The sequence below is a fragment of the Streptomyces sp. NPDC002845 genome (assembly GCF_053591955.1).
On sequence record NZ_JBSFUU010000050.1, the window covers coordinates 1 to 56752 of the forward strand.

51 protein-coding genes, 1 tRNA gene and 3 pseudogenes are annotated in these 56752 nt (G+C 68.4%); 25 read left to right on the forward strand and 30 right to left on the reverse strand.

The annotated features are described in order from the left end of the window. The first annotated feature begins 262 nt into the window (after positions 1 to 262). A complete protein-coding gene (locus ACWD3C_RS30605) occupies positions 263 to 649 on the forward strand; it encodes a type II toxin-antitoxin system RelE/ParE family toxin (RefSeq protein ID WP_451149470.1) in 387 nt (128 codons plus the stop codon). Then, a complete protein-coding gene (locus ACWD3C_RS30610; RefSeq protein ID WP_451149409.1) occupies positions 646 to 984 on the forward strand; it encodes an XRE family transcriptional regulator in 339 nt (112 codons plus the stop codon). Before ACWD3C_RS30605 ends, ACWD3C_RS30610 begins: the two co-directional genes overlap by 4 nt. A gap of 155 nt (positions 985 to 1139) precedes the next feature. Here ACWD3C_RS30610 and ACWD3C_RS30615 read toward each other — a convergent pair. Then, positions 1140 to 1213: transfer RNA gene (locus tag ACWD3C_RS30615), tRNA-Gly, on the reverse strand. A gap of 539 nt (positions 1214 to 1752) precedes the next feature. Here ACWD3C_RS30615 and dcd point away from each other — a divergent pair. Together dcd and ACWD3C_RS30625 are read left to right on the forward strand one after the other, a co-directional pair. Further along, on the forward strand, positions 1753 to 2328 hold the full coding sequence (dcd, locus tag ACWD3C_RS30620; protein WP_451149410.1) for a dCTP deaminase: 576 nt from the start codon (positions 1753 to 1755) through the stop codon (positions 2326 to 2328). Positions 2329 to 2343: 15 nt separating this feature from the next. Continuing rightward, on the forward strand, positions 2344 to 2841 hold the full coding sequence (locus ACWD3C_RS30625) for a phosphoribosyltransferase (protein WP_451149471.1): 498 nt from the start codon (positions 2344 to 2346) through the stop codon (positions 2839 to 2841). A 94-nt stretch (positions 2842 to 2935) separates the two neighbouring features. Here ACWD3C_RS30625 and ACWD3C_RS30630 read toward each other — a convergent pair whose 3' ends face one another. The 5 genes from ACWD3C_RS30630 to ACWD3C_RS30650 all read right to left on the reverse strand — a co-directional run bounded on the left by ACWD3C_RS30630 (position 2936) and on the right by ACWD3C_RS30650 (position 8442). Then, the gene (locus ACWD3C_RS30630) at positions 2936 to 3928 is read right to left on the reverse strand and encodes a YIP1 family protein (protein WP_451149411.1); all 993 of its coding nucleotides are present in this window, start codon (positions 3926 to 3928) and stop codon (positions 2936 to 2938) included. Positions 3929 to 4030: 102 nt separating this feature from the next. Continuing rightward, entirely contained in the window at positions 4031 to 4426 is a 396-nt protein-coding gene (locus ACWD3C_RS30635; protein ID WP_451149472.1) for a nuclear transport factor 2 family protein, read from the reverse strand. A gap of 1002 nt (positions 4427 to 5428) precedes the next feature. Beyond that, positions 5429 to 6904: an FG-GAP repeat protein gene (locus tag ACWD3C_RS30640; protein ID WP_451149412.1), complete on the reverse strand. Its 1476-nt coding sequence runs from the start codon at positions 6902 to 6904 to the stop codon at positions 5429 to 5431. A 214-nt stretch (positions 6905 to 7118) separates the two neighbouring features. Further along, complete coding sequence (locus tag ACWD3C_RS30645; RefSeq protein WP_451149413.1) at positions 7119 to 7892, reverse strand: GntR family transcriptional regulator; 774 nt, start codon at positions 7890 to 7892, stop codon at positions 7119 to 7121. A 7-nt stretch (positions 7893 to 7899) separates the two neighbouring features. Continuing rightward, complete coding sequence (locus tag ACWD3C_RS30650; protein WP_451149414.1) at positions 7900 to 8442, reverse strand: GntR family transcriptional regulator; 543 nt, start codon at positions 8440 to 8442, stop codon at positions 7900 to 7902. A 163-nt stretch (positions 8443 to 8605) separates the two neighbouring features. Here ACWD3C_RS30650 and ACWD3C_RS30655 point away from each other — a divergent pair, with 163 nt between their 5' ends. The 3 genes from ACWD3C_RS30655 to ACWD3C_RS30665 all read left to right on the forward strand — a co-directional run bounded on the left by ACWD3C_RS30655 (position 8606) and on the right by ACWD3C_RS30665 (position 9721). Then, the gene (locus ACWD3C_RS30655) at positions 8606 to 8905 is read left to right on the forward strand and encodes a hypothetical protein (protein WP_451149415.1); all 300 of its coding nucleotides are present in this window, start codon (positions 8606 to 8608) and stop codon (positions 8903 to 8905) included. Continuing rightward, on the forward strand, positions 8905 to 9231 hold the full coding sequence (locus ACWD3C_RS30660) for a hypothetical protein (protein WP_451149416.1): 327 nt from the start codon (positions 8905 to 8907) through the stop codon (positions 9229 to 9231). Before ACWD3C_RS30655 ends, ACWD3C_RS30660 begins: the two co-directional genes overlap by 1 nt. Positions 9232 to 9361: 130 nt before the next feature. Next, positions 9362 to 9721 (forward strand): hypothetical protein, encoded by a 360-nt coding sequence (locus ACWD3C_RS30665; RefSeq protein ID WP_451149417.1) that lies wholly within the window; start codon positions 9362 to 9364, stop codon positions 9719 to 9721. Between the two features lie 122 nt (positions 9722 to 9843). Here the strand turns inward: ACWD3C_RS30665 and ACWD3C_RS30670 are convergent, their stop codons facing one another. Together ACWD3C_RS30670 and ACWD3C_RS30675 are read right to left on the reverse strand one after the other, a co-directional pair. Then, complete coding sequence (locus tag ACWD3C_RS30670) at positions 9844 to 12111, reverse strand: heterodisulfide reductase-related iron-sulfur binding cluster (protein ID WP_451149418.1); 2268 nt, start codon at positions 12109 to 12111, stop codon at positions 9844 to 9846. Positions 12112 to 12306: 195 nt separating this feature from the next. Beyond that, positions 12307 to 15639: a hypothetical protein gene (locus ACWD3C_RS30675; RefSeq protein WP_451149419.1), complete on the reverse strand. Its 3333-nt coding sequence runs from the start codon at positions 15637 to 15639 to the stop codon at positions 12307 to 12309. Between the two features lie 221 nt (positions 15640 to 15860). Between ACWD3C_RS30675 and dnaK the strand changes: the two genes are divergently transcribed. The 4 genes from dnaK to ACWD3C_RS30695 are packed head-to-tail and all read left to right on the forward strand — an operon-like array spanning position 15861 to position 20105. Then, on the forward strand, positions 15861 to 17717 hold the full coding sequence (dnaK, locus tag ACWD3C_RS30680) for a molecular chaperone DnaK (RefSeq protein WP_451149420.1): 1857 nt from the start codon (positions 15861 to 15863) through the stop codon (positions 17715 to 17717). Next, positions 17714 to 18412, forward strand: a complete 699-nt coding sequence (grpE, locus tag ACWD3C_RS30685; protein ID WP_451149421.1) for a nucleotide exchange factor GrpE — start codon at positions 17714 to 17716, stop codon at positions 18410 to 18412. Before dnaK ends, grpE begins: the two co-directional genes overlap by 4 nt. Positions 18413 to 18448: 36 nt before the next feature. After that, a complete protein-coding gene (gene dnaJ / locus ACWD3C_RS30690) occupies positions 18449 to 19639 on the forward strand; it encodes a molecular chaperone DnaJ (RefSeq protein WP_451149422.1) in 1191 nt (396 codons plus the stop codon). A 7-nt stretch (positions 19640 to 19646) separates the two neighbouring features. Further along, entirely contained in the window at positions 19647 to 20105 is a 459-nt protein-coding gene (locus tag ACWD3C_RS30695) for a heat shock protein transcriptional repressor HspR (protein ID WP_451149423.1), read from the forward strand. Between the two features lie 72 nt (positions 20106 to 20177). Here ACWD3C_RS30695 and ACWD3C_RS30700 read toward each other — a convergent pair whose 3' ends face one another. From ACWD3C_RS30700 to ACWD3C_RS30730, 7 genes are all read right to left on the reverse strand, one after another. Further along, complete coding sequence (locus tag ACWD3C_RS30700; RefSeq protein WP_451149424.1) at positions 20178 to 21860, reverse strand: PA14 domain-containing protein; 1683 nt, start codon at positions 21858 to 21860, stop codon at positions 20178 to 20180. Between the two features lie 205 nt (positions 21861 to 22065). Beyond that, positions 22066 to 22953 carry an SPFH domain-containing protein gene (locus tag ACWD3C_RS30705; RefSeq protein WP_451149425.1) on the reverse strand — a complete coding sequence of 296 codons (888 nt, stop codon included), beginning with the start codon at positions 22951 to 22953 and terminating at the stop codon, positions 22066 to 22068. Between the two features lie 200 nt (positions 22954 to 23153). Further along, positions 23154 to 23813, reverse strand: a complete 660-nt coding sequence (locus tag ACWD3C_RS30710) for a lysophospholipid acyltransferase family protein (protein WP_451149426.1) — start codon at positions 23811 to 23813, stop codon at positions 23154 to 23156. A 276-nt stretch (positions 23814 to 24089) separates the two neighbouring features. Continuing rightward, positions 24090 to 24983 carry a DUF4253 domain-containing protein gene (locus ACWD3C_RS30715; RefSeq protein WP_451149427.1) on the reverse strand — a complete coding sequence of 298 codons (894 nt, stop codon included), beginning with the start codon at positions 24981 to 24983 and terminating at the stop codon, positions 24090 to 24092. A 171-nt stretch (positions 24984 to 25154) separates the two neighbouring features. Further along, the gene (locus ACWD3C_RS30720; protein WP_451149473.1) at positions 25155 to 25751 is read right to left on the reverse strand and encodes a maleylpyruvate isomerase family mycothiol-dependent enzyme; all 597 of its coding nucleotides are present in this window, start codon (positions 25749 to 25751) and stop codon (positions 25155 to 25157) included. A gap of 811 nt (positions 25752 to 26562) precedes the next feature. Beyond that, positions 26563 to 26757, reverse strand: coding sequence for a DUF397 domain-containing protein (locus ACWD3C_RS30725; RefSeq protein ID WP_451149428.1), 195 nt, complete (start codon positions 26755 to 26757; stop codon positions 26563 to 26565). 2 nt (positions 26758 to 26759) lie between these two features. Beyond that, on the reverse strand, positions 26760 to 27656 hold the full coding sequence (locus tag ACWD3C_RS30730) for a helix-turn-helix domain-containing protein (RefSeq protein WP_451149429.1): 897 nt from the start codon (positions 27654 to 27656) through the stop codon (positions 26760 to 26762). 268 nt (positions 27657 to 27924) lie between these two features. Between ACWD3C_RS30730 and ACWD3C_RS30735 the strand changes: the two genes are divergently transcribed. The 4 genes from ACWD3C_RS30735 (at position 27925) to ACWD3C_RS30750 (ending at position 31371) form a co-directional block, all read left to right on the forward strand. Next, entirely contained in the window at positions 27925 to 28383 is a 459-nt protein-coding gene (locus ACWD3C_RS30735; RefSeq protein WP_451149430.1) for an ATP-binding protein, read from the forward strand. 103 nt (positions 28384 to 28486) lie between these two features. Further along, complete coding sequence (locus tag ACWD3C_RS30740; RefSeq protein ID WP_451149431.1) at positions 28487 to 29146, forward strand: Uma2 family endonuclease; 660 nt, start codon at positions 28487 to 28489, stop codon at positions 29144 to 29146. Between the two features lie 203 nt (positions 29147 to 29349). Then, a complete protein-coding gene (locus ACWD3C_RS30745) occupies positions 29350 to 29859 on the forward strand; it encodes a hypothetical protein (RefSeq protein WP_451149432.1) in 510 nt (169 codons plus the stop codon). A 414-nt stretch (positions 29860 to 30273) separates the two neighbouring features. Then, positions 30274 to 31371 (forward strand): sugar ABC transporter substrate-binding protein, encoded by a 1098-nt coding sequence (locus ACWD3C_RS30750; protein WP_451149474.1) that lies wholly within the window; start codon positions 30274 to 30276, stop codon positions 31369 to 31371. A gap of 95 nt (positions 31372 to 31466) precedes the next feature. Here ACWD3C_RS30750 and ACWD3C_RS30755 read toward each other — a convergent pair whose 3' ends face one another. The 3 genes from ACWD3C_RS30755 to ACWD3C_RS30765 form a co-directional block, all read right to left on the reverse strand. Beyond that, positions 31467 to 32330, reverse strand: a complete 864-nt coding sequence (locus tag ACWD3C_RS30755) for a transglutaminase family protein (protein WP_451149475.1) — start codon at positions 32328 to 32330, stop codon at positions 31467 to 31469. Between the two features lie 77 nt (positions 32331 to 32407). Further along, positions 32408 to 33346, reverse strand: coding sequence for an alpha-E domain-containing protein (locus tag ACWD3C_RS30760; protein ID WP_451149433.1), 939 nt, complete (start codon positions 33344 to 33346; stop codon positions 32408 to 32410). Positions 33347 to 33560: 214 nt separating this feature from the next. Next, the gene (locus tag ACWD3C_RS30765) at positions 33561 to 35105 is read right to left on the reverse strand and encodes a circularly permuted type 2 ATP-grasp protein (protein ID WP_451149434.1); all 1545 of its coding nucleotides are present in this window, start codon (positions 35103 to 35105) and stop codon (positions 33561 to 33563) included. Positions 35106 to 35437: 332 nt separating this feature from the next. Between ACWD3C_RS30765 and ACWD3C_RS30770 the strand changes: the two genes are divergently transcribed. After that, on the forward strand, positions 35438 to 36895 hold the full coding sequence (locus tag ACWD3C_RS30770) for an AAA family ATPase (protein ID WP_451149435.1): 1458 nt from the start codon (positions 35438 to 35440) through the stop codon (positions 36893 to 36895). A gap of 325 nt (positions 36896 to 37220) precedes the next feature. Here ACWD3C_RS30770 and ACWD3C_RS30775 read toward each other — a convergent pair whose 3' ends face one another. From ACWD3C_RS30775 to ACWD3C_RS30800, 6 genes are all read right to left on the reverse strand, one after another. Next, positions 37221 to 37697, reverse strand: a complete 477-nt coding sequence (locus tag ACWD3C_RS30775; protein WP_451149436.1) for a hypothetical protein — start codon at positions 37695 to 37697, stop codon at positions 37221 to 37223. A gap of 28 nt (positions 37698 to 37725) precedes the next feature. Next, positions 37726 to 37962: a hypothetical protein gene (locus tag ACWD3C_RS30780; RefSeq protein ID WP_451149437.1), complete on the reverse strand. Its 237-nt coding sequence runs from the start codon at positions 37960 to 37962 to the stop codon at positions 37726 to 37728. Next, positions 37943 to 39433 carry a hypothetical protein gene (locus tag ACWD3C_RS30785; RefSeq protein ID WP_451149438.1) on the reverse strand — a complete coding sequence of 497 codons (1491 nt, stop codon included), beginning with the start codon at positions 39431 to 39433 and terminating at the stop codon, positions 37943 to 37945. Before ACWD3C_RS30785 ends, ACWD3C_RS30780 begins: the two co-directional genes overlap by 20 nt. A gap of 38 nt (positions 39434 to 39471) precedes the next feature. Further along, positions 39472 to 40188 carry an ATP-binding cassette domain-containing protein gene (locus ACWD3C_RS30790; RefSeq protein ID WP_451149439.1) on the reverse strand — a complete coding sequence of 239 codons (717 nt, stop codon included), beginning with the start codon at positions 40186 to 40188 and terminating at the stop codon, positions 39472 to 39474. Positions 40189 to 40294: 106 nt separating this feature from the next. Continuing rightward, positions 40295 to 40627, reverse strand: a complete 333-nt coding sequence (locus ACWD3C_RS30795; RefSeq protein ID WP_451149440.1) for a hypothetical protein — start codon at positions 40625 to 40627, stop codon at positions 40295 to 40297. A gap of 62 nt (positions 40628 to 40689) precedes the next feature. After that, positions 40690 to 40920, reverse strand: a complete 231-nt coding sequence (locus tag ACWD3C_RS30800; RefSeq protein WP_451149441.1) for a response regulator transcription factor — start codon at positions 40918 to 40920, stop codon at positions 40690 to 40692. Positions 40921 to 41306: 386 nt separating this feature from the next. Here ACWD3C_RS30800 and ACWD3C_RS30805 point away from each other — a divergent pair, with 386 nt between their 5' ends. Beyond that, complete coding sequence (locus tag ACWD3C_RS30805; protein ID WP_451149442.1) at positions 41307 to 42362, forward strand: LuxR C-terminal-related transcriptional regulator; 1056 nt, start codon at positions 41307 to 41309, stop codon at positions 42360 to 42362. On the opposite strand, the gene ACWD3C_RS30810 is transcribed toward ACWD3C_RS30805, so the two are convergent. Together ACWD3C_RS30810 and ACWD3C_RS30815 are read right to left on the reverse strand one after the other, a co-directional pair. Beyond that, positions 42316 to 43317 (reverse strand): LuxR C-terminal-related transcriptional regulator, encoded by a 1002-nt coding sequence (locus ACWD3C_RS30810; RefSeq protein ID WP_451149443.1) that lies wholly within the window; start codon positions 43315 to 43317, stop codon positions 42316 to 42318. The two genes, ACWD3C_RS30805 and ACWD3C_RS30810, sit on opposite strands and share 47 nt — an antisense overlap. Then, complete coding sequence (locus ACWD3C_RS30815) at positions 43314 to 44306, reverse strand: helix-turn-helix transcriptional regulator (RefSeq protein WP_451149444.1); 993 nt, start codon at positions 44304 to 44306, stop codon at positions 43314 to 43316. Before ACWD3C_RS30815 ends, ACWD3C_RS30810 begins: the two co-directional genes overlap by 4 nt. 343 nt (positions 44307 to 44649) lie before the next feature. On the opposite strand from ACWD3C_RS30815, the gene ACWD3C_RS30820 reads away from it, so the two are divergent. The 3 genes from ACWD3C_RS30820 to ACWD3C_RS30830 all read left to right on the forward strand — a co-directional run bounded on the left by ACWD3C_RS30820 (position 44650) and on the right by ACWD3C_RS30830 (position 48551). Then, positions 44650 to 44985: a hypothetical protein gene (locus ACWD3C_RS30820; RefSeq protein WP_451149445.1), complete on the forward strand. Its 336-nt coding sequence runs from the start codon at positions 44650 to 44652 to the stop codon at positions 44983 to 44985. 332 nt (positions 44986 to 45317) lie between these two features. Beyond that, on the forward strand, positions 45318 to 47924 hold the full coding sequence (clpB, locus tag ACWD3C_RS30825) for an ATP-dependent chaperone ClpB (protein ID WP_451149446.1): 2607 nt from the start codon (positions 45318 to 45320) through the stop codon (positions 47922 to 47924). 102 nt (positions 47925 to 48026) lie between these two features. After that, entirely contained in the window at positions 48027 to 48551 is a 525-nt protein-coding gene (locus ACWD3C_RS30830) for a YbjN domain-containing protein (protein WP_451149447.1), read from the forward strand. 327 nt (positions 48552 to 48878) lie between these two features. Here ACWD3C_RS30830 and ACWD3C_RS30835 read toward each other — a convergent pair. The 3 genes and pseudogenes from ACWD3C_RS30835 to ACWD3C_RS30845 all read right to left on the reverse strand — a co-directional run. Further along, positions 48879 to 49075, reverse strand: a pseudogene (locus tag ACWD3C_RS30835) (aminotransferase); the annotation flags it as partial. A 159-nt stretch (positions 49076 to 49234) separates the two neighbouring features. Continuing rightward, positions 49235 to 49657, reverse strand: a pseudogene (locus ACWD3C_RS30840) (DUF317 domain-containing protein); the annotation flags it as partial. Positions 49658 to 50267: 610 nt separating this feature from the next. Next, positions 50268 to 51953: a membrane-associated oxidoreductase gene (locus tag ACWD3C_RS30845; RefSeq protein WP_451149448.1), complete on the reverse strand. Its 1686-nt coding sequence runs from the start codon at positions 51951 to 51953 to the stop codon at positions 50268 to 50270. Between the two features lie 198 nt (positions 51954 to 52151). Here ACWD3C_RS30845 and ACWD3C_RS30850 point away from each other — a divergent pair. Next, positions 52152 to 52712: pseudogene (locus tag ACWD3C_RS30850) on the forward strand (helix-turn-helix transcriptional regulator); the annotation flags it as partial. A gap of 141 nt (positions 52713 to 52853) precedes the next feature. Beyond that, entirely contained in the window at positions 52854 to 53015 is a 162-nt protein-coding gene (locus ACWD3C_RS30855) for a hypothetical protein (RefSeq protein WP_451149449.1), read from the forward strand. A 455-nt stretch (positions 53016 to 53470) separates the two neighbouring features. On the opposite strand, the gene ACWD3C_RS30860 is transcribed toward ACWD3C_RS30855, so the two are convergent. Next, on the reverse strand, positions 53471 to 53842 hold the full coding sequence (locus ACWD3C_RS30860; protein ID WP_451149450.1) for a hypothetical protein: 372 nt from the start codon (positions 53840 to 53842) through the stop codon (positions 53471 to 53473). Positions 53843 to 53961: 119 nt separating this feature from the next. On the opposite strand from ACWD3C_RS30860, the gene ACWD3C_RS30865 reads away from it, so the two are divergent. The 3 genes from ACWD3C_RS30865 (at position 53962) to ACWD3C_RS30875 (ending at position 56671) form a co-directional block, all read left to right on the forward strand. After that, positions 53962 to 54585 (forward strand): TetR/AcrR family transcriptional regulator C-terminal domain-containing protein, encoded by a 624-nt coding sequence (locus ACWD3C_RS30865; RefSeq protein ID WP_451149451.1) that lies wholly within the window; start codon positions 53962 to 53964, stop codon positions 54583 to 54585. A gap of 522 nt (positions 54586 to 55107) precedes the next feature. Beyond that, positions 55108 to 55941: a PIG-L family deacetylase gene (locus tag ACWD3C_RS30870; RefSeq protein ID WP_451149452.1), complete on the forward strand. Its 834-nt coding sequence runs from the start codon at positions 55108 to 55110 to the stop codon at positions 55939 to 55941. A gap of 520 nt (positions 55942 to 56461) precedes the next feature. Next, positions 56462 to 56671, forward strand: a complete 210-nt coding sequence (locus ACWD3C_RS30875) for a hypothetical protein (RefSeq protein WP_451149453.1) — start codon at positions 56462 to 56464, stop codon at positions 56669 to 56671. Positions 56672 to 56752 lie beyond the last annotated feature (81 nt).

Genomic DNA, 56752 nt, shown 5'->3' on the forward strand with positions numbered 1-56752 from the left:
GGCAGAGCTGATCGACGGCTGCCTCACCGAGACCGGATTACTCATGGGCGCCGGATGATCTACCGGCCCGCCACTGCGAGTTCAACCTCAGTACGGCCCGAGAATGCCCCGCGGCAGGCAAACGCTCGGGTTGTGCGGCTACGGGCTGCTACGGCTGTTGTTGCAGCCATGCTCGGCCCTCCCCGCATCGCCTTCATGGGCGCCCGGACGAGGACGAGGCGAGCGCTGGCATGCATCATGGAGCATTAACTCTTGCGTTAACATCGGCATCGTGGCTCAATGGGAAGTGGTCCTCGTCGCGGAGGTTGCGGCGTGGTTCGAGAGGCTGGCCGAGGCGGACTGGGAGAGCGCTGAGCAGGTGGAAGACGCCATCGACATGCTGGCGGCCACAGGTCCAACGCTTGGCCGTCCACTGGTGGACCGGATCAAGGGTGCTGAGAATCATCACCTGAAAGAGTTGAGGCCGGGATCGTCTGGGAGCAGCGAGATCCGGATCCTCTTCGTTTTCGATCCGGTGCGGCGGGCAGTGCTGCTGGTGGCCGGCGACAAAGCCGGAAACTGGCAACGCTGGTACAACGTCAACATCCCGATTGCTGAGGAGCGCTACCAGGCGCATCTAGTCGATCTTGAGACCAGGGAGTATGAATGAGCACGGTCAGCTGGGAGGAGACCAAGCGTAAGGCTCGCGAGCGGCGTGAAGCCGCTGGGTTGCCCGTGCGGTCTGTTCAGGAGAAGCAGGCAGCCATGGACAGGCTGACTGCAGAGGTGCGCGCTCACAAGCTCGCGGAGGTGCGGCACGAGCAGGCGCTGACTCAGCGTCAAGTTGCCGCCTCGATGGGAGTCTCAGCGCCTCGCGTCTCCGCGATCGAGCGTGGCGAACTGGATCGGGCAGAAGTCGCGACGCTCCGAGCGTACGTGGAGGCACTCGGTGGCCGGTTGCGTGTGGTCGCAGACTTCGGCGATGCGGAGTACACCGTCGCCTAATGGGAGCTGCCGGGTCGGAGAGACTCGGTGCCGTAGCCGCTTGGCGATCCCCTCTTTACCGCCATACGGCCACCTCGACCGTCGGGCGCTCGGGAACAGCGCGGAGAAGATCTGACAATGTTGAAGGCCCAGGTCTCTGACCTGGGCCTTAGTCATGGAGCGGGTGACGAGAATCGAACTCGCGCTCTCAGCTTGGGAAGCTGATGTTCTACCATTAAACTACACCCGCGTAAGACGCCGGTCGGGAGGCCGGTGTCCGGACGCGTCGTTACTTTACCTCATGCCGGGCCCCACGTGCTGAAGCCGTCGGGGTCCGGGTGCGTTTGAGGGGTGGGACGGGGCTGCGGGGGCGGGGAGTTGGGGCGTACGGTGGAGGGGTGGAAGAGGGTCTGGGTGGGCCTCTGGGGAAGTCGGAGTGCCGCCTGGAGGGCCGTCCCTTTCATCCCGTAATGTGGCTTTCGTCGTCAGGTCGTCAGCCAGACGCGGCTCTTGGGGAAGGGACTCTTGGACTTGATGGAGCGCACCGTCGTCCGCTGTGCCGAAGGGCACGTGTTCACCACCGCTTCGTTCCCGATGCAGCAGGCCGAGCGGCTCGGCCCCGGGCGGCTCATCCGATGTCCGCGGTGTGCCCGGCTTCGCAATGTCGTGCCGGTCAGTATGGAGAAGCGGTAGCGGTAGCCGTCGTGGAGTAAGCGGAGGAGTTGGTAGCGGCAGGCGCGCGGTCGTCCGGGTTGTGGGCGGTCCGCGCGTCTTGCGTATCCTCGGGGAGTGCTTCTCTCAGACAAGGACATCCGGGCCGAGATCGACGCCGGTCGGGTGCGGATCGAACCGTACGACGAATCCATGGTGCAGCCGTCGAGTGTCGACGTGCGTCTCGACCGCTTCTTCCGGGTGTTCGAGAATCACCGGTACCCCCACATCGACCCCTCCGTCGAGCAGGCGGACCTCACGCGGCTTGTCGAGCCCGAGGGTGATGAGCCGTTCATTCTGCATCCCGGGGAGTTCGTGCTCGCCAGTACGTATGAGGTCATCACCTTGCCCGACGATCTCGCGTCCCGGCTGGAGGGCAAGAGTTCGCTCGGGCGGCTCGGGCTTGTCACCCACTCCACGGCCGGGTTCATCGACCCCGGGTTCTCCGGGCATGTGACCCTTGAGCTCTCCAACCTCGCCACTCTTCCGATCAAGCTCTGGCCGGGCATGAAGATCGGGCAGCTGTGCATGTTCCGGCTCAGCTCGCCGGCCGAGTCTCCGTACGGCAGTGAGCGGTACGGGTCCCGGTATCAGGGGCAGCGGGGGCCGACCGCCTCGCGGTCCTTCCTCAACTTTCACCGGACCCAGGTGTGAGAGCGGAGCGTGAGCATGTCCCGGGTGCGTGAGAACCTCACGTACGACGCGTTCGGTGGCGCCGTCCGCGAGCTTGCCCAGACCATCGCCGATGACGGGTACGAGCCCGACATCATCCTCTCCATCGCGCGAGGCGGTGTCTTTGTCGCCGGTGGGCTCGCTTACGCCCTTGACTGCAAGAACATCCACCTTGTGAATGTGGAGTTTTATACGGGGGTGGGGACCACCCTTGACATGCCCGTCATGCTCGCGCCTGTTCCGAACGTGATCGACTTTTCCGACAAGCGCGTTCTCATCACGGACGACGTCGCCGATACGGGCAAGACCCTCAAGCTCGTCCACGACTTCTGTCTCGACACCGTCGCCGAGGTGCGGTCGGCCGTCGTCTATGAGAAGTCCCACTCCCTCGTGAAGTGCGAGTACGTGTGGAAGCGGACGGATGAGTGGATCAACTTCCCCTGGAGCGTCGAGGCGCCCGTCGTGCGGAGGGCCGGGCAGGTTCTCGACGCCTAGAGAGGGCGTGGAGAGACGCTGCTGAGGAGAGGGCATCGTGCAAGAGCCCCTGGTGCACCACCAGCACCAGGGGCTCTTGTCGTACGCGTACTTACTAGAACGTACCCAGCTTGATGATCGACAGGATCGCGATCAGCTGGATCGCCGACGCGCCCAGCGCCTTCGGCCACGGCAGGTCGTGGGACTTGGAGACCATGAGGGTGAGGAGGGCGCCCGCGCCGACCCAGGTGGCCCAGCCGAGGATCTGGACGAACGGGGCGTCGCCGCCCGCGAACATCGCGACGACCAGGCGGGGCGCGTCCGTGAGGCACATGATCAGCATGGAGAGGCCGACCGTGGGCTGCCAGGCGCCGTCGCCGCCGAACTGGCGGGCCAGGGTGTGGGTGACCATGCCCAGGATGAACGTGCTGATCACCATCGCGATCGCCGTCGTCAGGACGATCGGGACCGCGTTCGACAGTGTGGCGTTGATCGCGTCCGTGCGGGTGTCGTCGAAGCCGAAGACGGCGAGGAGGCCGTAGAGGAACGTCACGATGAGGGCCGGGCCCCACATCGTGTAGTCGCGCATGACGAGGAAGGTCTGATTGGGGCTCGTGACGATGCCCTTCAGCAGTTCCTTCCAGCGCAGGCGCGGGCCCACCGGCGCGGGCGGAGTCTGGCCCGCGTGGTACGTGCCGCCCTGGTTGTACGGGTCGTCGATCGAGAACGCCTGGGTGTGGCCCGGGTTGTTCGCCGCGTACGGGTCGGGGCCGCCTCCCTGATGGCCCTGGTGGGGGGCGCCGTCGCCGAAGTACTCCGGCTCGTCGCCGTGCCCATGCCCGCCGTGGCCGCCCTGGCTTCCGTACGGCGGTTGCGTGCCGCCGTACGGCTGCTGCGGGGGCGCCTGGGGGTAGCCGTACGACGGGCCGCCGCCTTGCGGGGCCTGCTGTCCGTACGGGGGGTTCTGCGGTCGCGCTTGCGGAGCGCCGTTGTTCCGGCCGCCGCGTCCCATCCTGAATCCAGCCACGTCATCGAACGTACCTGGTCCTGGAGATCGGCGTGGCGGGGCGGGGGTGACAGGACCTGCTTTGCGGCTGACCTGTGACATCCCCTAAGGGACCGTCAGGGGATTCGTCAGGGGGTTTGTCAGGGGCTTCGTCAAGGGTCGGTCCTCGGCGGTTCCCCGGGGGTTCCTCAAGGGAGCGCGGGGTCAGCTCCAGAAGTCGTTGCTCTTGTCGATGTCCTCGATGCATTCGTCGATGTCGGTGATCTTGTCTCCGACGATACGGAAGACGAGAGCGCCGTTCTCCTCGAAGCGCCGGCCCTCGCGCTCGGCCGTGAAACGGTGCACGGACACCGCGTGGCCTCGGCCGTCGACCAGCACGTGGCGCAGGTCGACACGGACGCTGCTGTTCGTCTCCTCGAAGAGGCGGCGGTACATGCCGAGAATCGAGTCCACGCCCTTGAAGTCGCCCGACAGGGGGTGACTGCCGGGCACGTGGTGTGTGCAGTCCCCCGACATCAGCTCGCGCAGGGTGTCCATGTCCCCGCGGGAGAAGGCGTCGTAGCCCTTGCGGACGAGGGTCGCGTGCGGGTTTTCAGCCATGGGAATCGCCGCCCTTCTGGTGTTCTGGCGGATTGGTGGCTGATGTGTCTCATTGTCCGGCTGTCGTGCCGCGTGGGCGAGTGGATCACCTGGGGGTGGTGCCGAGTTCACACCAGACGTACTTGCCGCCCGTGCCGTTGATGCGGAACCGGCCCCAGTCGTCGGCGTACGCGTCGACGAGGCGCAGGCCTCGGCCGGCTTCGTCGGTGGTGGGGGTGGTGGGGGTGGTGGGGGTGGTGGGTTGATCGTGTTCGGGGGTGTGGGGTCCGTGTCCCAGGCGCCCAAGCGGAAGGAGGGGCCCGACTGCCGGACCTTCAGGGCGGCCGGGCCCTCGGTGTGCCGGATCGCGTTGGTGAGCAGTTCGGAGGCGACCAGCACCGCCGGTTCGATGAGGGTGGGGAGGTGGTGGGTGGTCAGGATGTCGCGCAGGGCGCGGCGGCAGATGCGGACGGCTCGGGGGTCGTTGGGGGCGTAGAGGGTGCACTCCCAGGGGGGTGGCACGGGCATAGGGGTCTCCCGGTGAGGGGTGAGGGGTGAGGGGTGAGGGGTGAGGGGTGAGTGCAAGAGACGCCCTCCTCCTCCGCGAAAGCGACGAGCCCGGAACCGTCATTCGAACCGACCGCCCTGGACTCGCCGCCCTCATACGCCACCTACGCCACGCCGACCGTCACTGACCGATCGGCGAGCCGAAGCCGGGGCGGCTGCCCAGGGCGATGTCCCGTGCCGTGATTCGCTTCGCGCCCGTCGTCGTCAGGCCGGTCTTCGTGCCGCGCAGGCCGCGGCCGTACCGGGGACGCCTGCCACGTCCTGGCTGTACGTCTTGGAGCCGGACGCCTTCAGGCCGGAGGCCGAGCCGTACAGGACGGTCACCGTGCCCGCGTACTCTTCCTGCCCCAGGCCTCACCGGGGGCGCCGACCGCGACGAAACAGCGGCGCCCCGTACCTCCGGTGTGGACCGGGAGTGCGGGGCGCCGTTGGGTGTGTGGATGGCCTCGGCGTACGTCAGTTGGCCGCGTTGCCGCCGAGCACCGGGTCCCCGGCCGTGGAGATGCCGAGGCTCTTCGCGCCGAACAGGCGGGCGCCGGAGGTGACGATCCGCTTGCCGCCGGACCGCAGGTACGTCAGCGAGCCGTTGAACGCGTTCTCGCCGTACGCGCCGATCGTCAGGTCCGCCCTGCCGTCGCCCGTGACGTCGGTCAGCTTCACCTCGCTGCCGAAGTTGTCGTCCTTCTCGTTCGAGTCGGGGACGCCGGGCTTGTTCTGGGTGAAGTACTGGGCGCCCGAGCGCAGCTTGAGGCCGGAGGCTGAGCCGTACAGGACGGTCACGGCGCCCGCGTTCCGCACCCCGTTGAGGTCCTCGCCGAGCGCGCCGATCGCGAGGTCGGCATACCCGTCGCCGTTGATGTCGCCGAGCGACAACTCGGCGCCGAAGTTGTCGCCGACCTCGGACCTGTCGGGCACGCTGCCGCTGTTCTGGGAGACGGCGACCGCCCTGCCCGGGCCGGAGGCCGAGCCGTACACGATGTGGACCTTGCCGCCCTTGACCGCACGGGAAGGGTTGTTGTTCGCGGTCGGCTCCCACTGCTGGCCGGTGACGAGGTCGCCGTAGCCGTCGCCGTTGATGTCGGCGACGCCGGTGATGTAGCCGCGCTTCAGCTCCTTCACCCCGCCCGCCCGGCCGAGACCGCCGGACGCGCCCGGGAAGTAGAAGTTGGTGTTCCAGCCGGCCGAGCTGTCGGTCTCGAAGCCGTTGACGATCAGGTCGGTCTTCCTGTCGCCGTTCACGTCGCCCGCGGTGAGGACCAGCGCGCCGGTCCTGCTGCCGGTCCGGATGTTCGCCTTGATCGTGTACTTGTGGCCCACCGCGCCGGACTTGGTGATCTTGCGCCCGAAGACGTGGACCTTGGCCCCGGAGGAGCCGACCGCCAAGTCGTCCCTGCCGTCGCCGTCGAAGTCCCCGGAGGCCAGGGACTTGCCCCAGCGGGTGTGGGACGAGGGCGCCGGGTCCTTGATCGTCGTACCGCCGCGCAGACCGTTCGCGGAGCCCCAGATGATCATCACGTGGCCGCCGTCGGCGTCGCCGCGCACGCTGTCCAGGTAGGCCGAGACGGCCAGGTCGTCGAAGCCGTCGCCGTTGAAGTCGCCGTACGCGCTGACCCAGCCGAAGCCGTCGCCCGCCTCGGCCTGGTCCGGGATGCCCCGGGTGTTCTGGCTGATCGTGGTGCGCTTCGTGGCGCGCAGGCCGTTCGGGGAGCCGTACAGGGCGACGATCTGCCCTGCGTTCTTCTTGCCGCCGACGGCGGCGTTGCCCGCCGAGAAGGCGACATCGCCGTAGCCGTCGTTGTTGAAGTCCGCCATGGGATGGTGGACGCTGTCGGCCGCCGTCGCGGTCGCGGCCGAGAACGTCAGCAGACCGCCCGTCAGCGCGACCGTGGTGGCCGTCGCGAGGGCGAGTCGCAGGTGCTGCTGCTTGCGCATGCGGGGAGTCTCCTGCTGCACGCGGGGCGCCCTGAGGGGACGCCCGTAGTCGATGGGGTGCCGTCCTGGCCGTGCCTCGGGGCAGGCGGGCGGCTTACAGGAGACCGTTGGGGGTGGGGGAGGGTTGTACGGGAGTTCGGATTATTTCTGGGCTGGTGGGGCGGATGGGGTGCATGGTGCCGTCGTATGGCCGTTGGCCGTGCGATGTCGTCCGTTACTCGGGCGTGAACTCGTACTGCAGCTCGTAGAGATGCCCGGCTTTCACCATCGTCGTCGCTTCGACGGGGCGTCGGTGGTCGGTGTAGACGGTGCGGAGGGTGTACAGGACGGGCAGGCTGCCGGGGAGGCGGAGGGCCTGGAACTGCTCCTGGGTGGGGATTCTGGCGGAGACCCGGTCCACGCTGAGGCGGGGCGGGTGGCCGAGTTCGGTGAGGAGGGCGGGGGTGCCGCCCTTGATCCTCCGGCGGTCCATCAGGGGCGTGCCGCGCGCGATGTCCAACGGGTAGTAGGACTTGACGAGTTCGGCGGGTTCGTCGTCGATCAGCAGGAGCTGGCTGCGGAGCAGGGCCGTGCCGCCGTCGGGGAGTCCGAGGGCGGTGGACACGTCCGCGGGTGGGCGGGTCTCCGTCACGTCGAGGAGCGTGATGCGGGCGTGCGCGCCGTGCTTGGCTGCCTCGCCGAGCCAGAGGTACGTCTGTCCGGTGGCGGCCGGTGCCAGGGACGCGGCGGGGCGCATCGTGCGCTGCCGGTGCTCGCGGACCGTGACGGCCGCACCCGCGCGTCCGATCACCAGGCGTTCGTCCTTGAGGAGTTGCAGGGCCTTCTGCACGGTGGCGTTGGAGGCGTCGAAGCGGGTCTTGAGCTGTGTGGTGGAGGGCAGGCTGACTCCGGGTGGGAGTTCACCGCTGAGGATGTCGTCGCGCAGGTCGGCGGCGATCCGCTCGTGCAGGGAGCGGCGGTCGGGGGCGTCCGGTTCGGCCTTGGGCACGGTCTCGTCATCCGATCCTGAGCTCGTAACGCAACTGCTGTCGCAGGGCGGGCATCACCATACGGTCGACCTGGATGGGGCGGTCGTCGCGGTCCAGGGTGATCCTGGTCAGCCGCAGCACCGGCTCGCCGTGCGCGGTCCGCAAGGCCTGCCGCTCCTCCTCGTTGGGCATCCCGGCGCTCACGTCCTCACGGACAAGGGCGCCGACGTGCCCGAGTCCGGCCAGCAGGGTGACGGCTCCGCCGGGGATCTTGGCCTTCTCCGCCAGGGGGGTGCCGCGGGCGATGCCGATGGGGAAGTAGGTGTCGGTCAGTTCGTTGGGCTGGTCGTCGAGGAGGATCAGCCGCCTCCGTACGACGACCGGCTCCTCCTCGGCGATCCCGAGCAGCCGGGCCACTTCGGCTGGTGCGGGCACCTCTCCGGCATGGACGATGCGCTGGGTGCCGCGACGGCCCTGGGCTGCGGCATCGGCCGGCCAGGCATCGCCCTGCCCCTGCTCGCGCGGGGTCAGGTACGGCATGGACGTGCTGACCCACCTGTTTGCGCTCATGAGACCCTCCCGGATGACCGACGGTTGTGCCGACCTTGCCGGTTTACATAGTAAGCGACTTGGTGTTTCCCGCCCCCATGGGCAAACCTTGCTGCTTTTCGCGAATAGCGTTAATGCGCTGTGTGTTGGAAGGTCACCAGCGACCCCGATCGGAACCGATGACATGGCCAACCTCATCCGCCGCATCGCCGCCCTCCTGGCCGCCCCGCGCGGCAGACACCGCCGCCCCGCACCACTGCCGAGCCCGGCGTTCACCGCTCCGCCCCCGCCGCCCGACATCCCCCTCCCCGCCCACCGCAGCCCGTACGGGCTCGACACTCCGCTCGACGGCACTGCCACCGTGGCCGTACGCCCGTACGTGGCCGCGCACGAACAACGGCAGCGGCGCCGCGAACTGGCCCTGGCCGCGCTGGGACTGGACCTGCCCGGTTCGTACTGGATCCACGGGGCGGAGGTGGCCTGATGGAGCCGCAGGCCGAAACACCGAAGCCGGAGCGGCCGTCACAGGCCGTACGCCTGCTGCCCTGGACCGGCGTCGAGGGCAAGCCCTGCTACCTGATCGCGGACAGCTCCGGCGGCCCCGTGACCCGCCTGGCCGACGCCGTCGAATCCGTTCAGCTGGACATGGGTGCCCAACTCCTCGCCCACGCCCGCGAGTTACTCCCGAACGCCCCGCAGGGGGAACTCCGCTTCCTTGCCGAGCGCCTGACCGAGGCGCTCCACGACGCACTCCGCGTCGCCGAGATCCGAGGGCGGCGTGGCGACCACGTGAGGTGGCCTCACCCATGAGTCCCTCGCCGCCACCGAACCACCGCCGAACAAGTCGTCATGACCTCACCGCACCCCGACACCCCACCGGGCCCCGGCTTCGTCGTCGGCATCGCCGCCGCCGCAACCGGCATCCACCACGCAGACGGGCATGGCGTCGCCCAACTGCCATCTCTTGCTGGTGACTCCCGTCGGTGAACTACTGCTGCTTGACTGGGCCCTTTCCTGTCCCGCCCCCGCGTGGGCGGACACCGCGCTGACAGTCCCGCGGCTCATCTCCGCCGGCCACGTGCCGGAGCAGGCCGAGACGATCGCCGGGCAGGTTCCCGCGTACCGCGAAGCCGACCCCGCCACCGTTACCACCTTCGCGCGCACCGTCTTCGCGGCATGGGAAGACTGGGAGCGGACGCGACCACTGCCTCACCGTGCCGCCCTCACCACCGCCGCCCGGACGTGGGCCGCGTACCGAGAGAAGGGGTACCGGACGGGCGCTCACGCGCTCTCCCCTTGATCGGATGATCGGACGCGTACCGGGCATGTGGGGCCGATTGTGTGGGCGCCCCCGCCCCCGGTCCACACCGGAGGAGGGGGCGCCATCATCAGCCGTACGTACGAACTCGGCTTCCTGTCCGCTTACTTCACCGGCTCGGGCTCCGGCTCGCTCTCGGCCTCGGTCGCGTCCTCCGGGTCGACCGGGGTCCTGACGGAGTCGAGGAGCAGCTGAGCCACGTCCACGACCTGGATGGACTCCTTCGCCTTGCCCTCGTTCTTCTTGCCGTTGACCGAGTCGGTCAGCATGACCAGGCAGAACGGGCAGGCGGTCGACACGATGTCGGGGTTCAGGGACAGGGCCTCGTCGACGCGCTCGTTGTTGATGCGCTTGCCGATGCGCTCCTCCATCCACATGCGGGCGCCGCCGGCGCCGCAGCAGAAGCCGCGCTCCTTGTGGCGGTGCATCTCCTCGTTGCGCAGGCCCGGCACCTTGCCGATGATCTCGCGCGGGGGCGTGTAGATCTTGTTGTGGCGGCCCAGGTAGCAGGGGTCGTGGTAGGTGATGATGCCCTCGACCGGGGTCACCGGGATCAACTTGCCCTCGTCCACCAGGTGCTGGAGCAGCTGGGTGTGGTGGATGACCTCGTAGTCGCCGCCGAGTTGCGGGTACTCGTTGCCGAGGGTGTTGAGGCAGTGGGGGCAGGTCGCGACGATCTTCTTCGCCGACTTGGGCTTCAGAGTCGAGGGTTCGTCCTCGTCCTCCCCGAACGCCATGTTCAGCGCCGCCACGTTCTCCATGCCGAGTTCCTGGAACAACGGCTCGTTGCCGAGCCTCCGCGCCGAGTCACCCGTGCACTTCTCGTCGCCGCCCATGATCGCGAACTTGACGCCCGCGATGTGGAGCAGCTCCGCGAAGGCTTTCGTCGTCTTCTTCGCCCGGTCCTCCAGGGCACCCGCGCAGCCGACCCAGTACAGGTACTCGACCTCGGACAGGTCCTCGATGTCCTTGCCGACGACCGGGACCTCGAAGTCGACCTCCTTGGTCCACTCCAGGCGCTGCTTCTTGGCCAGGCCCCAGGGGTTGCCCTTCTTCTCCAGGTTCTTGAGCATCGTGCCCGCCTCGGACGGGAACGCGGACTCGATCATCACCTGGTAGCGGCGCATGTCGACGATGTGGTCGACGTGCTCGATGTCGACGGGGCACTGCTCGACGCAGGCGCCGCAGGTGGTGCAGGACCACAGGACGTCGGGGTCGATGACGCCGTTCTCTTCGAGGGTGCCGATCAGCGGGCGCTCGGCCTCGGCGAGAGCCGCGGCGGGCACGCCCGCCAGCTGCTCCTCGCTCGCCTTCTCCTCGCCCTCCATCGTCTTGCCGCCGCCGGCCAGCAGGTACGGGGCCTTGGCGTGGGCGTGGTCCCGCAGGGACATGATCAGCAGCTTCGGCGACAGCGGCTTGCCCGTGTTCCAGGCCGGGCACTGCGACTGGCAGCGGCCGCACTCGGTGCAGGTGGAGAAGTCCAGCAGGCCCTTCCAGGAGAACTGCTCGACCTGGGAGACGCCGAAGACGTCGTCGTCGCCGGGGTCGGTGAAGTCGATCGGCTTGCCGCCGGACGTCATCGGCTGGAGGGCGCCGAGAGCCGTTCCGCCGGTCGCCTCGCGCTTGAACCAGATGTTCGGGAAGGCGAGGAAGCGGTGCCAGGCGACGCCCATGTTGGTGTTGAGGGAGACCACGATCATCCACACGAAGGACGTGCCGACCTTGATCATCGCGGTGAAGTAGACCAGGTTCTGCAGCACGCCGACGGACAGGCCCTTGAAGGCCAGGACCAGCGGGTACGAGGCGAAGTACGCGGCCTCGTAGTGCTCGACGTGGTGGAGGGCGCCCTCCAGGCCGCGCAGTACGTAGATGGCGAGGCCGATGGTGAGGATGACGTACTCGACGAAGTACGCCTGACCGGCCTTTGAGCCCGCGAAACGGGACTTGCGGCCGGGCCGGGAGGGCAGGCTCAGCAGGCGGATCACGATGAGTACGGCGATGCCCAGGACCGTCATCACGCCGATGAACTCGATGTACATCTCGAACGGCAGGAAGCCGCCGATGACTGGCAGCACCCAGTCGGCCTGGAAGAGCTGGCCGAACGCCTGCGCGAGGGTCGGCGGCAGCGTCAGGAAGCCGACCGCCACGAACCAGTGCGCGATGCCCACGATGCCCCAGCGGTTCATCCGCGTGTGGCCGAGGAACTCCTTCACCAGCGTCACGCTGCGCCGGTAGGGGTTGTCGGTCCGGGTGCCGGCGGGCACGGGCTGGCCGAGCTTGAAGTACCGGACGAACTGGCCGATGGCGCGTGCGAGCAGCGCCACGCCGACCACGGTCAGGACCAGCGACACGATGATCGCGGCGAGTTGCATTTCGGGGCTCCTCGGGCCTGCGAGGGGGTTTCTCCCGGGACCGGCCTTTCGCTGAGGCCCGCCTCGGAGGTGATTACTGAGCGGTAGCTTATGCAGTCCGTCTGAGACTACCCACTTCTACTGCCGCACTGTAGCCAGGGGCGGGGTGATCTGGGTCGCTGAGGGTTGCCTGAGTGGGGGTGTCGACCATGCCGACTATGGGGAGTCCGGCTCGTCGAAGACGTTCCCCATGAGGTGGCGGCACGCGCTGGTCACGTTCATGCCGGTGAGGAAGGACATGAGGAAGGCGGGGAGGGGATGCCCGGGATTGCCCGCCGCGACGGCCAGGCTGGGCACCAGCGTGATCGCAGCCAGCAGATAACCGCCGAACGCCCACCAGTCCCCGCGCGCCCCGCGCCGTATCGCCACATACAGAAACGGGACCCATGAGAGCAGTCCCAGGGAGACGAGCACCAGAACGGCCCACGCGGTCTTCTGGGCGGGGCCGGCCTCCAGACGGCCCCTGCGGCTGCGGGCAGCGACCGCCCGCCGCCGGTCTTCCCTGGCCTCACCGCGCCGCCCCGTCTTCGCCAGCAGCTTGCGCAGCCGTCGGGTGGCGCTCCGGTGACCTCGGTCGGCCGCGCGACGGTAGTACCGCTCCGCCGTCGCCGTCTCACCCTCGGCCTCCAGCCGTACGGCGGTCTGGAACGCGGCCTCCAGATGGCCGCCGTCGGCCGCCTGGCGGTAGTACGTCGCCGCTTGTCCGCTCCGCCCGGACCGGTGGAGCAGTTCCGCCAGCTCGGCCGCGGCCTCGGTGTGGCCGAGCCGCGCCGCGAACCGGAAGTATCCCTCAGCCCGCTCCCGGCACTCCCGCGAGTTCAGGGCGGGGAGGTCCGGCGCTTCGAGAAGCTCTCCCCGGTCCCGCCGGCGAACGACTTCTTGCAGGACGCTGAAGTAGTGACCGATGGCGTGGGCAAGGTAAGCCACCTCTCCGTCGAGCAGACGGACGTGGCGTTCCGCCTCCTCCTCCCGCCCGGTCAGGCTCAGTAGCATGGCCAGCTCCGGCAGCTCCGACTCGTCGCCCGCCGCCACCGCCGCCCTCGCATGGGGCAGGGCCTCTTCCTCGCGGCCCAGTTTCATGAGAGCCGTGATCAGCATGGACCTGGCCGCGGCGTCTCCCTTGTCGGCGGCGGGGCGGGCGAGCGCCGCCGCTCTCTCGTGGTCACCCGACGCGCGGGCATCGCGGATGCGTTGATACAGGTCGTCGTCGAAGCCGCGGCGCTCCCGGTACAGGAGCCCCGCGAGGTAAAGGGTGGAGTCGATGTGCCCCCGGGCGGCCCGTCGGCGGACGATCTCGGCCTCGTCACCTTCGGCCACGGGGTCCGGGACCCGCAAAACCCCGCCACCGGGACCGTCCGCGGCTTCGATACGGCTTGTGACGGCAGTACGGCTGTAGAACCATTCGGCCTCGGCGGAGTGCTCCTCGTACTCCTCGTGCTCCTCCACCGCCGACTCGGCGTCCCCCCTCGCCCGCGTGAGCCCTCTCGCGAGCTGCCAGAGCGCGAAACTCCCAGGGTGCTCCGCCGAGCCGATGAACTCCTCGGCCTCGTCCACCCGTCCGGCCCTGGCCATGAGCAGCCCGAGCGCCGCCGCGGCGCCCGTGTTCCCGGCGTCGGCCGCCCGCCTCAGGTGCTCCTCGGCCTCGTCCTCGCGCCCCGTGTCGGCCAGGAGCATCCCGAGCCCGGCCCGAGCGGGGACGTTGCCCTCGGCCGCCGCCCGCCGGTAGTGCTCTTCCGCCGCCTCCGGCCGGTCCGTCTGCCTCAGGAGTTCCGCGAGGAGGAACATGGCGCGGTCGTCGCCGTGGGCGACGGCCAGCCGCAGCCACGCCTCGGCTTCGCCCTCCCGGCCCGAGCGGGCCAGCAGCAGCCCGAGGTCCGTGGCGGCGGCCACCGACCCGGCGTGCAGTGCGGAGCCGTGCAGCGCGGAGCGGAACATCTCCTCGGCCCTGTCCTCCTGTCCTTCGTGATCGAGTACCGCTCCGAGCCATCGGGCGACCTCCGGTATGAGGTCCGCCATGGGCCGCCAGGCGGCTTCCACCACATGCGGGAGGTCGGCGGACCATGCGGCGTACCCCACGGCGAAGCGCTCCGCGGGCTCGGTCACCCGCATGAGCGCGGTGTCCCACACCTCCATGGGCACGGGCCCGTCCGTGTGGTCGACCAGATAGTCGAACACGGCCCAGCCGTCGCCCTCCTCTGCCGGAAGCAGCAGGCTCGTGACCCCGTAGCGAAGTTCAGTGGCCCAGGCGAATGCCTCGTCCAGCCCTTCGGGGCGCAGTCGTCTGCCGCCGGCCTCGGTGAGGCAGCCCTCGTGCAGCTCGGCCAGAAGCTCGCGCGGGTAGGGAGCGGGGAGCCCGGTGCGGGCCAGGTCGACGGCGGCCGCTACGAGGGCGGCGCCGCGCGGGTTCCCTCCGGGGAGCCATGCGCGCTGCCACGCGTCCAGCAGGGCGGGGCCCGCGGCGAGGTACTCGGCGACGCCGTACGGACCGTGGTGCGCGACCGCGTCCACGAGGCGGCTGTCGTCGTGGTCCTCGGCGCGGGCCAGCTCCTGGTCGCTCCACACCCGGCTGATGTCCACCCGCTCGGCGGCGTTCAGGATCCGCATGCCGAGAGCGGCCGTCTCAAGCCGTGCGTCGTCGTCGCCCGTGGTACCCCGCGCGAACGTCTCGTACTGCCGCAGGCGCATGGTCGCCAGCACGGGCGTGGCCGTACGGGCCAGCCGGTCCAGCAGGCCGGGGGTCAGGCCGTCCGGTCCCAGGTACCGCTCCAGGTCGTCGAGCCACACCACGCACGGGATGCCGGCCCGTGCCACCGCCCGGGCCGTCGCGTCCAGGTCGCCGCCGGCCGCGGGCTGCACGACCCGATGGTCCGGCAGTACGGCCCGTAGCGCCTCGAAGGCGGCACGGCTCTTTCCGGCGGTGGAGTCGCCCGTCACCAGAACCAGCCCGCCGTCCCGGCCGGCGGCGGCCAGCCGGTCCCGCAGTTCCGTGTCGAGGTCCCGTTCCACGTAGGGAGGGAGCGCGCTGCCGTCGTCGCCCGGCCGGGCCCGTTTCACGCCGGCCTGGAGCGGGTCCCACTCCCGGGCGACGGGCCACTGCCGGGGGTCCCGCAGATACTCGGGGTCGGCCTTGGTCACGTTGACCGACACCGGCCCGAGGATGTTCCTGGCCTGGATGAGCGTGCCGTGCACGTCGCCTGTCGCCAGGTTGAAGTGCGCGCCCTCGCCCGCTCCCCAGAGGGCCGACAGCTCGTCGGCGAAGTCCGGTTCCGCCCTGGCGCGTTCGGCCAGAGCCACCGCCAGGGCTCCGGCCCGTGCGGCGTCCGTGGGGACGGCCGCGAGGGCTTCCAGCTCCGGTATGCCCGTCGCGCACGTGGCACCCTGGGGCAGGGGACGTCGTACGAGGGTCTCCAGCGCGGCCCAGCGCGACCGTGCGGTCTCGTCACCGGACATTGCCGCGGCCAACAGCAACCCGTTCCAGACCAGTTCCACGCGTCACCCCCCGGCCCGTGACCCTAGGCCACGACCACTGGCGGGGGAACGGGGACGCGGCCCCAGGCGCGCACTCCACTCCGTATCATCACAGGTCAGAGCCGCCATGCGCGTAAGGAACAGATAAGACTTGAGTCCCCTGGACTCAGCTCTGTTGACCCCGCGCCAGCGGTCATGCACACTTGAGTCCGTTCCACTCAAGTCAGCTGGAGGAATCAACCATGGCACGTGCGGTCGGCATCGACCTGGGCACGACTAACTCCGTCGTCAGCGTTCTGGAGGGCGGCGAGCCCACCGTCATCACCAACGCCGAGGGCGCCAGGACCACGCCGTCCGTCGTCGCCTTCGCCAAGAACGGTGAGGTGCTCGTCGGCGAGGTCGCCAAGCGTCAGGCGGTGACCAACGTGGACCGGACCATCCGGTCCGTGAAGCGTCACATGGGCACCGACTGGAGGGTCGAGCTCGACGGGAAGCCCTTCAACCCGCAGCAGATGTCCGCGTTCATCCTGCAGAAGCTGAAGCGGGACGCGGAGTCCTACCTCGGCGAGAAGGTGGCCGACGCCGTCATCACCGTCCCGGCGTACTTCAACGACTCCGAGCGTCAGGCGACCAAGGAGGCCGGTGAGATCGCGGGCCTGAACGTCCTGCGCATCGTCAACGAGCCGACCGCCGCCGCCCTGGCCTACGGCCTCGACAAGGACGACCAGACGATCCTCGTCTTCGACCTCGGTGGCGGCACCTTCGACGTGTCCCTCCTGGAGATCGGCGACGGCGTCGTCGAGGTGAAGGCCACCAACGGTGACAACCACCTCGGTGGTGACGACTGGGACCAGCGTGTCGTCGACTACCTGGTGAAGCAGTTCCAGGCCGGGCACGGCGTGGACCTCTCCAAGGACAAGATGGCGCTCCAGCGGCTCCGCGAAGCCGCCGAGAAGGCCAAGATCGAGCTGTCCTCGTCCACCGAGACCTCGATCAACCTGCCCTACATCACCGCCTCCGCCGAGGGCCCCCTGCACCTGGACGAGAAGCTCACGCGCGCCCAGTTCCAGCAGCTGACGGCCGACCTCCTGGAGCGCTGCAAGACGCCGTTCCACAACGTCATCAAGGACGCCGGCATCCAGCTGAGCGAGATCGACCACGTCGTTCTCGTCGGCGGCTCCACCCGCATGCCCGCCGTCGCCGAGCTCGTCAAGGAGCTGACCGGCGGCAAGGAGGCCAACAAGGGCGTGAACCCGGACGAGGTCGTCGCCATCGGCGCCTCGCTCCAGGCCGGTGTCCTCAAGGGTGAGGTCAAGGACGTCCTGCTCCTCGACGTCACCCCGCTGTCCCTCGGTATCGAGACCAAGGGCGGCATCATGACCAAGCTGATCGAGCGGAACACGACGATCCCGACCAAGCGCTCGGAGATCTTCACCACCGCCGAGGACAACCAGCCCTCCGTGCAGATCCAGGTCTACCAGGGCGAGCGCGAGATCGCGGCGTACAACAAGAAGCTCGGGATGTTCGAGCTGACCGGCCTGCCGCCCGCCCCGCGCGGTGTCCCGCAGATCGAGGTCTCCTTCGACATCGACGCCAACGGCATCATGCACGTGACCGCGAAGGACCTCGGCACGGGCAAGGAGCAGAAGATGACCGTCACCGGCGGCTCCTCGCTGCCGAAGGACGAGGTCGACCGCATGCGCCAGGAGGCCGAGCAGTACGCGGAGGAGGACCACCGCCGCCGCGAGGCCGCCGAGTCCCGCAACCAGGGCGAGCAGCTCGTCTACCAGACCGAGAAGTTCCTCAAGGACAACGAGGACAAGGTCCCCGGCGACGTCAAGACCGAGGTCGAGGCCTCCGTCGAGGAGCTGAAGACCGCGCTCAAGGGCGAGGACACCGCCGAGATCCGTACGGCCACGGAGAAGGTCGCCGCGGTTTCGCAGAAGCTCGGCCAGGCCCTGTACGCCGACGCCCAGGCCGCGCAGGCGGCGGCCGGTGCCGAGGGCGGTGCCGCCGGTGCCGGACAGGCCAAGGCCGCCGACGACGACGTCGTCGACGCCGAGATCGTCGACGAGGACCGGAAGGACGGTGCCGCGTGACGGAGGAGACCCCGGGCTTCGACGAGCAGCCGCAGGCCGCTCAGCCGCAGCAGCCCGATGTCCCCTCCGGCGCCACCCCTGACGACGCCGAGCCGCAGGCCGCCCCCCAGGAGGGGGCGGCCCCGGCCGGGGACACGGCAGCAGCAGCCCAGACGGCAGGCCTGACGGCCCAGCTGGACCAGGTGCGTACGGCGCTCAACGAGCGCACGGCGGACGTCCAGCGGCTCCAGGCCGAGTACCAGAACTACCGCCGCCGGGTCGAGCGCGACCGGATCGCGGTCAAGGAGATCGCCATCGCGAACCTCCTGACCGAGCTCCTGCCCGTGCTCGACGACATCGGCCGCGCGCGGGAACACGGCGAACTCGTCGGCGGTTTCAAGTCCGTCGCCGAGTCGCTGGAGGTCGTCGCGGCGAAGATGGGACTGCAGCAGTTCGGCAAGGAGGGCGAGCCCTTCGACCCGACGATCCACGAGGCCCTGATGCACTCGTACGCGCCCGACGTCACCGAGACGACATGCGTGGCGATTCTGCAGCCCGGGTACCGGATCGGCGAGCGCACCATCCGCCCCGCGCGGGTGGCGGTGGCCGAGCCCCAGCCGGGGGCGCAGACCGTCAAGGCCGACTCCCAGGACGCGCAGGACGCGGCCGGGACGGCGGGCGACGACAAGGAGAACGGTGGCCCGGACGAGGGCTGACGTGACAGACACCGTGCGAAAGGAGGGACGTCGGGGATGAGCACCAAGGACTTCATCGAGAAGGACTTCTACAAGGTCCTCGGCGTCCCCAAGGACGCCACCGAGGCCGAGATCAAGAAGGCGTACCGGAAGCTCGCCCGCGAGTACCACCCGGACGCCAACAAGGGCAACGTCAAGGCGGAGGAGCGCTTCAAGGAGATCTCCGAGGCGAACGACATCCTCGGCGACCCCAAGAAGCGCAAGGAGTACGACGACGCCCGCGCCCTCTTCGGCAACGGCGGCTTCCGTCCGGGGCCCGGCGCCGGCGGCGGCACCTTCAACTTCGACCTGGGCGACCTCTTCGGAGGTGCCCCTCAGGGCGGTGGGGGCGCCGGCGGCAGCGGAGGCTTCGGCGGAGGCATCGGTGACGTCTTCGGGGGCCTGTTCAACCGCGGCGGCACGGGCGCGGGCACGCGTACGCAGCCGAGGCGCGGCCAGGACATCGAGTCCGAGGTCACGCTGAGCTTCACGGAGGCGGTGGACGGCGCCACGGTGCCGCTGCGCATGTCCTCCCAGCAGCCCTGCAAGGCGTGCTCGGGTACCGGCGACAAGAACGGTACGCCCAGGGTCTGCCCGACCTGCGTGGGCACCGGGCAGGTCGCGCGCGGTTCCGGTGGCGGTTTCTCGCTCACCGACCCGTGCCCGGACTGCAAGGGGCGCGGACTGATCGCCGAGCACCCCTGCCTCGACTGCAAGGGCAGCGGCAGGGCCAAGTCGTCCCGCACCATGCAGGTCCGCATCCCGGCCGGCGTCACCGACGGCCAGCGCATCCGCCTGCGCGGCAAGGGCGCCCCCGGCGAACGGGGCGGCCCGGCGGGCGACCTGTACGTCGTCGTGCACGTCGACGCCCACCCGGTGTTCGGCCGCAGGGGCGACAACCTGACGGTGACCGTGCCGGTGACGTTCGCGGAGGCCGCGCTGGGCGGCGACGTCCGCGTGCCGACGCTGGGCGGACCCCCGGTGACCCTCAAGCTGCCGCCGGGCACGCCCAACGGCCGCACGATGCGCGCCCGCGGCAAGGGCGCGGTCCGCAAGGACGGCACCCGCGGGGATCTGCTGGTCACCGTCGAGGTGAGTGTCCCGAGGGACGTAACGGGGAAGGCTCGCGATGCGCTTGAGGCGTACCGCGAGGCAACCGCGGGCGAGGATCCGCGAGCGGAGCTGTTCAAGGCCGCGAAGGGAGCATGAGGACGCCATGGATGGAACCGGACGTCGGCGCAACCCCTACGAGCTGACCGAAGAGACCCCGGTCTACGTCATCTCGGTGGCGGCCCAGCTCTCCGGCCTGCATCCGCAGACGCTGCGCCAGTACGACCGCCTGGGCCTGGTCTCCCCCGACCGCACCGCCGGCCGGGGCCGCCGCTACTCGGCCCGCGACATCGAACTGCTCCGCACCGTCCAGCAGTTGTCCCAGGACGAGGGCATCAACCTCGCCGGCATCAAGCGCATCATCGAACTGGAGAACCAGGTCGCCGCGCTCCAGGGCCGGGTGGCCGAGCTGGAGTCGGCCCTCGACGGCGCCGCGGCGGCGATGCAGCAGCGCGAGGCGGCGGTGCACGCGTCGTATCGCCGCGACCTGGTGCCGTACCAGGAGGTTCAGCAGACGAGTGCGCTGGTGGTGTGGCGGCCGAAGAGGCAGCAGTCGTCGGACTGAGGCGCATGTTCATGTGAATGGGGTCCGGAGGTTCGAGCGAACCTCCGGACCCCATTCACATGTCCGGGACACTCAGGGCCGCATGATCGCCCAGTCACTGCCGGCCGTCGACTCGGTGCCGTCCGCGTGCAGCGCGGTCACCCAATAGAAGTGGGTGGTGCCCCTGGCCGCGCCAGTGTCCATGTAGGAGGTCGCCGTCGTAGTGGCCGCCAGCTTCTCGTAGGCTTCGGTGTCCGGGTTCCAGCGGTAGACCTGGTAGCCGGTGGCGTCGGCCACGGGGTACCAGGACAGGTCGACCGTCCCGTCGAAGGCGATCGCCGTCAGTTCAAACGGCGAGCTCTCGGGCGTCGGCACGCTCGGCGTCATGTCGAGCTCGGTCGCGCTCACGATCTCGCCCGAGCGGCTCCACTCGTAAGGGGAGTTCCAGGAGGTGTCGTAAGCGTCGACGAGGAAGCAGCGCTCCACGCCGTCCGGGAGGGTGGTGTACGTGTACGAGGTGACTTCGGGCATGAGCCACACCTCCTGGTGCGCGGAGCACACCTGGTCCTCCCCGTCGCGTAGGAGTTCGCCCGCGTAGACGAGGTAGCGGAACAGGTCGGGCGCCGGGTTCGCGTCCCAGTCCAGCTCGAAGCCGTACTCGGTCGGGGCGACCGTCAGCCCGGTGACGGCGGACGGCGGGGTCAGGTCCCGGCGCATGCCGCTGACGGCGACCGACCGCGCGGACTCGTTGCCCGCCGCGTCGAGCGCGGTCACGCGGTAGTAGTACGTGGCGCGCTCCGCGGCCGAGGTGTCCACGTACGAGACATCGGTCGTGCTGCCGACCTCGGCATACGCGCCGTCCGCGCTCGCCGCCCGGTACACCCGGTACGACGACGCCCCCTCGACCCCGCTCCACCCGACCCACAGCCCCTCCGGCTCGGAGTCGGTGCTCAGCCCGGCGGGTACGGCGGGTGCGGTCCGGTCGACGGTGGTGACGGGTTTGTCGCGGGTGCCCGTGGATTCGTTGCCGGCTTTGTCGTAGGCGCGGATCTCGTAGTAGTACGTCTCGCCGGTCGCGGGCGGGGTGTTGGTGTACGTCGTGGTTGTCGTGCTGCCCAGCCTGGTCCAGTTGCTGGTGCCGTTCAGGCGGCGGTAGACGCGGTAGCCGGCGAGGTCCATCTCCTTGTTCCTGGACCAGGTGAGTTCGGCCTTGCCGGTGGCCGTGTCGTACGACGCGGAAGCTCCCGTCGGGGCGAGGGGTTTGACCTTGTCGGCGGTGGCGGAGGTGCGGGGGGTGTAGGCGAAGGTGACGTTGGCTTTGCCGGTCCAGTTGACGTAGTCGATGCGGAGGGTGTGGCGGCCGCGCGGGATGGTGATGTTGACGGTCTTCTTGCGCGTCTTGCTGACGTTCTTCCAGAGGCTGAGTTTGCGTGTGCCGTCGAGGTAGACGCGGATGCCGTCCTGGGCGGTGGCTTTGAGGGCGAAGGGGCCGCCGGAGCCGAAGTTCCGCGTCACCGTCCAGCGGACGCCGAACCTGTCCTTGGGGAGACCCTTGGCGGGGCGGCCGGTGCCCCACCACTCGCTGATCTTCGCGTCGCAGTTGGTCTTCTTCGGTTTGCCGGAGAATGTGGTGTTCGCGAAGAACTGGCGTTTGTAGACGGGAGACTTGCAGGTCACAGCGGCCGAGGCTGGGCCTGCTGCACCGAGGAGGGTGCCTGCGGTGGCGAGCGCGACGGCGGTGGCGGTGGCGGCCGTCGTGCGTCTGGCTGGGGTCATGGGTTCCTTCGGTCCTGAAGTGTTCCTGAAGCGGCTTGCCAAGCGGCTTCCCTGGGGCTGCTCCGAAGCCGTGATCGGCGGCGGCGGATCTCCGCCGCCGCCGATCACGACTCATGAGGAGGGGAGGGGGTTGTAGGCGGCTTCCTGTGAATCGGGGCCGTCGCAGGAAGCGGCAATTGGCCCGTTGGGCGACGCCCGGCCGGAATCAGTTCCTGCTGCTGCCGTCCACGATGACCGGGGTGCCGTCGCCCGAGCCGCAGGGCACGGCGTAGACCGGGTTCTCCTTGGCCGCTTCCCTGTACGCCTCGATGCACTGGTTCAGCAGGACCTTGTCGGTCAGGGAGTCGTCGAGGATCTTGTTGGCGCGGGCGATGCCCTCGGCCTCGATCTTGCGGCGCTTGGACTCCTCTTCCGCCGTGCGGGTTGCCTCGGCGGCCCGCTCGGTGGCCTCCTTCTGCTGGATCTTGCGGTCGATCTGCTTCTGCAGGGCGTCCGAAGGCCTGACGTTGCGCAGGTTCACGGCGGTGACGTCGACACCGCGGGGCGCGAGTCGCTCCTTGATCAGCTTGCCGATCTCCGCGTTGATCTTCTCCCGGGCCGAGGCGTAGCCCTGCTCGCTGGTGTAGCGGGCGAAGACGTTCCGGACGATCTCCCGGCTGTCCGGGTAGACCAGCCGCTGCTGAATGGCTTCCTCGTTCCCCGCCAGCCGGTACAGCTCCACCGCCCTGGCCGGTATGACCGCCCACTTCACGGTCACCTCGGCGTACATCACACCCCCCTGGGAGGAGCGCACTTCGACGACGTCCTCGTCGGAGAGGTTGAGGTCGACCGGACGGGTCGAGAAGGTGGTGACATCGGTGAACGGCGCCTTCAGCTGAACCCCGGACGTCATCGGCGCACCCACCTTGCCGAACGTCACCGGCACGCCGACCTCGTAGGCGCTGACGACGTACACACTGCTGCCGATGCCGAAGAGCACGCCGCCCAGCAGTGCGGCGACGGCACCGAGGCGAAGCCGGGACGAGCTTTGGGCGCGGGCGACGAAGTACATCACCACTGCGGCGAAAATGAGCAGGCATGACAGTACGAGCACGGTGGCTTCCCCCCTGAGAGACCCTGTCGGCGGTACCCCCGGCACCGCGCGTCAGTGGAGGGTACGGCATCCAAAACGCAGCCTGATCATGGGGGTGGACGGGAATGGATGGAGAGCGTCTCGAACTCGGCCGCCTCCTCCCCGATGCCGTAGGAGTCACGCATCTCCGGATGGACGGCCGAGGGGTGAGGAAGGATTGATCAGGCCGCGAGCGCTGCTCGCTCGCCCAGGCGCCGGGCGGCGGTGCGCCAGGCAGCGGTGACCGCCTGGTGGGCGGCCGCGGTCGCTGTCGCGATCTCGGCGGGCAGCTGAAGCGGGGCGCCGATGTGCACGTGCAGGCCAGGACGGCGGGCGGGCGCCGTGAGAAGTCCTGCGACCTGCTTGGTGCGGCTGCCGGAGACGATCCGGCGGGCTCCGGCCTGGCCGACCGGGATGACGGGGGCGCCGGAGGCGACGGCCAGGCGCGCGGCGCCACTGCGGAAGGAGTCGGGAGCGGCTTCGGCGGCGTCCCTTCGGCGTGGCAGGCGTCCCTCGCCGTAGATGAGTACGTGGCGCCCGGCGTCGAGCGCTGCCGCGGCCTTGTCCAGGGCGTCGGCCGCGTGGGAGGTGCGGCGGTGGACGGGGACATGGCCGTCGTGGTTGAGGAGGTACCGCAGGAGGGGGATGCGCCACAGCCCGGCGGTGGCCAGGATGACCGGTTCGATGCCCATCCGGTGCAGGGCGGCCAGCACGATGCCCGGGTCTGCCACGGAGGTGTGGTTGGCGACGAGGATGCCGGGGGCCGGGACGGTGGCCGGTTCGGCAGAGGTCGTCAGGCGGCCGAGGGAGGGGACGACGGCGGCGGCGATACGGCTGAGCACGGCACTCCTGCGGTTCGGACGACGAGGTGACCTTCATCGTCGCGCGAGGGCCGGCCGGGGACCTGAGCCTGCGTACTCATCTCTTGTGCCGGTGGCGTGTTCAGGTGCTCAGGCGCTCAGGTGCTCAGCCCGGGTCCGGCGGGTCCGGCTCCCGCAGGTCCGGCTTCTGTAGGTCCGGCGATCCCGCTTGTGCAGGTGGGCCGCCATCTCCGTGAGGGGCGTCGCCGTCTCCATGACGCGTCGGCGGAATACGCACGGCCCGTGCGGTGGGGTCCGTCAGTCCCACTGGAAGGACCAGGTCCGGTGGCCGAGCACCTCGTGGGTGGCGTAGGAGCGCAGCGTGTCGTGGCGGCCCTGGGTGATGGTGCCCGGGCAGAAGGCGACGTGCTCGGCGGCCACGGCCTCCGCCTCGGCCTGGGTCGTGGGCGGGGCGGCGACGGAGAGGATGAGCTGGTCGGCGGTGAGTGCCACGACCCGTGTGGCGAAGCGGTCCTCCCAGGAGCGGAGGACGGCGCAGAGGACGCCGGTGTCGTCCTCGTGGTTCAGCGAGCCGGCCCAGCCGATGGCCACGGGGATGTCGGCACTGCAGTGAGCCGGGACCAGCGCGAGGCGTGGCTCTTCGAGGCAGGAGCCGCTGTCCACAAGGGCGTCGGCGACCTCGGCGGCACGGGCGTCCGGATCGGTGACGGGCTGCCCTGCTGGGGCGAGCCCCGGCCACTCGACGCCGAAGGGGGCGAACACGCTGTCGACCGCCTCAGGCTCGCCGGGGAGTTCGGCGGTCTGCCTCTCGGCAGGCAGGTCCTTGGCGGGCTGTTCCGGCTGGGCAGGCTGTTCCGGCTGGATCGACTTCCAGTAGATGGCCAGCCATTCTTCGGCCTCGTAATCCTCGGGATATGAAACGTTCCCGCACATCAAGTCCCAGCCCTCCGGGCCGCCCTGGCGGCCGCCGGTGTCTATCAGCACCGGGTGGAGGCCGGCCGATCGCCAGGCGGCCCCGTGTGCGGTCCATTCGCCCGGGGTCGCGGGCGCGTCGGCGAGCCAGAGCAGCGGCTCGGGCCAGGTGCCCTGGTATGTCTCGTCGATCAGTCTTCCCGCAGGGAGTTCAAGGCCGAGGGTCCGCCCACTCGGGTCGGTCGTGAGCCGGGGCAGGATGTCCGGAAGCGTCACCATGGCGGCAACTGTAAAGCAGTCGCAGCATCCCCCAGGCGAAGCAGTCCGGGCGCTGACAGCAGCGCGCCCGACCACCCTTGTTGGCTATCCGTCGACACGGCCACGTACTACCAGAGCGGCGACGCGGGCTACCTCACGTACTCGGAATACCAGCACACGACTTGATGCCGGTCACCGGCTGAGGGCGACTCCCGGTCCGGCAAGCTCGTCCGGCGAAACACGGCGCCCGGAGACGGTCAGGAGGAGTGCAAGCGCCGTGCCGCTGATTTCCGGGCCGTGTCCGATCGACAGGTCGGTGTCCGTTGCCGAGAGCCGGACCCGGGACATCAGTTCCTTGGCTCCGCCGAAAGACTCCGAGGTACGGGTCTGCAGGCGGAGTGCTCGGACGACGGCCTCCTGCGGATAGGAGCGGGTGAGACCCAAGGGCCGGCGGATGTCCTCACCGTGCACGACCTCTTCGACGAGTCGGCTGTCGAGCGGGGCCGGAGGTGTCGACCTGCGCGATGCCACTTGACGAAGTCGCTCCAATGTCTCCTGCGGCGAGGTGGCACGCTCGCGTTCCACACCACGCGCGTTCTGACGGTGGAAGTCGAACCGGGCCCGGACCATGCCGGACACGAAACCGATGCGCGTCGTGCGAGCGGTGTCGACCAGGTGGGCGACCACGTCGTGCACGGTCCACCCGTCACAGAGCGACGGGGTACCCCACTGCTCGTCATCGAGCTGCGCGAGGTCCTCGATCAGCGCCGCACGCTCCCCATGCACCATCGACCAGACAACGTCTTTCACGGCCACTCCTTCACTTGATCACAGTCTCTGGAGGTAAGACCTTCCGCAAGCCGGGAACTCATCGTTCGTGTGGGTGTGCTTTCGGAGCTTCGCGGCGTAGTACTGGTAGCGCTGTCTGGCGTGACGCCGTCGCAGTCGAGATCCCGTGTCGTGGTCGTCCGGCTGACGCTGGTCTTGTCCGGATGACACCACAAAGGTGAAGGTCGCGCGATCCGCCAAGAACGGCTGCACTCGTCCAAGGCTGGTGTAACAACCCGACGTTGGGCTCCCTCGCCTCATGCACGCAGGCGGCCCCTTGGAATCAATCATCTGGGAACGGTCCGAGCCCCAGCGAGAGAATGCCCGTCACGGCAAGCGCCGTACGCCGTCTGCCGTGTCCCAGCCCGAAGTGAGTCATCGGTCGAACCCCCTTGATGCCAGTGGCACCTGGCAGTGCCGGACACTCGGTGAGTGATTGATCACCGAAGTGGCATCAAGCTACGCCGGAAGCTGTGATTCCCCTGTTCCGGGAGCGGACCGTCACGAGTTGCAGAACCTCTGTTGATCTTGAGGAGGGATTTGCGCCAGTGGGACGTCAGTTGCGGTCTGAGTCGGAATTGTTCGGTCGCTTGATGCGCTGAGGCAGCGCGGCCAGTCCGTTCAGGGCGGTGGCCAGGACCGTTCCGTTGGGGTGGTGGAGCCGCCGAGGAATTGGCAGATTTGCTTCACTCGCGGCCTCGAAACGGCCTGGTCACGGTCGCCTGAGCTGGTACAGATCTGCCAATTGTCGTCCTCCGTGGCGGCTGTGCCATCACCGCCGCTGACGCACAGCGTCCGTCTTGACGTGACGCAGGAGGGCGGCGAGGCCTTCGGGGGCGGTGGTCAGGGTGACGTCCGGGGTGTCGCTCTCGCGGAGGCGGATCGTTCCGTCGGGGGGTGTGGTGACCTGGACGCAGTTCACCTGGTCTTCGCTGAACGACGACTTCTGCCAGGCGAGTTCGGGCATGTTCAGATCTCCTGAAGGTTGTAGAGCAGGTGTTGCAGCAGGCTGAGTGAGTCGCGGGTCTCGCGCGCGGAGGCGGATGCCGCAGTGTCGAGAGGAGGAAGAGACGCTGCGCGGAGACGGTCGAAACGAGTTCGGTACGTGGCGACCGCATCGTCCTCGTAGAGGTAGAGAGGGGCGGCGGGATTGTCCACGAGGACAGTCTCCAGCGCCGACCCGTGAGACTCCATGAGCAGGAACGGGGTGCTGAAGGCGGACAGGCCCTCCGCAGTGAACGGCAGTACCTGGATCGTGATGTGCGGCTGCTCCGACATACCGATGAGGTGCAGCAATTGCCTTCGCATGACTGCCACTCCACCGAACCGCACATGCAGAGCAGCCTCATGGATCACCGCGTGCAGCGCCGGGGGCTGGGCCTGGTCGAGAAGCCGCTGTCGTTCCTCGCGGAACCGGATGGCGGGTTCCGGGTCCGACTCAGGTCTCTCGATCTGGCTGGACTGGAAGATCGAGCGCGTGTACTCGGAGGTCTGAAGGATTCCCGGGATGAACAGGGACTCGTACGAGAACAGCGCGTCTGAAGCGGCCTCGAACTCCGCCAGGTCGAGTACAGGTTGACTCAGGGTGCGGCGATACGCGATCCACCAGCCCTTGCCGCTGTCCTCGCTGATCGCCACGAGGGCCTCAATGTACGGATCACGCGTGCACCCATATGCCTGGCACAGTGCGCGGAGCTTGTCCGTGGGGATGGCGGTGCGCCCCGCTTCGACATGACCGAGGTGAGTACGCCCCATGCCGATGAAGTCTCCTCCCTCTGTCACGGAGTAACCCGCTCGTTCACGCAGCTTCCGCAACTCCGCGCCCAGGCGGCGCTGCCGTTCTGTCGTGCTGGTGCGCAGTGCCAACGCGCTTTCCTTCCGGCTTGGTTGGCGCCAGTCTGCCTGCTCGCGGATGCCCGGTCCATCGAATCTTCTGAGTGGGTTGCACGCGGCATCCCTTTTTCTCTACCGTGGGTGTTGGTTCAGTAACGCACCGAAACCGCTCAACTCCCCCTGCCCGCAAGCCGACAGAGCACCCGCCCCTGCAGCCACGCGTGCGCGGGCGACGCCATCGCCGGGCGACGGGACCCGACCTCCGCTCCCCATCACTCCCTCCTGACAGGAGCCCCCACCCATGGACCCATCCCGCCGCGCCGCCCACCGCCCCGCCCAACTCACCCACGAATACAGCCTGTTCGCCCCCGGTGACGCCACCGCACCCCGCGTATGCCGGGACTTCGTACGCGCCGTCCTCTTCACCCACGACCGCGAGCCCCTCGTCATGCCCGCCGCACTGTGCACCTCGGAGCTGGTCACCAACGTCCACCTGCACACCAAGGGCACCGCCATGCTCCGCGTCCGGCTGGCCCCGGCCCGGCTGCACGTGAGCGTTTTCGACGAGAGCCCCGACCCGCCGGTCGTGGTGCACCCCGCCGCCGGGGTCGTCGCCTGCTGGGGCCGTGGGCTCGCCCTTGTCGCGGAGATGGCGGACCTGTGGGGCGTGGCGGGGGAGCGGGCGGGGCGGTATGCGAAGGGGGTGTGGTTCGAGTTGGGTGGGGCGGGCGGATCGTCCCGGCCTCGCTCGAACGGGTGAACTGGGGGAATTTCCCCTGGCCAGCTGTATAGCCGTACCTACCGTGATCGCGTTGCTTGTGCCCCAGGCACGCCCGGCCCACACTTGAGGAGGTGACGCCACCATGACTGCTGTTGCGCACGAAAGGCCCGAGACCATGACCGAGACCAGGACCGAGTCCGTCTCCCCGGCCGAGAACGGTCCCGAGCTGGACGAGGTCCTGTGGCAGCTATGGAAGGCCAGCGAACTCCCCGAGGGCTACCGCGCTGAGATCATTGAGGGAGCCATCGAGGTGTCGCCCACTGCCCGTCGCTCGCACATGCTGATCGTCAATCACGTGCGAAGGGCCCTGGACAAGTTCCTGGACGAAGGCGAGTACGCCTGCTACCAGGACGGAAACGTGATCCACAAACGCAAGGCATGGATTCCGGACGCCTTCATCGCCCCAGAGGACACGGAGCCGTGCAGCGACGAGGATGACTTGGGCGTCAGGGCCGACTCCGTGCACCTCATCGTCGAAGTTGTCTCCCCCGGCAAGCGCAACCAGGACCGTGACCGCGTCCGCAAGCGTCGCGAGTACGCCCGCGCGGGCATCCCCGTGTACGTCATCATCGACGACTACGACGGCCAGGGCGCCGTCACCCTCTTCACCGGGCCTCGCCCCGACAAGGCCGACTGGGAGGACATCCACCGCGTCCCCTACGGCACCGAGGTCACCATCCCCGAAGGCCCCGCCAAGGGCTTCGTGATCGGTGAGGCGATCACGGGCCCCAAGCGGGGCTAGCGCCTTCGTACGGCTCGGGCGACGTTGAAAAAGATGGACGTGGCCGCGTTTGGTTGTACGGAGCAGGTCACAAAGACGGTGTGCGCTGAACCGTTTGCCCGCGTCCGGTGTCTCACAGGCCGAACACCGCACGTCGTAGCGGAACGCGGAACACCGCACGTCGCAGTCGTAAGTCGAAGTCGTACTCGGGGGAGGCGCCGCCCATGGCCATGGTCGGACTGTTCTGGATCACGGAGAAGTTCGTGTACGTCGGGGCCGAGCCCGAGGGGTACGGGCGTGGGGTGCGGCTGACGCCGGAGGGTGTGGAGGCGGTGGGGACCGGGCAGACGGGGTTCTGGGTCTGGGAGGACATCCGGTCGGTCGAGGTGCGCGACGCCCGGGTGCGGGCCTCGGCGGGCCGAATGCTGGTCTCGGATGTCCTGGGCTCCGTCCTCACCGCGGTCACGGGGGACGGGGATGCCCCGGCGGCCTTCGAGGTGCACCTCGAAACGGGCGACGAAACGGGCGGCAAAACGGTCGAGTTGGACGTGTTCGCCGCCGCGAGCGGCTATCTGAAGTCCGAGTACGACCTCTCCGTGACCCTGCTGGAGCGCTTCGTCTCCGGTGTCGCGGACGTCTCGGCCCTGCTGGAGTGGGCGCGCGGGCACGTGGTCGAGGGGACGCTTCGGCGGGAGGAGCGGGAGGTGTTGCTGCGGGGGTGGATGGAGGGCTGACCGCCGGGGAGGGGCTGACTGGTGTGGGGCCGGGAACCGGCCGGGCCACCGGGCCTGCTGACTCATGGACCCGCTGACTCGAATCGTTCCCGTCACACTGCCGAACATTTCCGATGTCGTATACAGGGGTCAACCGGGGCGTAATGCCCCGCATCGGATGCCTGGTTCGGGGGGTGGCGTTTGCCGTGGATATGTGATGTGGAGAACATGGGGCATTCCCGCGCCGCGGCCGGTTTACCCTCTTCACGCCGAGAACACGTAACGTCGTTGTCATCTCGTTAAGTGGTTACTCCTTGACGCTGAGGTGATCGCCGCGTTGGCTTTCAGCCACCTGGGGCGCTGAACTGCGCCGATGTCCGGAAGGCCCTTGATGTGAACACCCGTAACACCCGCACAGGTCGTCGTACGGCTTCCCTGCGCCGTACCGCCACCGCACTGGTCGCCTCCACGGCGGCTGTGACGCTCGCCGCATGCGGCGTCGTGGACGGTGGCAACCAGACCGAGGCGAGGCCCACGAAGGGCGACGACATCACGGTGGGGCTGCTCCTCCCGGAGACGGCGAACACGCGCTACGACAAGTTCGACTTCCCGATCATCAAGAGGAAAGTCGAGGAGCTGACGGAGAACAAGGGCACCGTCCAGTACGCCAACGCCGAGGCGGACGCGGAGAAGCAGAGCAGGCAGCTCGAACAGATGATCACGGACGGGGTCGACGTCATCCTCCTGGACGCCGTGGACGCCAAGGGCATCGCGAGCGGTGTGGAGAAGGCGAAGGACGAGGGGATACCCGTCATCGCGTACGACCGTCTGGCCGAGGGGCCGATCGACGCGTACATCTCCTTCGACAACGAGCTCGTCGGCGAGGTGCAGGGCCGGGAACTCCTCGAACAGCTGGGCGACAGCGCCGCCAACAAGATCGTCATGATGAACGGGTCGCCCACCGACCCGAACGCCGGCCAGTTCAAGAGGGGCGCCCTCTCCGAGCTCCAGGACAAGGTGACGATCGCCGACTCGTACGACGTCAAGGACTGGAAGCCCGAGAACGCCAAGGCCGACATGGAGACGGCCGTCGAGAAGATCGGCGTCGACGACATCGACGCCGTCTACGCCGCGAACGACGGCATCGCGGGCGCCGTCATCGACGTACTCAAGACCGCCGGTGTCGCCACGGTGCCGCCCGTCACCGGTCAGGACGCCGAACTGGACGCCGTGCAGCGGATCATCACCGGCGACCAGTACATGAGCGTGTACAAGTCGTACCCGCTGGAGGCGGAGACCGCCGCCGAGCTCGCCGTCGCCAAGGTCCAGGGCCGCTCCATCGAGTTCGACGCCCTCACCCGCGACAGCATCGACTCCCCGACCAACGAGGACATCCCGGCCAAGCTCGTCCCCGTGGTCGCGCTGACCAAGGAGAACATCAAGAACACGGTCGTCGCCGACGAGATCTACACGGTCAAGGAGATCTGCGCGGGCGAGTTCAAAGAGGCGTGCGCGGAGATCGGGTTGAAGTAGGGCTGGAGTAGGGGCGCGTACAGCTGCGTACAAACACCCGCGTATGTCCCGGACGAACGGGGCCGCATGACTGCGGCCCCGTTCGTCCGTCCCGCTCACGCCACCCGCGTGAACTCCACCGTCACCTCCGGCGGCCCGCCGGCCACCCCCCGGTACACCCCCTTGTGCGGAGTCACGTCGTCGTAGTCGCGGCCCCGGCCCACGACGACGTGGGACTCGTCGGGGCGGGTGCGGTTGGTCGGGTCGTAGCCGGTCCAGTCGCCGGCCCAGTACTCGATCCAGGCGTGGCTCTGGCCGGCCACCGGGCGGTGGAGTTCGGCCTCGCGTTCCGGGTGGAGGTAGCCGGAGACGTAGCGGGTGGGCAGGCCGAGGCCGCGCAGGAGGGCGAGGGTGACGTGGGCGATGTCCTGGCAGACGCCGGCGCCCTGTTCCCAGGCCTCGGCGGCGGAGGTGGTCACGCCGGTGGTGCCGGGGAGGTAGGCCACCCGGTCGGCGACCAGGGCGGAGACCGCCGCCGCCGTCTCGTGCGGGTCGAGGCCCGCGGCCGTCTCGCGGGCGCGTTCCACGAGCTCGTCCGGGACCGTCGTACGGCTGGTCGGGTTCGCGTACTCCAGCAGCCGGGTGCCCTCCTGCCGGTCCCTGATCTCCGCCCAGGCCGGCGGGGTCGGCAGGGGCTCGGGCGGGGCCGTCTCGACCAGGCTGGACGCCGTGATCGTCAGGTTGCCGTGGGGTTCCATCAGGTCGAAGCCGGTGACCTGGGTGCCCCAGTAGTCCCAGTACGACCACGTCGGCGTCGACGGGTTCACCAGCACCCTTGCGTCCAGGGTCGTCTGGTCCGGCAGCGTCAGCGGGGTCATGCGGACCTCGTTGTGGGAGGAGGCCGCGGGCTGGGCGTACGAGACGCGGGTGATGTGGCGGATGCGGAGGCGGCGGGTCGCCTTGGTGGTCATGTCGGCCATGCCCGTCATAGTGGTCGTGTCGTTGAGGGGCCTGTCAGGGGTCCCGTTGGGGGTCCCGTTCGGGGGCGTGCTCGGGGTCATGTTCGCGCTCCTTCCTGGGCCCACTCGACGGGACCTTGGTACGGGAAGAACTTCTCGGCCACCGCCTCCGCCGAGGCCATGCACGCCTGCTGCAAGTCCCGCAGCAGGACGGGGAGTCCCTGCTCCAGGGCCTGCGAGTCGAGGTACTCCAGGTGGGTGCGCATGGCGCCGATCGGGCGGCGGGCGGGGTCCTGACGGGGCCGACCCAGCGCCGCCAGGCACTCCTCCGCCGTCGTCAGCGCGTGCAGCGCCGAGCGCGGGAAGCCCCGGTCCAGGAGCAGGAACTCGGCCACCCTGGGGCTGTCGCCGAAGCCGCCGTACACGCGCGCGTACGCCTCGTCGGCGCCGCTCGCGCTGAGCAGGGTCGTCCAGTCGGGGGCGTGGGCGGCGTCCAGCACGCGTACCGACAGCAGCCGTACGGTCATGTCCACCCGCTCCAGGCTGCGCCCCAGGACGACGAAACGCCAGCTGTCGTCGCGGCTCATGGTGGAGTCGGCCAGCCCGAAGAAGAGGGCCGCGCGCCGCCGTACGAGCTCCAGATAGGCGTACGGGCCTGTCCTGCGCGCCGCCATCCGCTGGTCGGCGAGGGCGTGCCAGGTGGAGTTCAGGCACTCCCACATCTCGGAGGAGACGGCCTCACGGGCGCTGCGGGCGTTCAGCCGGGCAGCCCCGAGCGCGCCCTCGATGGACCCCGTCGATCGCGCGTCGAAGGCCAGCTGGTCCAGCACCTGCTGCATGTCGACCTGCTGGTCGCCCGCGTCGACGCCGAGGATGGCGTACAGGGAGCGGCAGGCGGCGTCCTCGTCGCGCCAGGGGTCTTCCAGCAGGCGGTGGAGATACGCGTCGAGGATGCGGCCGGTGGCGTCGGCGCGCTCGACGTACCGTCCCGTCCAGGTCAGGGCCTCGGCGATGCGGGAGAGGATCACGTCGTTCACCGGGCCTCCTGCTCACACGCCGGGTGGTAAGGTCGACGCGTGCTGAGCGAGAACCAAGCCAGCACAGCAACCTCCAATCCTTGGGGAAACCGGGCTGGTTCCAACCCGGCTGGTGTTGATCGCGTAAGACTTGACCGCTCGCTGAGCGGCCGAGCGGTGTGAGCCAGGAATCTCCCTCGCTGATGAGGGAGAGGGTTCAATGCTGCTGCGCCCCTTACTGCTCCGCTCCTTCCTGTGCGAGGGAGCGGTTGCCGTCGGGGCCGAGCTGGCGCGGGGCCTTCTCGGGCAACGGGCCGCTCTGGTACGGCGGTGCGGTCTCGGCGGGCCCTTCGGCGGCCAGCACCCAGGTGTCCTTGGAGCCGCCGCCCTGGCTGGAGTTGACGATCAGGTTCCCTTCCTGCAGCGCGACCCTCGTCAGCCCGCCCGGGAGCACCCACACCTCACTCCCGTCGTTGACGGCGAACGGGCGCAGGTCGATATGGCGGGGCGCCATGCGGTCGCCGGCGAGGGTGGGGGAGGTGGACAGGGCCACCGGCCGTTGCGCGATCCAGCCACGCGGATCGGCGGCGACGGCCTTCCGCGTCCGTTCCAGGGTGTTCTTGTCGGCCTTCGGCCCGATGACGATCCCTTGCCCGCCCGCCCCGTCGACCGGCTTGACGACCAGCTGGTCGATCTGGTCGAGGACGGCCTCCAACTGCCCCGGTTCTTCCGGCCGGAAGGACTCGACGTTCGGAAGAATCGGTTCCTCACCGAGGTAGTACCGGATCAGATCGGGTACGTACGTGTAGAGCAGCTTGTCGTCGGCGATGCCGTTGCCCACGGCGTTCGCGAGGGTGACGTTTCCGGCCATCGCGGCGCTCATGATCCCCGGGCAGCCGATCACCGAATCGGGCCGGAAGTGCAGCGGATCGAGGAAGTCGTCGTCGAGCCGTCGGTATACGACATGGACCGGCATCTCACCGCGCGTGGTCCGCATCCACACCCGGTTCCCGCGGCACACCAGATCGTGCCCCTCCACCAGTTGCACGCCCATCAGCCGGGCCAGCAGGGCGTGTTCGAAGTAGGCGGCGTTGCTCGGGCCGGGGGTGAGGACGACGACCCGGGGATCGCCGATCCCGTCGGGTGCGGCGGCCCTGAGCGCGGCCAGCAGCCTCTGCGCGTAACCGTCCACCGGCAGCACGTACTGCTCCGCGAAGAGCGAGGGGAAGACCCGGGTCATCGCACGCCGGTTCTCGATGACGTACGACACCCCGGACGGGACGCGGACGTTGTCCTCCAGCACCCTGAAGTCGCCCGCCTCGTCCCGCACGAGGTCGATCCCGGCGACGTGGATGCGTACGCCGCCGGGTGGCTCGACCCCGTGCGCGGCTCTGTGGAAGTGGGGGGAGTTGAGCAGCAGCCGCCAGGGCACGACCCCGTCCTCGAAGGCCCGGCAGTGCCCGTACGCGTCCGCGAGGTACGCCTCAAGGGCCCTGACCCGCTGGCCGACCCCGCGTTGTATGAGGTCCCATTCCAGCGCGTCCAGGATGCGGGGCACCAGATCCAGCGGCCAGGGCCGCTCCTCACCCGCGAAGGCGTACGTCACACCCCGGTCCGTGAACGCCCGGGCCATCTGGTCGGCCCTGAACCTCAGTTCGGCCGGTTCGATGGGCTGGAGTGCCGCCAGAACCGGCTCATAGGCGGTCCTGACCTCACCCGGCCGCTCAAACATCTCGTCCCACGCATCGGCCAACGCGTATGCGTCAAATATGTCCGCCATGACCTGACGGTAGGTGTGGTGTGTAACGGACTGATCACTGGCTGATTTCCGATAGTTCACGGGGGTGATCGTGGTGCGGGGCGGGATGGGATGGGGGCGTGAGGCCGCGGGGTGGGTGTGAGGGCGTGACGGGTGGGGCGCGGGGCTCCGGCTGGAGTGCCCGGCCGGAGCCGCTCGGGGTCGACGGTACCCCTCGGCGCTTCATGGCAGGCGGGGTCAGCTGCGATGATGACGTAGAGTTAATGATAAGCATGCCTATAATAGGTTACCTGCTTATTAGCGGCAGCAGGACGCAGGAACCGGGAGGCCCAGTGATCCATAAACCCGAGACCATGTTCGACCGCGACTTCGAGTGGGCCGAGCTCGTGCGCTACGCGGGTTACCAGGGGCCCGAGGCCACCTTGGGGGTGGTGTCCGGTCGGCGGCGGCAGGGCAAGACCTTTCTGCTGGACGGGGTGTGCCGGGCGACCGGTGGGTTCTTCTTCGCGGCCAGTGAGGCCACCGAGGCCGAATCGCTACGGCAGTTCGGTGCGGCGATGGCCCGGTTCGAGGGGCGGCGGACGCCGTACCGGTTCGCGCACTGGGACGAGGCTGTCGAGGCGATGATGCGGCTGGCGACCCCTGACACCGGCCCCCTGACCGTCGTACTCGACGAGTTCCCGTTCCTCGCCAAGGCGTCCCCCGAACTTCCGTCCCTGCTTCAGCGCGCCCTCGGGCCGCAGGGGCGCCGGGAGGGCGGGCCCGTCCGCCTGCTGCTGTGCGGATCGGCGCTGTCCTTCATGGGCAACCTGCTCTCCGGTACGGCGCCGCTGCGCGGCCGGGCGAGCCTGGAGCTGGTTGTGCCGACGCTCGACTACCGGCTCGCCGCCCGGTTCTGGGGCATCGAGGACCCGCGTCTGGCCCTGCTGCTCAACTCGGTCGTCGGCGGCACTCCCGCCTACGGCCGCGAGTTCGTACTCGGTGACGCACCGGCCGACCTCGACGACTTCGGCCCCTGGATACTGCGCAACGTGCTCAACCCCGGTCGCCCTCTCTTCCGCGAGGCTCGCTTCCTGCTCGCCGAGGAGCCGGACCTGCGCGACACCGCGCTCTACCATGGAGTCCTCGCTGCCATTGCTCAGGGCAACCACACCCGGGGCGGTATCGCGAGTTTCCTGGAGCGCAAGTCCACCGACCTCGGTCACGCGCTGACGGTCCTGGAGGACACCGGCATGATCACGCGCGATCCGGACGCCTTCCATGGCAAGCGTTCCGCCTACCGGATCGCCGAGCCCATCCTCACCTTCTACTACGCCGTCATGCGCCCGGAGTGGAGCGACCTGGAGCGGCAGGGACAGGCGCCGGCCGTCTGGGAGCGGTCGCAGTCCAGCTTCCGCAGCAAGGTCGTCGGCCCGCATTTCGAGCAGATCTGCCGTACGTGGACCCGTTGGTACGCCTCCGCCGACACCTTGGGCGGACAGCGAACCCGTGTCGAGTCCGGCACGGTCGCGGACCCCGCGGCCAGGACCAGCCACGAGGTCGACCTGGCGGTCTTCGGGCGTGCGGACGACGGCCGGGAGGTACTGTTGGCCATCGGCGAGGCCAAGTGGAACGGGACCATGGGCGCAGGTCACCTCGACCGACTCCGCCGCATCCGCGAACTGTTGCGTAAGCGCTCGGGTCCGGACGCCTCCGCTACCCGCCTGCTGTGCTTCAGCGGCGCGGAGTTCACCGGCCCCCTCCGCGCCGCCGCTGCTGACGATCCGTCCGTCCAGCTGATTGACCTCGACCGGTTGTATCGAGGGGAGTGAGTCGAGGCCACGGGCGGATCTTTCTGGCTACTCCGGGCGAGGCGGTGTGGCGACTCTGATCGGGCTGATCGCCGGTTGATTCCGGGCAGTTGACGGGGTGATGGTGAGGGTGCCTGTCGGTCCCCGCCTGCGCCCCGGGCTCTGCGGCGCTCTGAGGCGGCGCGTCCGCCGTGCTCGGCGCGGGGGCCCGCACCGCCGCCAACTTGCAGCAACGGACGGGCCGCCGCAATCCAGGACTCATGCCCCGTGGTCAGGCCTTACGTTCCGGGTCGCCAGTCGCGCTATGGCTTTCCCGGGAGCCCCGGCCATGGTGATCCGGGAGCAGTCAACTTCTGTCTTCGCCAGCCGGCTGTCTCCATGTCGCGCGCATGGTGTGCCAAAGGGCCCGGCCGTCGCCGAAGAACGGCAGCAGGAACACGATGTGTGCCAGGTACCACCAGGCCAAGGACCGGTCGAGGCCGGGGAGCCAGAGAAGGGCGCCCACCGCGATGCAAGCAGACGGCCCGGCCAGGGCCACGACAGCTGTCTGCCATGCTGTCATGGTCCCTTCCGGGACCACCGACGTGCGCCACGCTGTCCGCTCGATCGCGATGTGAGTGACCGTGCGGATCCGTTTGAGGACGAGGACGTGTGCCGACTCGTGCAGGGCAAACGGGGCCACGAGGCCCAGGGTGGCTGGTTTGACCAGCAGTATCCACGCCATCTCGGCCGGTACCGGGTCACCGGAGCGCGCCATCCAGACCAGAGCCATGGCCAGGAGGACACCGGCGAACGCCAGCAGTGGCCACACCTGGGCGGCCACTGTCCAGCCAACGGTGCGGATCTTCAGGTCAGTTGCCGGGCATCTCGTTGAGGAGCTGGTCACGGCGCTGCTTCAACCCCCGGTAGATGATCTGGACCATCGTCAAGATGACGGTGAGCACGAGGAACAGGACGATGATCGGGACCGGATTATCGATGCCGGTGGTGATGCCCGTTGCCCCGTCGCCCTTCTCCACCGTCTCGAAGATCATCGACCCGAAGAACGCTTTCCGCTCGACGAACTCGTCACTGCCCGTCGAGAACATGAGGGCGAGCAGGGTCGCCGTTACCGTGACCAACGTGAGCAGCACGGCCCCTATGGCGGCCTTCACGACCGACCGTGCCTTGAGCATTCCTTCTCCTTGACTCGCTTGTGTGGATTCCTTGTACCGCGTAGCAGACGAACGCGACGGCCGCCCCGGCAAGGCAGGCCATCACCGCCCAGGGCGGGAGACTGAGCATGCCCAGCCCGATCACTGACAGGCCCAGAACGATGACGACCACGGACAGTCCCAGGAAAACGGAGAACGGATTGTCCTTCTCTGCCGGGAACACGATGCTGATACACGTGGTCATGACCGCCCCGCCCAGGCAGGACGCCAGCGCCACTCCGCTGGAGAGAAACCGGTCCGGGTAGATCGCCGTCGTGATTGCGAGAGCGGGCACGGCGAACACCGAAAGCAGGACCATCTGCGCTTTGATGAGCCGTACGTAGACGCGCCAGGCCGATGCCCGAGCGCCGGGCAGCATCCGCAACGGCTGGGTGGCGGTGAACTGGTACAGGCCACCGAAGGACAGGGCAGTAAGGCCCCACAGGGGGTTCATCGATGGTTTGGCCAGCAGCAGGTAGACGAACACGGCGACCGCCATCGCGGTGGCGGCAACGGTCTGCGCGCTGCGCAGCAGACACCAGTCATAAGGTCCCAGAACGCCTCGCAGCCGCACGCTTCCGGGGAGTTTCAGGTAGCGGGACTGGCGTACGTGCTGGTTCGGGGCGAGCGCGAAGGCCAGGGCCATGAGTACGGCCGACAATGCCACTGCGACGGCCAGGGTCAGCCAGGGCCCGTGCTCGTTCCACGCCCAGGACACCGATGTGGCCCACGTGTACTCAGTCCGCTTGCTCAGATATGCGCCGGAGATGTCCTGGACCATCGGTGTCATCTGCGCGGAATAGTAGGCCAGCACCGCAAACAGGACGAGCACATTGAGGATGCCCGCCATCCGGCTGAGTCTTATCAGCATCCACAGCCGGGTCATCAGCTGATACAGAACGGACAGCACCAGGTAGGTCAGGGCAACCGGCACGATGACCGATGCCGTGATGTAGCCGGTCGCAGACGGGCCGAGGAGGATCAACGCACTGACGGAGAGGGAGACCAGGCCGGCGGCGGCCACGATGGCGGTCATCGCCGCTTCGTACATGAGGAACGCCATCGAGCGTTCCTGGTTGGTGACCGGTAGCTGATAGCTGATCTGGAGCATCCCTTCGGCATTGATGAACAACACCTTCACCAGCAGGAACGCGATCTGCACCCACAGCAGGAGGGACACCGTCGAGGTGTCGAACAGCAGCCGCCACACGGCGGCTTCGTCGGCCAGGGGGCGCAGGAAGAAGTAGGCGGCGGTGCACATGACGCCCAGGAGCAGCACGGCCGCGACCATGACGAACACTCTGACCGGGGTGGACTTCAGGACTCCGGCCCGCAGCACTCGGCGGCGGAAGAAGACGAGGAGCATCCGGGCCAGGATGGCGGACTGCTTCAGCCGTACCGCCGTCATCGCTGGGACGTTTCGAGGTAGTCGAACACCATGGCGGACAGCGATCCGTGTTCTTCGATCAGATCCTTCGTCGGCTCGTCGTACACCACGTGGCCCAGGTCGAGGAAAAGGGTCCGGTCGGCCAGGCGTTCCAGCACGGCGAAGTCGTGCGTGCACAGAAGGATCGAGCGGCCCGCGTCGCGGATTCGCCGGAACTCTTTCTCAGCGAGGTGCAGCGCTTCGAGGTCGATGCCGTTGAGGGTCTCGTCGATGATGGTCAGCGGCCGGCGCATGACGAGCGCGGACACCAGTTGCGTCTTCTTGCGCATGCCGTGTGAGTAGTCCTCGATGAGATGGTCGTAGCGGCCCTCCATGGAGAATTTGTGGAACAGGCCGATGGCCTCATCATGGTCGACATCGAGGTCGAACAGTTTACCCATCATGGAGATGTACTCGCGGGCGGTGAGGAACTCGGGCAGGTAGTCGTTGCTGGACAGATACATGCCCAACTGCTTCGCCTCGGGCCGGGCGTGCTCATGGCCGCCGATACGGATGGATCCGGACTGAAGGCGTACGAGGTCGAAGATGTTCCTGATCAGTGTTGACTTGCCGGAGCCATTGGGGCCGACGAGACCGACGATCGTGCCTTCCTCGACCGTGAAAGACACATCCAGGAGAACGTTGACAATGCCGTCATAGGAGTAGCTGACGTCGTTGACATACAGGAGAGACACTATCGCTTTGATCCTTTACCGAGTTCGGCAACCAGGGCGGTGCCCAGGAAGCCCGGGTACTACCGGGGGAGCTTCCTGGGCACCTGGCAAAACAGCCGTCAGGCGGCTACACGCATTCGGCGTTGACCTTCAGGCCGAAGTTCTTGAAGGACCAGTTGCCGGTGAACCTCTTGCCCTTCACCGTCACACACCAGACGACCAGGCCAGCGAAGATGGTGGCGCCCAGGGCGAGGATGACAGCGGTGAAGACCAGGAACCAGGCGTCGTAGCGGACGAGGCCCTTGTCGACCTTCGTCCTGATCGATGCGATGGCGCGTGCGGGCGTCGTGGTCGCGGCCACGTACGCGCCGATCGACGCGTTCGTGTAGGCACTGACGGCCTTCGCCTGTACCGATTCGTCGGCGGCTATGGGTTCCCGTACCAGAGTTGACGCAGACACAGTTGTTCTCCCCTGTGGTTGATGTTGTCCCCATGAAGGTGTCTTGTTCCTGGCAAGCGCTGCTAGTGTCCTGAAGGGCACCCTGCGGGACACTTCCTGAGTATCGCGATGACGGCTGCTTCCGCCCTCGATGTGATCTCCAACTTGATGAAGACGCTGGTGACATGCTTCTTCACGGTTCGTTCCGTGATGCAGAGGCGGTCGGCTATTGCCGTGTTCGACTGGCAGTCGCCCAGCGCGGCGAGAATCTCGCGCTCACGCTCCGTCAAAAGGGACAGGTCTGCGTCACGCACCCACGGCGGCATACTGGCCACTCCGCAGCAGGTGTGAATCTCTTCGTGATCATTGTTTCCGTCTAATGGCAGTCTCAATTTCGATCCCCCGTACGGAAATTTCGGTACCGGTTAAGGTTCACCGAAGTGCCTCGTCCCTGCGCGGGACATGGTCCTCCAGGGTTGTCCGGTGACGGGCTTGGTCGTAGTCCCGTGATCGCTGAGGATCGCACCAGTACTTGCGCGGACACCACCCTCATCTTGTTGCAACAGGCCATAGGGGGTGGGGGTAAATGCGCATCAACTTGCCCGAAAGGGTGCTCGGATGCGGCGCAGCTGTGTTGCGGAGGTGGGGGCGGCCGCGCATAGTTGCGCTGCGAAGGGGCTGGAACCGGGGGCGGAGGGTGATGGCCGGGCACGGGACGGACGAACACCCGCACGGTGCCGACCGACTGTGCGAGGCAGGGGACCGCGTGTACTCCCGGGCCGTACGGCGTGGGCGCGTGCCGCGGGACGACGCGGAGACCGTGCCCTGCCTGGTCGAGCTGGCCCTGCTGCACCCCGACCCGGACGACATGGGATGGTTGGTGCCCACCGCTCCCCAGGAGGTTATGACCCGGCTACTGCGCGGCGTTCACGAGGAGGTCAGCGCCAGCCAGGCCCGGGTGGGGGCGGCGGTCGCGGCCGTGGAGCGGTACGCGGGGCTCGGCGGCGGGCGGGTGCAGGCACCTGCGGAGAGCGCTGCGAGTACGGCGATCCGGGTGCTCGACGGGCTCGCACGTATCCGCGCCGCCATGGACGAGGCCACCGAGGCCTGCACCACCGAGGTGCTCACCGTCCAGCCCGGCGGCATCCGCAGGGAGGACGAACTCTCCGAGGGCCTGCACCGCGCGCTGGAGATGCGGCGGCGGGGCGTGCGGATGCGGGACCTGTACACGCATGTGGCCCGGCACGGCCAGGGCCTGCACACCTACATGGAGCTCATGGGCGACGCCGCTGAGGCCCGCACCCTGGACGAGGTCGTCGAGCGCCTGATCGTCTTCGACCGGACCGTCGCCTTCATCCCCGCCAACGCCGACCGCACGATGGCCCTGGAGGTCCGCCACCCCGCGCTGGTGGAGTACCTCGTGACGGTCTTCGAGCGGTTGTGGCGCCTGGGAATTCCGCTGACCGCTCCGCTCCCGTCGACCGGCATCGAGGGCATCACCCACCGGGAGCGGTCCATCGCCGCGCTGCTCGCCGAGGGACACCAGGACGCGGTGGTCGCGGAGCGGCTGGGGATCAGCGTGCGGACGTGCCGGGCGCATATCGCCCGGCTGTCGGAGACGTTGGGGGCGGCGAGCCGTACGCAGTTGGGGGTGCGGATCGCTCAGGCCGGCCTGGACGGGACGCCCCGTACAGCAGACCTCCAGCCCCTCACTGCCCCTCGTCCGGCTGTTCCAGAATCCCCGACCGGCCGATGAGGTAGCCGAGCTGGGCCCGGCTCTCGCTGCCCAGCGTCGCCGCGAGCTTGGCGATGTGGACGCGGGCGGTGCGGACGTTCATGCCCAGGCGGTCCGCAATTGCAGTGTCAGTGTGGCCCTCGACGAGGAGGGCGGCGATGGCGCGCTGGCGGGGTGTGATGCCGTTGAGGGACGGGCGCGGGACGGATTCCGGGTACATGGGCGTGGCCAGGCGCCAGAGGCGGTCGAAGGTGGTGACGAAGAAGTCGATGAGCGCCGGGTGACGGACTTCCAGGGCGAGGGAGCCGTCCTTGTCGGCGGGAATGAAGGCGAGCGTGGAGTCCACGACGATGAGCCGGTCGGTGATCTCGTCGAGCGAGCGTGCCTCTGCCTCGCCCCTCAGCCGTTCGTAGCGGGCGAGGACGGACGGCGCGTGGCGGAGCGTGTGCTGGTAGAGGGTACGGATGCGGCCGCCACGGTTCAGCAGGTCCTGGTCGCGGCTCAGGGCACGGGCCTGCGCCACCTCGCTGCGTCGGCCGGTATGGCCGGTGTGGGGCTGGATGCAGAGGACTTCCCGGGTCGCTTCCGCCATGGCCTCCGTGATGGCCTGGTTGATCCGCTCCGAACTGCTGAGGACTCTCAGGGCCGGTGTGCTCGACTCCGCCGCCGTACGGCGGCCGTCGATGTGCATGAGGGGCTCGAACGCGGCGGCCAAGCGTTCCTCTCGCCGCCGCTCGTCGGCTATGCGGTCCTCGACATTCCGCAGCAGCCGATGGAGTACGGCGGCCGGGGCGACGGGCTCCAGGCGGCTCAGGTCCTCCACGGCCGGGTGCAGCAGCCCGAAAGCGACGAGGCAAGGGGCTTTGTCGACGTCCTCGCTGGGCACATGCCCTTCGCGCAAGGCCCGTTCGTACAGCTTCGCTCCGGCTGAACACAGTTCCTCGACGCCGTGATCCGGATGCGATGCCGCGGTCACTGGTCGGCTCCGTGCTGCTTGAGAATTCCGGACTCGGCGATGAGGTAGCCGAGTTGGGCGCGGCTGCCGCTGCCCAGGGCCGTGGCGAGCTTGGCGATGTGGGCCCGGCAGGTGCGGACGTTCATGCCTAGGCGGCGGGCTATGGCCTCGTCGACATGGCCCTCGACCAAGAGCTTCGCTATGGAGTGCTGGATGTCCGTGATGCCGTCGGGGGCGGTTTCGTAGGGGGCGCCGGTGCTCAACGGGACCGCGCGGGCCCACATGAACTCGAAGACCTTGATCAGGTAGCGGACGACGCCCGGGTGACGCAGTTCCAGGGCGATCTGTCGGTCGTCGCGGGTGGGGATGAAGGCCACGGATTCGTCACAGATGATGAGACGCTCGACGAGTTCGTCGATGGTGCGGTACTCCACCTTGCCGTCGGAGAAGTGGGCCACGTAGGCCAGCGTCTCGGGGCTGTAGCGTGCCGTGTGCTGGTAAAGAGTACGGATGCGTACACCACGTTCGATCAGAGGTCTGTCACGCTCCAGTCCTTGGACGAGGGTGTGTTCGAGGCGGCGGCCCCCCGGTTGCACCGTGAGCATCTCGGACTCGCACTGTGCCGTGGCCAGGTCGAGAGCCGCGTTGATGCGGTCGAAGCCCTCCAGCACCGTGATCGAGTGAGTGGGCGCCGCCGTCTGGGCGCTGAGGGTCATGAACGGCTCGAAGGTGTCCGCCAGTTCGATCGAGAGGCGTCTGCGCTCGCTGATCTCGCGTTCTATGGGATTGAGTCGCTGCGCCAGGGCGACCGACGGGGGAACCGGGCGCAGCCACTTCGCGTCATCAGGGTCCGGGTGCAGGAGCGCGAGCTCTATCAGGCAGGGGGTGGACTCCACGTCCGCACGGGCTATCCGTCCCGTGCGCAGAGCGTTCGCGTACAGGCGGCCACCCTCCTCGCACAGGTCCGTCACCTCATGGGGATGTGTCGCTTTGGTCCGATTCGTTTCCAAATCTCCACCCCCCAGGGTCCTGAACGTGCAGGAACATGATGCACCGATTGTGTGGCCATGACGTGCCCGAATAAGCCATCGTCGTATCCGACGGGGGAAGAGGTGACCTTCAAGTGAGGACGAAGCCGACTATGCGCAAGAGAATGCTTCGCTCGGTGCTTGTCGCTGCCTTCTCCGCCGTTGTGACCTTCGGCGCGCTGAGCGGCCTCTCCGAAGCGAAGGGTGGGGCTCAGGCAGACAGCAGTTGGGGCCCGAACGTGGTGGTTGCCGCTGCGGCGGACGACAGTAGCTGGGGGCCGGTGACACCGGCAGGGACAGATGACAGTACCTGGGGCTGACTGAGATGACCACTCCACCCGACGACCGCTCCTTCCGCCGAGAAATGGCCACCGCCTACCGCTCCGGCTGGCACTTCATCGACCTGGTCACCGCCATCCCCCACAGCGGTGACTCGTTGATGGTGACCGTGTTCGGAGAGCCGGTGGTGGTCACCCGGGACGAGGACGAGGATGTCCGGGCGTACCGGTGTCTGCGGCGCCCGCGCGGCGCGCCGCAGCCCGTGCGGTGCGCCGTACGGTACGGAATGATCTTTGTGAACCTCGATCAGCGTGACCACCGGCTAGCCGAACCGGAGGCCCCGGACGTACCGACCATCACAGCCACCCCCCGCAGTGCCTGACGCGATTCCCCCGTCGTTGTAGATCGCGCAGGCGCTTCCCCCCGCAGCGGCGTCACCGTGACCTGAACACGGTGACGCCGCTGCAGTTTTGCGTGAAATCTCTAGATATCCGCCGGTATCAGTACCGGCTGGATTCAGTCGCGTGCCCGCGTGTTTATTGCGAACTTCTTACGCAAGCCGTCCCGTGCCCAATCCGTGCTGCCAACTCGTGCTGCCCAACTCGTGTGCCCATCGCCTTGAGTGGAATAGACTCAACTTTGTGTACGCTGGCTGAGTCAGTACGGGGGACGGACGTACGGTGAGACGGCTGACGCAAGGAGGAGAACGGACACGTGGACGCCGAGCTGACCAACAGGAGCCGGGACGCGATCAACGCGGCCAGTAACCACGCCGTGTCGGAGGGGCACCCGGACCTTACCCCCGCTCACCTGCTCCTGGCTCTGCTCCAGGGGCGAGGCCGACAGGCAAACGAGAACATCACCGACCTGCTGGCCGCCGTCGACGCCGACCAGGCGGCCGTACGCGCCGGCGCCGAGCGCATCCTCGCCGGTCTGCCCAGCGTGACCGGCTCCACCGTGGCGCCGCCCCAGCCCAACCGCGAGCTTCTCGCCGCGATCGCCGACGCGCAGGCGAAGGCCAGGGACCTCGGGGACGAGTACCTCTCCACCGAGCACCTCCTCATCGGCATCGCCGCGAAGGGCGGCCAGGCGGGTGAGATGCTTTCCCAGCAGGGGGCCGGTGCGAAGAAGCTGCTGGATGCCTTCCAGAAGGCGAGGGGTGGACGCAGGGTGACGACGGCCGACCCGGAGGGTCAGTACAAGGCCCTGGAGAAGTTCGGTACCGACTTCACCGCCGCCGCCCGCGAGGGCAAGCTCGACCCGGTCATCGGGCGGGACCAGGAGATCCGGCGGGTCGTGCAGGTGCTGTCCCGCCGTACGAAGAACAACCCCGTCCTCATCGGTGAGCCCGGCGTAGGCAAGACCGCCGTCGTCGAAGGGCTCGCGCAGCGGATCGTCAAAGGTGACGTGCCCGAGTCCCTCAAGGACAAGCGGCTCGTCGCGCTCGACCTCGGGGCGATGGTGGCCGGGGCCAAGTACCGCGGTGAGTTCGAGGAGCGGCTGAAGACGGTCCTGGCCGAGATCAAGGACTCCGACGGGCAGATCGTCACCTTCATCGACGAGCTGCACACCGTGGTCGGCGCCGGCGCGGGCGGTGACTCGGCGATGGACGCGGGCAACATGCTCAAGCCGATGCTCGCCCGCGGTGAGCTGCGCATGGTCGGCGCAACCACCCTCGACGAGTACCGCGAGCGGGTCGAGAAGGACCCGGCGCTGGAGCGGCGCTTCCAGCAGGTGCTGGTCGCCGAGCCGAGCGTCGAGGACTCGATCGCCATCCTGCGCGGGCTCAAGGGGCGGTACGAGGCCCACCACAAGGTTCAGATCGCCGACGCCGCGCTGGTCGCGGCGGCCACCCTCTCGGACCGCTACATCACCTCCCGCTTCCTCCCCGACAAGGCCATCGACCTCGTCGACGAGGCGGCCTCCCGCCTCCGTATGGAGATCGACTCGTCCCCCGTCGAGATCGACGAACTCCAGCGCGCCGTCGACCGCCTCCGCATGGAGGAACTGGCGCTGAGCAAGGAGACGGACGCCGCCTCCCGCGAGCGCCTCGACAAGCTGCGCCGTGATCTCGCCGACAAGGAAGAGGAGTTGCGGGGCCTGACCGCCCGCTGGGAGAAGGAGAAGCAGTCCCTCAACCGCGTCGGCGAGCTGAAGGAGAAGCTCGACGAACTCCGCGGACAGGCCGAACGCGCCCAGCGCGACGGCGACTTCGACACCGCCTCCAAGCTGCTGTACGGCGAGATCCCCTCCCTGGAGCGGGACTTGGAGGCCGCCAGCGAGGCCGAGGAGGAGGTCGCCAAGGACACCATGGTCAAGGAGGAGGTCGGCTCCGACGACATCGCGGACGTCGTCGCCTCCTGGACCGGCATCCCGGCCGGACGCCTGCTGGAGGGCGAGACGCAGAAGCTGCTGCGCATGGAGGACGAGATCGGCCGCCGGCTCATCGGCCAGACCGAGGCCGTGCGCGCGGTGTCGGATGCCGTACGCCGCAGCCGTGCCGGTATCGCCGACCCGGACCGCCCGACCGGCTCCTTCCTCTTCCTCGGCCCCACCGGCGTCGGCAAGACCGAACTCGCCAAGGCCCTCGCCGACTTCCTCTTCGACGACGAGCGGGCCATGGTCCGTATCGACATGTCGGAGTACAGCGAGAAGCACAGCGTCGCCAGGCTGGTCGGCGCGCCTCCCGGCTACGTCGGCTACGAGGAGGGCGGCCAGCTCACGGAAGCGGTGCGGCGCCGCCCGTACAGCGTCGTACTCCTCGACGAAGTCGAGAAGGCGCACCCCGAGGTCTTCGACATCCTCCTCCAGGTGCTCGACGACGGCCGCCTCACCGATGGACAGGGCCGTACGGTCGACTTCCGCAACACCATCCTGATCCTGACCTCGAACCTGGGCAGCCAGTACCTGGTCGAGCCGCTGACCAGTGAGGCGGAGAAGCGGGAACAGGTCCTTGAGGTGGTCCGCACCTCCTTCAAGCCCGAGTTCCTCAACCGCCTCGACGACCTGGTCGTCTTCTCGGCGCTGGCCAAGGACGAGCTGGCCCGGATCGCCCGGCTCCAGATCGACGGCCTCGCCAAGCGGCTCGCCGAGCGCCGCCTCACCCTGGAGATCACCCCCGAGGCCCTGGCCTGGCTCGCCGACGAGGGCAACGACCCGGCGTACGGCGCCCGCCCCCTGCGCCGCCTCGTCCAGACCGCCATTGGCGACCGCCTCGCCAAGGAGATCCTGGCCGGGGAGGTCAAGGACGGGGACACGGTCAGGGTGGCGGTGTTCGGGGACGGATTGATCGTCGGACCGTCCACCGGAAAGACGCTCTGAGCTGAATTCCGCCAAGGACGGGCCAACCGTACGGGGCAGGGGTTGCCACCCCCCGCCCCGCATGGGGGAGGATGGCGGAATCCGTACGAAGGGAAAATCACGGTGAGCATCGACCCGTCCTCGATTCCGAGCTTCGGGGGCCAGCCACAGCCGAAGCCTCAGCAGCCGGCAGGCCCCGTGGTCCCGGATCAGGACCTCGTGAAGCAGCTCCTGGACCAGATGGAGCTGAAGTACGTCGTCGACGACGAGGGTGACCTCGCGGCGCCGTGGGAGCAGTTCCGTACGTACTTCATGTTCCGCGGCGAGGGTGACCAGCAGGTCTTCTCGGTGCGGACGTTCTACGACCGGCCCCACAAGATCGACGAGAAGCCGCGGCTGCTCGAAACGATCGACGACTGGAACCGGCGGACCCTGTGGCCCAAGGTCTACAGCCACACCCACGACGACGGCACCGTCCGTCTCATCGGTGAGGCCCAACTGCTGATCGGCACCGGCGTCAGCCTGGAGCACTTCGTCTCGTCCACGGTCAGCTGGGTCCGCGCCGCCATCGAGTTCGACAAGTGGCTCGTCGAGCAGCTGGGCCTGACGGAGGAGATCGACGAGGCGGACAAGCCCGAGGAAGAGTAACCAGCCAGGGCCCACGCCAGAGCCCGGCCAGGACACCGACCCCTACACGGTCGCGTGCCGGGCCGGGCTCTTGCCGTACGCGGACCGGTACCGGTGGTGGTCCGCGCGCAGGCCCCGACGGCGGGAGAGCCGCGCGCAGGCGTTCTCGCACAGGCCCCCACGGTGTGAAAGCCGCCCACGCGCGGGAGGGGCCGTGCCGGTGTGTCAACGCCCGTCGCCTACAGAGGGCTCGACGAACCCGTCTCCTGCGACCCCCGAGCCGTATGTCCACACGCGACGGGCGGACACACCGGCACGGCCCCGACCCACCCCCACCACAGCAGGCGCCTAGAACGCCGCCCGCAGCCTCTTCGCCGCCTCCTGGAGCACCTCCGTCCGCTTGCAGAACGCAAACCGCACAAACGGCGCCCCCACCCCCCCCGGTGGTCGTAGAACACGGCGTTCGGGATCGCGACGACACCCGCCCGTTCCGGCAGGGCGCGGCAGAATGCGAAGCCGTCGGTCTCGCCTAGCGGGTCGGCGTCCTGGATGAGCGGCGGCAGCATCTCCAAGGAGACGCTGCAGGAGAACCCAGGGTCCGTGGCGGTGGTGCGGGGGCGGTCCACGTCGCGGATCCAGCCCCGGCCGCTGAGCGCGTTGAGGACTGTCTCTGGCCCCTCGAAGCCGACGTCGGGCGCCTCGCGGGCGTCGATCGCAACGAGGAGATCGGCGAGCGCCTCGTACGGGACGCCGGCGGTGAAGTACGCGTTCCACGCCGGCATCGCGGAGGTGGCATGCGGGCGGGCGCTCAGCTGCCAGGCAACCGGGAGACCGCCCAGTTCGAACGGGTAGGCCGCGAGGATCCATTCGGCGCCGCGCAGCTCATCCGGGCTGACGTACAGCAGGGTGTGGCGGGAGGTAGGCCACATGCGCCAGCCGAGGCCGGCCAGGGTGTCACCGATCCGTTCGACGAGTGCGCCGTCGTCACCCGCCAGATGGCGCGGGGTGACCCAGTACACCGGACCCGGCGAGTCGGGATGGGAGGGTTCGCTGGGGTGGTGCGGGTGCAGGGGCGCCTCCGTGGGCTCAGGGGGAAGGGTTTCCGTCAGGGCGTTGTACGTTGACATGCCCCTGCAGCAGTGCACCAGTCATTGCCGGATCTTTCCTGTCTGCCCCCGGCGAACTGAGATCTCCGCTGTCGTTGTGGGATCTCAAATCGCCTGGCCGAATCTCACGGCTAGTGGCCGATCGGCCACGGGCCTGAGACTGGCTGGTCGGCGTGTTCACTCGTTGGAGTGAGCCACACGTAAGACGGACCCTCCATGCTGCCCCACGATCCATCGGCAGATCGCTTCCACGACGTAGCCTTGCTCGGCGTCGTCGAGCGCACATCCGGCGGGGATGCTGTCCTGTCGCATTGAAGCTGTCGGATTCTCACTCGTTCTCGTTCACGCTGTCGGGTTCTCATCGCGTCACGCGCTGGGCGCAGCGTTTGCTTCGTTTGTGGGTTTTGTCTCACTTCGTTGGTCTCGTTCCCACTGCACCTGCCACGGTCGCTTTCGGCATGTAGAGCCGAGCTGGCAGAAGGTTGCTCGCTTCGGTAGTTCCACATCTTCCTGGCCGAGAGCTGCTCCCCGGCGGCGAGGCCGCACCGCAGCCTGGTGAACCTCGCGCCGGAGCCCGAACCGGGCCCAAGGTCGATCGGCCGGCCGCGGCGTAAGTCGCGGCCGTTCCTCGTCATTGGCGGCTGATCGTGCGGGTGACGCCCGCCGCGATCGTCGTCGCGAGGACCCAGCCCGTGATGATCAGGGCGTAGGCCAGCGACTGGAGTCCCGTGCTGGTCGGCGTATAGGCATGTTCCTGGCCGAAGTCGATGATCGGCAGCAGAAGGTCGAGTGTGTAGAAGAGCGCGTTGAAGGGCGGGGCCTCGTCCGGTTTCAGGGCGCGGGGGCGCTCGGCCGTGTAGGCGAGTGTGCCGATCAGCAGGAGTGAGAACAGCCAGGAGGCCGCGCGGACGGGGCGGAAGCCGTAGCCGACCGTGGCGTCCTGGACGTGGCCCCACAGGCGGGCGTAGGGCGGCAGAGTTGCGCGGTGCCGGCGCTGTTTGGCGAGTTGGACCGTGCGGGCCGCGCCGTCGTCGCCGATGCGGCGGTAGGCGGCGGTGAGTTGTTCGTACGAGAACGGGACGTGGCCGTCTCTGTCCCGCCGCAGCAGCGCCAGTCGGCGTTCGGCCAGCTCGTGCGGGGCGAGTGTGGTGTAGGTCAGGCCGTCGAGCCGGACCTCGTCGGGCCAGGTCTCCGGGGCGATGTGGAGCAGATCCAGTTGGGAGCGGCGCAGTGAGACCATGCCCTGGATGGGCCGGGCCTCGCGGAACCAGAGTTCACCGGCGACCAGGCTGCTGGCTCGCAGAGCGACACCGCCCGGGTGGGAGAGAGTTGCGTAGGCAAAATTGAGCTGGCCTGGTATGCGGGCACCGCGCAGATTGATCCGGCCGTTCGAGACGAGCCGCATCGCGTGCAGATCCGCGCCGACGCTGAGCGTCGAGGCGTGCAGGGTGGTGTCAGTGGGGTTGTCGAGCCGCGAGTCGCTGAGGCCGAGCGTGCCCGCGATCGTCGCTCCCTTGAGGCAGAGTTCGCCGTTCGCCGTCAGGTACCGGGCATTGAGGTCGGAGCCGACCGCCAGGCCAGTGCCGCGCAGGGCCACGCCCGCGGGGCAGTCGAGCTGCGCCTCGTCGAGGTCGAGGGCGCCCGCGATGCTCGCGCCGTACAGGCGGAGCGTGCCGTGCACGGTCAGGCCGCGTGCCGAGAGATGGTCCTCGATCACGGCGCCGTTGAGCTGCACGACGTCCTCGCGACGCCGGTTCGGGACAGATGGGATGGGCGGGACGGAGGCGTCGTCGGGCAGCGGCGCGGAGGTCGCGTCGGCCCCCTGAGCCGGTTCGCCGATGCGGGCACGGTCCAGGAACAGTGCCCCCGTGATCCGCGCCCCGGCCAGGCGTACGGGACCGCGCACCCGGCACAGCGTCAAGCGCAGTGAGTCGTCGAGTCTGAGCGCCGTGGCATGCAGCGACGGCAGGACGGAGACGCCGAGGCTGAGTCGGCGTAACTGGGCGCCGTACAGGTCGACTTCTTCCTCGAAGTAGCAGGCCCACAGGTGGACGGGGCAGTCGACGGCCGCGTACTGGAGGTCGAGCCGGCCCGTGATCCGGGCGCCCGCCACCTTGAGGACGGCGGTCTCGCCCGCCGTGCGAGGCCCGTTGAGCAGCAGGGTGCGCAACACCTCGGCGCGCAGGGTGCGTTCGGGTCCCCAGGTATTCCCGGCCGTGGTTTCCTCGTCGGGGGTCGTACGGAAGTTGACCTCGGTCCCGCACGGAAACGCCTGCCAGACCCGCAGCTCGGCCGGGGTCAGCTCGTCGATCTCCATCGCGCGACTGTGGCCACGCGGGCCGGTCCTTGTCAACGGGTCTACGGGTTCACCACGATCAACAGAGCTGTTCCGTCCATCAGCACGATTCCGCGAAAGCCATGTCAGTTGAGAACACTGAGGCCCGGTGTTCTCAATCAACGTGCCACCCCATCAGGTCAGCGGCTTGCCATCTGACAGATGCACTTCGACAGGACAACTGAGGAGGTACCCGACACCACAATGATTGAGGTCAGGCGCGCGGTGCTCGCCGGACACAAGCTGCGCATCCACTACGCGGCCACAGGCCAGACACCACAGTGGCGCACGGTGGACCCGATCGGCCTGGTCACCGTACGGGACCGGGGCTACTTGCTGGCCACGAGATCTGGCGCGGACCGCACCTACCGGCTGTCGCGGGTGTTGGCCGCCGAGGAACTCCCCGAAACGGCACAGCGACCAAACCGGGTCGATCTGGACCGGATCTGGCGGGAACGCTCCGCGCAGTTTCTCTCCGGCGGCGACCACATCACCGTGCTGGTACGGGTGAACCCGGCGCGGCGGGAGGACCTGCTGGACACCGCGCTGGCCGTCCGCGCAGAAGAACCCGACGCAGACGGCTGGCTGCGGCTGAAGGTGACCTTCCAAGATTCCCGACACGCCGAATGGGTACTGTGGCAGCTCAGCACGGACGCGGAAGCCCTGGCCCCGCAGTCGCTGCGCACCTCCCTACGCAACCGCGCCGCCGCGATTGCCACCCGCTACGGAGACTCATCCTGAGACTGGCGCTCCCCAATGACCGGTTTCTACGCGGATCCGTGTCAAAACCCGGCTCAACAGCCTCAGTGCCCGTCTGCACGTGCGACGGTGAGGAGGGAGCAACTCCGTCCTGACTGGCGGACGGTGGTGAATGAGGTGCGGGTGGTCAAGGTCACCGGCGGTCTGACCGGAGGCGAGTGCACCACGTCCGTCCGCACGGACGAACTGAACCTCTACCGGTACCAATGGAGCGGCATGGACGGGGCCTGGGGCAGCTCACGCGTGTCCGGGACGGTCTATCCGATCTACGACTGCACCTCGTAGGCGAGGGCGCTCCCGTCCGTGCCTCGGACGGGAGCGCCCGGGCCTTCGGATACACGCCCTCCTCCATCACACGCTCAGCGGCGAACTCACCGGCGGCCATTGACCTCCACGCTCTCCCCGGGCCAACTGCCGGGGGAAATGAGGAAATGGCCACGCTCCTGAGACAGGAACGTGGCCACGGGCGTGAGACACCGCGACAACGCGCAGGCCACAGTCCTCCGAGATGTCAAAGGGCATGAGATCCCACAGTCGTTGTGTAGACCACGACTCGCTGCGCATTGTCGGCGCTCGATGCGCAGCGAATGCGCAAATTCAGGCTTGGGTGCGCGATGACTCCGGACCGTAACTGCCAGTTGGCGGTTTCTGGTGATCGTTGAGGGCGGGACGCGCGGCTGACGGTTCCAGGTCGCTCGCCTGGCCGGGTGACCGGATGGTGATGGCGGCGGCTCGCGTGCTCATGGGTGGGAGTGAGCGGTGGGTCGTTGGGCGAGGGCTTTGCTCTGGGCGGGCAGGCCGATGCGCCAGGAGAAGATCACGGTCATGACCATGCAGATCAGCGCGAATAGGAGGACCCCGACTCCAACCTCGCTCCGGACGAAATAGGAGAACGCGGCCACCGTGAACACGCCGGACGCCAGTCCGAACGCGGATGCGAGCGTCGGCACCGCGCGTTCCGCCGGCAGTCCCGCACCGGCGGCCAGTGCGACGCTCACCAGCGCGTCCGGGGCGACGAAGGCGCTCTCCACGTCGCTCACGAGCAGATTGACGAATGTTCCCAGGCTGATGAAGACAGCCACGCATCGGCCGGCAGTAAGGGTGGTGGGCATTTTCCGCCTCCTTCGGTCCGGCGGCGCTCACCGCCACACAGTGACCGTTGTGTTGTCTACATCGTAGACATGGCGAAGGCAGGATGTCTACGATGTAGACAAGGTGCGAGAATGGAGGCATGGCCAGAACTCGCTTCCTCACCCCTGAACTGATCGTCCGCAAAGCCCTGGAGGTGGGGGATCGCGGCGGTGCGGAGGCGATGACGATGCGCCGGATCGCAGCGGAGCTGGGATGCGACCCCATGGCGCTCTACCGGCACTTCGCAAACCGTGAGGCCCTGCTCGACGCCGTTGCCGACCTCGCCGTCGCCGAGGTGAGGGACGCCGACCTCCGGATGCCGTGGGATGAGCGCATCTCAGTGGCCGCGGACGCCATCCGCGAGGCCGCGCTGAGGCATCCGGGGATTACAGCGCATCTGGCCGCGCGTCCGCCCATGGGAGAGAACGGGCGGCGGATCGCTGCGGGTGTGCTGGGGGCGCTCGGGGCGGCCGGGCTGCCGCCGGCCACGGCGGTACGAAGCTTCCAGACACTCATGGCCTACCTGGCCTCGTCGCTGGCCATGGCGGTCCAGGCGGGGGCGCGGGACCGGCGCTGGGAGCATGTACGCGACATGGTGAACGGGCTGTCCGGAGCCGCCGCTCCGGGCGAGGAACTGTTTGTCGTCGGGTCAGCCGAACAGTTCCAATTCGGGCTGCGGCTGCTGCTGGCCGGCATCAGGGCAGAGGCCGCAGCCGGTCAATGACCGACCGTCTGCGGACCGACCCAAAAGACGTCCCGGCGTCTCCAGCAGTCGGAATGGAACCGGGCAGCCCGCCCTGCTGAACGTGACCAAGCCCGGCCTCAGACGGCCGCGTTTGCTCACGCCCAGCCGACACAGCGGGTGCGCATCGAGCGCGGATTACGGAGTTTCCGCAGGAACCACTGCGCGTCAGGCCGCGGAACCTACACGTTGTAGGGCCTCAAATTTCGTGTCGGAATCTCACGGCTGGTGCCGGATGGAAGTCGGATCCGACGTGGCGCTGAGACATGCAGGTCGCGCCTGTACCTTGTTCGCGTTGAGACGCCGACGCCTGGAATGCCAAGCGGCCGGGCCGGGAACAGCCGGTCCGGCCGGCACGGTTGCATCGACCGGGGGACCGGCGCCGCACGGGCGGGGAACACGGAGACCACAAGGTCGTCCGCCCCACCCGGATCCGGGCCCCAGGATCGCGGTACGCCCGCCGCGCACTCGGACCAAGACGTATTTCTGCAGGAGGACTGTTTCATGACTGACCGGCCCTTGACGCTCATGGCAGTACACGCCCACCCCGACGACGAGGCCACCGGAACCGGAGGCGTCCTCGCGCGGTACGCGGCGGAAGGCATCCGCACGGTTCTCGTGACGTGTACCGACGGCGGTTGCGGTGACGGACCGGGGGGTGTCAAGCCGGGCGATCCCGGGCACGATCCGGCGGCGGTCGCCTTGATGCGCCGTCAAGAACTTGAGGCGAGCTGTGACGTCCTGAAGGTCAGCGATCTGGAGATGCTGGACTATGCCGACTCCGGGATGACGGGCTGGCCGAGCAATGACGCCCCCGGATCCTTCTGGCAGACCCCCGTGCAGGAAGGCGCGGCCCGACTCGCGGAACTCATGCGGCACTACCGACCTGATGTGGTCGTCACCTACGACGAGAACGGCTTCTACGGCCACCCCGACCACATCCAGGCCCACCGCATCACGATGGCGGCGCTGGAGATGACCGCGCTGGCACCGAAGGTGTACTGGACCACGATGCCCCGCTCGATGATGCAGCGGTTCGGCGAGATCATGCGCGAGTTTCATGAGGACATGCCGGAGCCGGATCCTGCCGAGGCCGCCGCGATGGCCGAGATCGGCCTCCCCGACGATGAGATCACCACGTGGGTGGACACCACCGCGTTCAGCGGTCAGAAGTTCGACGCGCTGGCCGCGCACGCCAGTCAGGGCGAGAACATCTTCTTCCTCAAGATGGGCAAGGAGAGGTTCGGCGAGTTGATGGGCATGGAGACCTTCGTACGTGTCCAGGACGCCACCGGCGCGGCCGTACCCGAGAACGATCTCTTCGCCGGACTGCGCTGATCCGCCCGCCCGACCGGCCGGGAAAAGCTCATCGACCGCACGGCGCGATCGAGCGGGTCACACACCCGGAGGCTTGTCCACGCGAGTTCCGCTCCGGCAGCCCGCCTCCAGGCCCTCGCCGGCGGCGTCGACGCGTGCCCGCACTGCCGACCCGACACCGCGCTCGTCCCCAAACCACCTGGCAACCGCACAAGTGGGAGACCTTCGGGCTGCTGACTCGGAAGGTGCGCGACAGCCCAGGTCACAAGCCCGGCGGTCTGCTCCGATCAAGGCAGACCGCCGAGGAAGCGACACGAAGCTGAGGCTCCGATGTCCGACACGCGGTGAGGCAACGGAAGAAGCAGCAGGACACGAGGGCGGTCTCCGACACCAACCGCAAGACCCAGTCATCCGATCGAGTCGTTTGACCACTGATTGTTCGGGCACCGGGCCGCCGATTCGCCTGCATCGGCTGATACTCGTCGCTCTGCCCGCACCGCTGAGATCGCCATGATTGGCGTCCGTACCTGAAGGAGTTCCCGTGGGCCAGCGCACCGTCACGCTCATCGCCGCACCGCTGGGGAGCATGCAACCCGGCCGGCCGATCGACTGGGACCAGCTCCCGCCCGCCGCGCGCACATGGGCCGACGAACAGGCCGGCAACGACAACGAGATGCTCACTGCCCTCGACGGCAACCACCGAGCCGAGCTCCAGGCCAATTACGACGTCTATGTTGTCGAATTGGGCTGACTGACCGACTCTGCGGCCCTTGCTCGCACAACAAACCTCGTTCCCTCTTCGGAGGCGCCAGGGCGGCAGGAGCCGGCGAGC

Coding starts and splice junctions, on each gene's coding strand:
- ACWD3C_RS30700 (WP_451149424.1), bottom strand. CDS start 21,860: ATGACCCCAGCCAGACGCACGACGGCCGCCACCGCCACCGCCGTCGCG.
- ACWD3C_RS30715 (WP_451149427.1), bottom strand. CDS start 24,983: ATGGTGACGCTTCCGGACATCCTGCCCCGGCTCACGACCGACCCGAGT.
- ACWD3C_RS30635 (WP_451149472.1), bottom strand. CDS start 4,426: ATGGCTGAAAACCCGCACGCGACCCTCGTCCGCAAGGGCTACGACGCC.
- ACWD3C_RS30640 (WP_451149412.1), bottom strand. CDS start 6,904: ATGCGCAAGCAGCAGCACCTGCGACTCGCCCTCGCGACGGCCACCACG.
- ACWD3C_RS30805 (WP_451149442.1), top strand. CDS start 41,307: ATGGCCGGGCACGGGACGGACGAACACCCGCACGGTGCCGACCGACTG.
- ACWD3C_RS30755 (WP_451149475.1), bottom strand. CDS start 32,330: ATGGCCGACATGACCACCAAGGCGACCCGCCGCCTCCGCATCCGCCAC.
- ACWD3C_RS30735 (WP_451149430.1), top strand. CDS start 27,925: ATGGACCCATCCCGCCGCGCCGCCCACCGCCCCGCCCAACTCACCCAC.
- ACWD3C_RS30745 (WP_451149432.1), top strand. CDS start 29,350: ATGGCCATGGTCGGACTGTTCTGGATCACGGAGAAGTTCGTGTACGTC.
- ACWD3C_RS30695 (WP_451149423.1), top strand. CDS start 19,647: ATGGATGGAACCGGACGTCGGCGCAACCCCTACGAGCTGACCGAAGAG.
- ACWD3C_RS30770 (WP_451149435.1), top strand. CDS start 35,438: ATGTTCGACCGCGACTTCGAGTGGGCCGAGCTCGTGCGCTACGCGGGT.
- ACWD3C_RS30845 (WP_451149448.1), bottom strand. CDS start 51,953: ATGGAGATCGACGAGCTGACCCCGGCCGAGCTGCGGGTCTGGCAGGCG.
- ACWD3C_RS30820 (WP_451149445.1), top strand. CDS start 44,650: ATGACCACTCCACCCGACGACCGCTCCTTCCGCCGAGAAATGGCCACC.
- ACWD3C_RS30765 (WP_451149434.1), bottom strand. CDS start 35,105: ATGGCGGACATATTTGACGCATACGCGTTGGCCGATGCGTGGGACGAG.
- ACWD3C_RS30720 (WP_451149473.1), bottom strand. CDS start 25,751: ATGGTGCATGGGGAGCGTGCGGCGCTGATCGAGGACCTCGCGCAGCTC.
- ACWD3C_RS30610 (WP_451149409.1), top strand. CDS start 646: ATGAGCACGGTCAGCTGGGAGGAGACCAAGCGTAAGGCTCGCGAGCGG.
- ACWD3C_RS30860 (WP_451149450.1), bottom strand. CDS start 53,842: ATGCCCACCACCCTTACTGCCGGCCGATGCGTGGCTGTCTTCATCAGC.
- ACWD3C_RS30780 (WP_451149437.1), bottom strand. CDS start 37,962: ATGTTCTCGACGGGCAGTGACGAGTTCGTCGAGCGGAAAGCGTTCTTC.
- dnaJ (WP_451149422.1), top strand. CDS start 18,449: ATGAGCACCAAGGACTTCATCGAGAAGGACTTCTACAAGGTCCTCGGC.
- ACWD3C_RS30740 (WP_451149431.1), top strand. CDS start 28,487: ATGACTGCTGTTGCGCACGAAAGGCCCGAGACCATGACCGAGACCAGG.
- ACWD3C_RS30625 (WP_451149471.1), top strand. CDS start 2,344: ATGTCCCGGGTGCGTGAGAACCTCACGTACGACGCGTTCGGTGGCGCC.
- ACWD3C_RS30665 (WP_451149417.1), top strand. CDS start 9,362: ATGGCGTCGCCCAACTGCCATCTCTTGCTGGTGACTCCCGTCGGTGAA.
- ACWD3C_RS30650 (WP_451149414.1), bottom strand. CDS start 8,442: ATGAGCGCAAACAGGTGGGTCAGCACGTCCATGCCGTACCTGACCCCG.
- ACWD3C_RS30630 (WP_451149411.1), bottom strand. CDS start 3,928: ATGTCACAGGTCAGCCGCAAAGCAGGTCCTGTCACCCCCGCCCCGCCA.
- ACWD3C_RS30655 (WP_451149415.1), top strand. CDS start 8,606: ATGGCCAACCTCATCCGCCGCATCGCCGCCCTCCTGGCCGCCCCGCGC.
- ACWD3C_RS30725 (WP_451149428.1), bottom strand. CDS start 26,757: ATGCCCGAACTCGCCTGGCAGAAGTCGTCGTTCAGCGAAGACCAGGTG.
- ACWD3C_RS30870 (WP_451149452.1), top strand. CDS start 55,108: ATGACTGACCGGCCCTTGACGCTCATGGCAGTACACGCCCACCCCGAC.
- ACWD3C_RS30865 (WP_451149451.1), top strand. CDS start 53,962: ATGGCCAGAACTCGCTTCCTCACCCCTGAACTGATCGTCCGCAAAGCC.
- ACWD3C_RS30785 (WP_451149438.1), bottom strand. CDS start 39,433: ATGCTCCTCGTCTTCTTCCGCCGCCGAGTGCTGCGGGCCGGAGTCCTG.
- dnaK (WP_451149420.1), top strand. CDS start 15,861: ATGGCACGTGCGGTCGGCATCGACCTGGGCACGACTAACTCCGTCGTC.
- ACWD3C_RS30670 (WP_451149418.1), bottom strand. CDS start 12,111: ATGCAACTCGCCGCGATCATCGTGTCGCTGGTCCTGACCGTGGTCGGC.
- ACWD3C_RS30660 (WP_451149416.1), top strand. CDS start 8,905: ATGGAGCCGCAGGCCGAAACACCGAAGCCGGAGCGGCCGTCACAGGCC.